Consider the following 57,671-nt stretch of genomic DNA (forward strand, 5'->3'; position numbering starts at 1 on the left):
TTACCATATCAAGGTCTCCTTTTCGGTAACCTTCAATATGGCGCAACGTTATTTCTCAGAATACCTTTCGGTTACATTTAATTCGGCGCAATTCGGTGCTTACCAATGCGGTGCGGCGCAGTTTTTACAACCTCATACTGGCGCAAAAAACAATCAAGGTTGCGAGCGACAATCTCGAACACTATCGTGAGATCCTGCGCGTTAATGAAATCAGGCTTAAAGTGGGAGATGTGGCTGCGGTCGATTTTATCCGCATCGAGGTTGAAAGCCTGAAGGCTCAGGGTGATCAGGATCAGGCACGGACTGCACTGGATCAGGCGCGAGCCGAGTTGCTGCTGCTGCTGGGCTGGCCCGAAAACAGCCTGGAGATCAGTGCGGTCGAAAGCTGGCCCGAAGCAGCGCCCGAGATTGCGCTGGCAAGACAGGACCAGTTGATCGGGCGCGCGCTGGAGCGGCGGCCGGATATGCAAGCTGCAAGAACTCGCATTGCGCAAGCGGCCAAGACACTTACACTGGCACGACGGAAAATCATTCCGGATGTGACAATAAGTGCTTTTTACGATCATGATGCGGGTAACTACTTCGCACACAGCGGCGGCGTCGGCATCAGTGTGCCGATACCCGTGTTTTACCAGCAAAAAGGTGAGATTTCTCAAGCTCGTACCGGTCTAACATCTGCCGAACTGGCGTTAAGGCGGGCTGAACAGGAAATTCGGGCAGAGGTCATGAAAGCCACAGCCTCCTGGCAAAGCGCTGACGCGATAGCCCGCCGCTTCGAGACGTCGGTGGTCGATCGGATCGAAACGTTGCGTAAAGCACAGGAAATCGCTTACCAGAAAGGCGCAGTGGGTGTTCTGGATCTGATCGATGCAGAGCGGAGCTATAAAGCAATCATGCTGGATTATTACATCGCCCTGGCAAATCGCAGCAAAGCCTGGGCAGATCTGTTAATGGCGTATGGCGGAGAAATTAGAAATTCGTCACGTCATTCGGTGGATAGAGATGGCTGATTCGATGATGGTAGTTTCGCGGCGCGTTTACAGGTTGAATAAACGGATAGGCGGAGATCGGGTAAGTCCATGAGTGCCAGATCTTTTTATACGACTCAGCTAGCCGTCGTATTGTTGGGTTCGTTTTTGTCGGGCTGTCAGTCGCGAAATCATGAACAGCCGCCATCCGTTATCGCCCACCCCAAGGATGAAGTCGTACTCAGCCCCAAATCGCCCAAGCGCGAGTATATTAAAGACGAAATCATTGAATTAGTTCAGCGGCCGCTGATGGACCCCGTCACGGGCAAGATTGCTTACAACGAAGCCCGTACTGCTCGTGTTTCATCTCCGATTGCCGGGCGAGTGATCGGCGCCATTGCTGCATTAGGCGCACGCATTCGCGCAGGTGATGCGCTGGTGGAAATCGATAGTCCCGAACTGGGCCAGGCGCAATCGGCATACGCTGATGCAATGTCCGATTTGAACCTGGCAAACCGGAGCTTCGAGCGCATCAAGGAGTTGTATGATAACGGCATTGCTCCCCGGAAGGAACAGGAACAGTCGGAAGATAATCTGATCCGTGCGCATAGCGAGGCAGAGCGGGCACGCCTCAAGCTAATTAACCTGGGTGTGCGCAACAGGCGTCCAGACAACCGCTTCATTTTGCATTCACCCGTTTCCGGAACGATTACCGAGCGTAATATCAATCCCGGCATGGAAGTCAGGCCCGACCTGGCGGCACCCTTGTTCGTCGTTTCCGATCTGAATGAATTATGGGTACAGATGGATATTTTCGAGAAAGATATCGGACTGATTCATATCGGCGCCACGGTGCTGCTGCAAGTGCCGGCTTATCCAGGCGAGGACTTTACAGCAACGGTCAGTTATATAGGCCAGGTAGTGGATGAGGCCACGCGTACGGTAAAAGTGCGATGCATTTTGCCCAATTTGGACAAACGGCTCTTTCCCGCCATGTTCGCCAGTATTGCAGTGCAAAGCGATCCCGACGATCTCTCGGTTGTTGTTCCGTTGAACGCAATATTTGCCCAGGATGAATCCGATTGGGTATATGTGAACATAGGCGATTATCATTATCAGAGGCGCCCCGTTACAGTGGGACTGCGTCTTAAAGACCGGGCAGTGATTCTTTCCGGTTTGAAGCCCGGCGAGCGCATCGTTGTACAGGGAGCACTGCTGTTGCGCACCGAACAGGATACGGAGCAGCAAACCGGGGAAGGCACGCGATGATTCATAAAATCATTGCATTTTGCTTGCAGCAGCGCTTGCTGATCATTAGCACGTCAGTGTTACTGGTCGTCATTGGCGTGCTGTCGTTTGAACATTTGCCTGTACAGGCGTTCCCGGATGTACAGAACGTCTTCGTACAGGTCGTGACTCAGTACCCTGGCCAAGCCCCCGAAGAAGTGGAAAAACTGATCAGTCTGCCGATCGAAAAGGAAATGAGCGGCTTGCCGCATATGATCAACATGCGCTCGGTAGCCATTTTCGGGTTGTCCGTCGTGACGATGACGTTTGACGATAATGCAGAGGATTATTTTTCACGGCAACAGGTGCTGGAGCGGTTAAAAACCGCCAACTTGCCAGCGGAAGTGAAGCCGAAACTAGGTCCATTGACGACCGGCATAGGTGAAATTTTCCGCTACCGGATAGAGGCACCCCTCGTTCCCCTGGTGGAACAGCGCGCGTTGCAGGATTGGCTGATCGAGCGCACTCTTCGCTCTGTTCAGGGCGTAGCCGACGTGGTGAGCTTCGGAGGGGGTATCAAACAATATCAGGTCGAGGTCGACCCCAACAAACTGAGGAATTACCACCTGGCGCTGCCAGAGATCCATCAGGCTATCGCCGCCAACAATGCTAACACCGGCGGAGGTTATATTGATCACGGCCATGAGGCATTGGTAGTACGTGGCACAGGTTTATTGAAGTCGGGCGGCGAAATCGGGAACATCGTCGTTGCCGATCGCGATGGCGTTCCCATTTTTGTCAAAAACATTGCCGATGTCGTCGTGGGGCCACAACCGCGCAACGGAATCGCGGCCTATAACAACGAAGACGATGTAGTCGAGGGTATCGTTCTGCTTATCAAGGGGATGAATGCCATTGAAGTATTGAACGGCGTGAAGGAAAAAATTGAGTATCTCAACAATTTTGGTTTGCCTCGCGGCGTTCAGATCATCCCCATTTACGACCGTACCGAACTGATACAGCACACTGTGCGCACGGTTGAGCGAAACATGCTTGAAGGTGCGGTACTGATTCTGGTAATCCTGATCATTTTTCTTCGTCGAATATGGGCTTCAGCAGTCGTTATCGTCGTTATCCCGCTGTCGTTGTTGTTTGCCTTTATCCTGATAGATACGCTGCATATTTCCGCCAACCTTATTTCTCTCGGGGCTATCGATTTCGGCATTATCGTGGACAGTGCCGTGGTCCTGGTCGAGGCCATCATGGTCAAGGTGACCTTGGATATGCGCCAGCAGGCCAGTGCTGCGCACATGCGTCAGTCCATGCTCATAACAGCAACGGAGATGGCGCGGCCCATCCTGTTTTCGAAAGCTATCCTCATTATCGCCTTCATACCCATATTCACTTTCCAGCGCGTCGAGGAAAAGATTTTTTCTCCGATGGCATTCACGCTCACTTTTGCGTTGCTGGGTTCACTGATCATCAGTTTAACGCTGGTGCCGGTTCTGTTAAGTTATTTGCTTGGACCGCGGCTCACCGAGCCCCACAATCCGCTCGTCCACAGGATGGAGCAAGGCTATTTGAAACTGCTGGAGGCCGTGCTGCGCCATCCTCGCAAGCTATTCGCCGGTGCAGGCTTGATGCTTGCCTTATCCCTGGTTTCGTCGCCGCTGATCGGGACCGAGTTCATGCCCAAACTGGATGAAGGTAATATCTGGTTGACAGTTACGCTCCCAACGCCAGTCTCACTGAATAAGGCCAAAGAACTGGAAACGGATGTGCGTACACGTCTGCTCGAATTCAGCGAAGCGAAATCGATACTTACGCAGCTCGGCCGTCCCGAAGACGGCACAGATCCAAAAGGTTTCAACAATCTTGAAGTTCTTATCGACCTCAAGCCAAAGGAGACATGGCGTTATGACGGCAAGGACGAATTGGTCGAGGCCATGCAGAAGCGCCTGGCGGTATTCCCGGGCCTGCAGTTCAATTTCTCTCAGGTAATCCAGGACAATGTGGAAGAAGCGATTTCCGGAGTCAAGGGCGAAATCGCCATCAAGATTTTTGGTGAGGATCTGAACGCTCTTCAGAATAAAGCCAATCAGATTACCGGCATTCTGCGCTCTATAGAAGGCGCTACCGACGTCGCTGCCGAGCAGCAATCCGGGTTGGCCCAATTGGTCATTTCGGTTGACCGGGAAAAAATTGCGCGCTACGGCATCAATGTCGCCGATGTTGAAGACGTGATCGCAATGGCGGTTGGAGGGAAACCTGCTACGCAGATGCTGGAGGGTGAGCGGCGATTTGATGTGACAGTACGGCTGGCCAGTTTCGCACGCGACTCGGTGGGTGCAATAGAAGATATAGTCGTGCTGACACCCAGCGGCAGCCGTATTCCATTGGCTGAGTTGGCTGAGATCAAGGTCAGCCAAGGCGCATCTCGTATCAGCCGCGAGGACCACATGCGCCGTATTGCAATCAAATGCAACTTGATCGGGCGCGATATGGGGAGCTTCGTTGCTGAAGCACAGCGGAAGATCGCTCGACAGGTACACCTGGAGCCGGGATACCGTATGGTTTGGAGCGGCCAGTTCGAGAATCAGCAGCGCGCAATGAAGCGGCTTTCTTATATTGTGCCTGTCAGTTTCATTCTGATCTTCGTACTGTTATTCTGGGCTTTCCGCTCGGTAAAGAATGCTTCCCTGATTGTAATGAACGTGCCGTTCTCGCTGATCGGCGGACTGGTGGCATTGATGCTGACCGGTATCCACCTGAGTGTATCGGCAGCGGTTGGGTTCATTGCGCTGTTCGGCATCGCCGTGCAGAATGGCGTAATCCTGTTATCGCAAATCAATCTGCTCAGGCGCGAAGGGGTGCCAATTCATGATGCTATCTTGCAAGGTTCCGTCAGTCGATTGCGTCCAGTGGTGATGACTGCACTGATGGCCATGCTGGGATTGATGCCGGCTGCGCTCTCCACGAGCGTGGGCTCGGAAACTGTCAAACCTTTTGCCGTGGTTATCATTGGCGGCTTGATCACGGCAACGCTACTCACATTGACCATGCTTCCCGCGCTCTATCGCAGCTTTGAAGAATGGCGTGAACCCAAGGTGATTTCATGAAAGAAATTCGCGCTTACATTCAGCCATTCATGTTATCCAAGGTCACCCAGGCGCTGCTTGAAATACCGGGGTTCCCGGGTATGAGCGTATCCGATTGCGAGGGGTTCGATGGAGACACAGTCATAGATGGAGATTTCACACCGTACATACCGAAAAAGCGCATTGAAGTATTTGCGCCTGATGAACTGGTGGAAATTATCTTTGATACCCTGATGCTGACAGCAAATACGCATCAGCATGGTGCGGGGAAAGTTTACGTCATCGACGTGAGCAAAAGTGGAAAGATAAATACCGGGAGGAACAAGGACGAACGGCTCCCCGAGACATCCAAATAGGCATGGTGGGAGGCGCGACACTTTCCCACGCATGACAAAAGACTTAATGGTTAAGGCTATCCATCAGCTCATACGGTTAAAATAGCCGGTCTATAACGGACATATTCCAACGCGTGCCGACATCTACCAGTCCGCCCCGCCTCATGCAAAGCGCCCTCACCTCGCGCGATATGCTGGCGAAGTTCGCCCTCCTCTTTTTCGGTGTCGCCCTGTGGTACAAGGGGCTGAGTTTTTATGCCTACTATCTCTTGCCCGTTGCTTGGGTACTGGATGGAGGCCTGCGCCGTTTTAAAGAGATAGTTTACGAACCGTTGATCGGCGCCCTGCTTGTTTTGTGTCTTGTCCTCGCTCTTGGCATTCTTTGGAGCGATTTTCCCGGACTTGGTTTCAAAGTCTGGCGACGGTACTTCGCTTTCCTCGTTTTTATTCCTTATTTGGGCCTTCTGAATAAGGCGCGGTTACGGTGGGCGATCAGCGGCTTGCTCATCGGTTACCTGGTGGCGCTGGCCATTGGGGTTTACCAATGGGCGGTTCTGGGAGTTCAAGGCATTCCGCCTCTTGGCATGCCTTACTTGCATTTTTCTTCGATGTTGGGGATAGGGGCCATACTGACGCTCTACTATGCCGATATAAACAAAAACAAAAAAGCAAAGACAATCTTGTGGTGTTTTACAGTTTTTTTACTCTTTCTTCAGTTCAATCAGAACGCGCGGGGAATTCTTGCAGCCACGCTCATCTCATCCGCATTTTTGCTTCTGCTGCTTCATAAAAAAGAAATCCGGAGGCTTTTCGCACTGATGGCTTCGTTAACGATTATCCTTGGTGTTTTTGCATCCAGCAGTACCAGCTTTCAGGAAAGGCTGGTTCAAGCCCGGCATGACATCGAATTATCCACGCAGGGACGATATGACACCAGCCTGGGATATCGCATGGCAATGTGGGATGTTGGCCTGCACGGTATCGCCGAAAGACCTTTTTTCGGCCATGGCACGGGGATGGCTGCGAGCTATTTCGACCAAACTATCGGGACATATAAGGGCGGCCTCTACAAGGAATTGCCAAAATTCATTCCAACCACCTATCATTATCATAATGACTGGATTGAGATCGGCATGCAGATCGGTGCATTAGGTCTAATGGCTTATGCGTATTTCCTGTGGAGTTGGTTTCAAACATTTAAGGCACATCAGTTGAGGATCCTGGGTACCGCCCTGGTGTTTTTTGTCTTTTTATCGGGCCTGACAGACAACCTCGTTTTCTTTAGGCAAACCTTTTACCTGCTTCTCATCATTACCGCGATAGGTATCTGTTGGCATAAGGGGCACACAGCGGGCGTACAAAGCCGCTTTACTCAAGCCAAAGAACATCGGTAAGCGAGCGGCAGGGTTTTCTGGGATAATTGCCTTCAAAATGACACATCCGTCATGTCGCACCTTCGATGGCAGCAACGTGAAGACACAACTTTCATTATCTGTTGCGCTGGCAAGCTATAACGGCGAGCGCTATATTGGGGAGCAACTCGACAGCATCGCGCACCAAACCCGGCTACCCGATGAGTTGATTATCTCGGATGATGCCTCCCGCGACGCAACAACAGGAATCGCGCTGGATTTCGCCCGGCGAGCACCATTTCCCGTAAGAATTCTTCAAAATAGCGCGCGCGCGGGTTCCACCCGTAATTTCGAGATCGCCATCAGAGCGTGTAAGGGCGACATTATCTTTCTATGTGACCAGGATGATGTCTGGTATCCAAATAAAATCAGCCTCGTCGAAGAGCGTTTCATAAATAACCCGGACGTAGGCGCTGTATTCACCGACGCCGATGTTGTCGACGAGAATTTGCATCCCCTCGGGCGACGGCTATGGCAAATCTATAAATTCGGTCCCGAAAAACAGGCGTGTTTTGTGGCCAATGATGCGCTCGGAGTGCTGCTCAAGCAGCCCGTGGTGACGGGCGCCACCATGGCCTTTCGCTCCAGCTATCGTGATCTCGTGCTGCCCATACCGCAGACCTGGCATGATGCATGGATCGCGTTGCTGATTGGCGCCTCATCGCGCCTGGAAGCGCTACCGGCGCAGTTGATTGCCTATCGCCAGCATGGCGATAATCAAGTGGGCATTCCACGCGCCGGGCGAAACCGCGGCAAAAGCTGTGCCGCAATCTATGGGCCGCGTGTTTTGCTCTATGAGGCTATTCGCAAGCGTCTTGAGGAGTTCGAAGAGCGTTTTCGCGTTAGCAAGCAGACGATTCACCGCCTTGATGAAAAACTGGCTTTTTTGCGAGCCAGCGCAGCGCTGCCCCAGCCCCGCTGGCGACGCTTGCCCGTTGCCCTGCATGAACTCATGGCGTTACGCTATCATAGCTACGCTCATGGATTGACCACCTTTTGCAAGGATCTGTTGCGCTAGGCAGCGTGGGTAAAATGTCATAACCGGCGGGAAATTCATTGTTGATCTTCGCCTATGCTCGTTCCTGTTACCTCATGTCCAGTGGGATTGATTGCCGCCGGATTATCCCTCAGTTTCATACCGTCGTTCCGTTCTGCGAGACCCTTGTAGTGCTTGCCTACTGAGCTATTTTTTTGATGGATTACGCTTCTCTTCATCCACACTATTTACTGTGTATATGTTTATATATCATTATTTTCATTTGGTTACATATTATAGTTAAAAATCATTCTGCACGTGAAACGCCCGGTAAAGTAGGTCAATTATCCTTTGTGAAAGCAGCGTCAGTTAATGTCATATTCATTTATTTGCGCAAGCCCCATTCCTTGACAATTGCATAAATGGCGGGAATTACGATCAAGGTAAGCAGCGTAGACGAAACCATGCCACCGATCATAGGCGCGGCAATGCGCCGCATCACTTCTGAACCGGTACCGGTGCCCCACATGATCGGCAACAGGCCTGCCATGATCGCCACCACAGTCATGATCTTTGGCCGCACCCGCTCCACCGCACCTTCCATTACTGCTGCATAGAGATCGGTGACCGTTGGCTTGTCGCCCGTGGATGCGCGTTTCGCCTTTGTTGCATCCCAGGCATGGTCGAGATAGATCAGCATCACGACCCCCGTCTCTGCGGCAACGCCGGCGAGCGCAATGAAACCCACTGCTACCGCAACGCTGAGATTGTAGCCAAGCAGCCATATCAACCAGATACCGCCCACCAATGAAAAGGGAACCGACAGCATGACGATGAGCGTTTCGGTGAACCGCCGGAAATTAAGGTAGAGAAGCAGAAAAATAATCGCCAGAGTAAGCGGCACGACCACTTTCAGCTTCTGCTTGGCGCGTTCCATGTATTCGAACTGTCCGCTCCAGGTTGCGTAGTAGCCGGGCGGGAATTTCACCTGTTCACGCACCGCCTTTTGTGCCTCGGCGACGTAACTGCCGATATCGCGGTTGCGAATATCGACAAAGATGTACGCCGACAGCAGCGCGTTTTCGGTACGAATGCTGGGTGGCCCCTTGATTGTCTTGACGCTTGCCACCTGCCCCAACGGGATCATGCCACCGTTCGGGAGGGGCACCAGGATCTGAGTGGCGATGGCCAAGGGATCTTGCCGCAATTCGCGCGGATAGCGTACGGCAACACCGAAACGCTCGCGGCCCTCGACCGTGGTCGTCAGCATCTCGCCGCCGAGCGCCACCGAAATCACTTCCAGCAGGTCGCCGACCGATAACCCGTATCGGGCGAGTTCGATACGGTCGGGTTCGATATCGAGGTAGTACCCGCCGGTCGTACGTTCCGCGTAAGCGCTGGTCGTTCCGGGCACCTTTTTGATAACGGTCTCGATCTGCTTGGCGAGTTCTTCCATTTCACCCAGATCCTTGCCGAATACCTTGATGCCTATTGGCGTGCGGATGCCGGTGGCGAGCATGTCGATCCTGTTCTTGATCGGCATGGTCCAGGCATTGCTGACCCCCGGTATTTGCAATGCCTGATCCAGTTCTGCTATCAGGCTATCTATGGTCACGCCGGCACGCCATTCACTTTCCGGTTTGAGGTTGATGACCGTCTCCGCCATCTCCAGCGGGGCCGGGTCGGTTGCCGTATTGGCGCGCCCCGCCTTGCCGAACACCGACTCGACCTCGGGAAAGGTCTTGATGATCTTGTCCTGGGTCTGCAACAGCTCGGCGGATTTGGTGACCGACAATGCCGGCAAGGTGATGGGCATAAACAACAAGCTTCCCTCGTTCAGCGTGGGCATGAATTCACTGCCCAGCTTCATCGCCGGAAATACCGAAAGCGCAAGCGTAATAACGGCCATGACTATGGTGAGTTTCTTCCAGTGCATGACCCAGGCGATGACAGGGCGGTAAATCCATATCAGAAAGCGGTTAAGAGGGTTTTTCTGCTCAGGCATGATCTTGCCGCGAATGAACAGAAACATCAGCACCGGCACCAGCGTGATGGACAATAGCGCGGCGCCCGCCATCGCAAAAGTCTTGGTATAGGCGAGCGGCGCGAACATCCGACCTTCCTGCGCTTCCAGCGTGAATACCGGCAGGAAGGAAACGGTGATAATGAGCAGGCTGAAGAACAAAGCGGGCCCAACTTCCCGGCAGGCATCAATCACTATCTGAAGGCGTGGCGCACCAGGCGGCGCACGCTCGAGATGCTTGTGGGCATTCTCGATCATGACGATTGCCGCATCCACCATGGCGCCGATGGCAATGGCGATTCCGCCCAGGCTCATGATGTTGGAATTGAGCCCCAGCATGTGCATGGCGGTGAGTGCGATGAGCACACCGATGGGCAGCATGATGACGGCCACGAGCGCGCTTCTTGCATGCATGAGAAATACAATGCAGACCACCCCCACGATGATGCTTTCCTCGACGAGGACCCGTTTCAGATTGTCGATGGCGCGGTGGATCAGGTCTGAACGGTCATAAACAGCGTGTAGTGACACACCTTCCGGCAAACCACTGGAGATTTCCTTAATCTTCGTTTTAAGGTTGTCAATGACGTCAAGCGCATTTTGGCCGTAACGCGCCACGACAATGCCCGCGACTACTTCACCTTCACCGTTCAGCTCCGCGATTCCGCGCCGTTCGTCCGGTGCCAACTCGACTCGTGCCACGTCGCGGATTAGCACCGGTGTGCCTTCCGTAGCCTTGACCACGAGATTTTCGATGTCGGAAATACCGCGCAGGTACCCTCGACCTCGCACCACATATTCGGCCTCAGCCATCTCGATCACCCGCCCCCCCACGTCACGGTTGCTGGCGCGTATCACTGCTGCGATCTGGTTGAGAGGAATCCCATAGGCCTGCAGCTTGCGCGGCTCCACGGTCACCTGATAGGTTTTGACGAACCCGCCCACACTCGCCACCTCGGCCACGCCCTGGGCTTTGGTGAGTTGATAACGCACGAACCAATCCTGTATGGTGCGCAATTCCGCAAGCGTATGCTGGGCAGCAACCACAACATATTGGTATACCCAGCCTACGCCTGTGGCGTCCGGCCCCAAGGTCGGGGTGATACCGCGCGGCATGCGTCCCGACGCGAAATTAAGGTATTCGAGTACTCGTGTGCGCGCCCAGTAGATGTCCGTGTGATCCTCGAAAATGACATAGATAAAGGATGCGCCGAACACCGACAGGCCCCGCACCACTTTGGATTTGGGCACCGCCAGCATCGCCGTGCTCAAGGGATAGGTAATCTGGTCTTCAACCACCTGCGGTGCCTGCCCCGGGTATTCCGTATAGATGATGACCTGAACGTCCGAGAGATCCGGAATCGCGTCCAGGGGCATGCGGATAACGGCATAGATGCCCAGGCCGATCACGAACGCGGTTCCCAGCAACACCAGGAACACGTTACGCGCGGACCATTCGATAATTCGGCCCAGCATGTCAGTGCCCCCGCTGATCGCTGGCAGTTGGGCTCGCATTCGGCGGCTGGATGCGAACGATGACATATTCGCCAGCCGACTCCTCGGCTATCTCGAAATTCACTTTCTGGCCGGGCTTCAGTGGCCGCAGCAGTGACGGGTCCCTGACACGGAAATCCATGGTCATCGCCGGCCAGTTGAGGCTCGCAATTGCATCATGTGCAATCGTTACCGTCGCATGGGTCCAATCCATTTCTGTAATATTGCCTACGCCATGATGACTTGCTGGCCCTGGTGCGGCCCCCCGTGTCGTCATGGGTGCGCGGGGCGTGGTCTGTCCGTTCTCGCCAGATGTAGAACCTGGATGGTGGCCGAAGCCGCCTAGCGCCGCCTTGAGGTTACTCTCTGCATCGATCAGAAAGTTCGCGCTGACCACAACCGTTTCTCCGGCTTTCAACCCCCCCAGCACTTCAGCATAGCCATCGGCGCGTATGCCCAGTTTTAGGGCGCGTGGCTCGAACCGGCCTTCGCCCAAATCAACCAGCACCAGCCGCCGTATGCCGCTGTCAAGCACAGCCGAATCAGGCACGGCAAGCACCTTGTTTTTACTGCGGGATGAGGCGAACTCCACCCTGCCGTACATGGCAGGCTTGAGCAATCCCTGAGCGTTGGGAAGTTCGATGCGTATTTTTGCGGTACGGGTTTCGGGCGTCACCGTCGGATAGATGAACGTGACCTTGCCGTTGAATACTTTGTCCGGATACGCATCCAACGTGATGGTGACGCCCTGGCCCCGCTGCACTAAGCCAAGATCCTGCTCAAACACATCTGCCAGCATCCATACCTTCGAGAGATCGGTGATCTGGTACAGTACTTCTCCGGGCGTGAAGCGGTTTCCCTGAATTGCGGATTTTTCGATAACCGTTCCGCTGGCGGGGGAGCGCAAGGTGATAAACCGTTTGATACGGCCTTCTTCCTGCAGCGTTTGCAGGTCAGAGTCCGATATGTCCCAGTTGCGGAGTCTCTGCAAGGCATTCTCTGACAGCCGCCGCATGCCTGCCCGAACCTCGGGACCGCTCCCTTCGACCGACTGCATCCCTTTCCTGGCAATAAGATATTCGTGTTGCGCTGTGATCAGTTCAGGACTGTAAACATCCATCAACGCCTCGCCTTTTTTTACCGCCTGGCCGGTGGTGTTCACGTAGAGTCGCTGGATCCAGCCCTCGAACTTGGGCGCCACGGTATATAGCCGCCGCTCGTCTGCCTGTACCGTTGCCACCGCCCTTACGGTACGAGTGAGTTCGCGCAGCGCGACAATCTCGGTTCTCACGCCCAGCTTTTGTATTTTTTCGGTACTGATCTTCACCGCGGAATTACCAGATGGGGATTCTTCGCCCTCATAAACCGGGAGATAGTCCATACCCATGGAGTCTTTCTTCGGCACCGGCGATGTGTCAGGGTGTCCCATCGGATTGCGGTAATAGAGAATCTTCGGCTTATGTGTCGACGCCTCGGACTTTTGCGGCTCGACCGTAGAGGTTGCGGACTTACCGCTGCCCCACCAATATCCCCCGGCCAGGGCCGCCGCGATCAAGGCGATAACCACTATCAATCTGGTGATGGTTTTCACAGAGGCTCCGTCGGGATGGGCAGGTGGACCGCCGACGGCAGTTTGCCGATGAGAAAATCAATTTCCGCCAGCGCCTTGTTATAGCCCGCCATTGCTGTTGCCAGGCTGATCTCATAGTTAAATACCGTCATCTGGCTATCAAGCAGCGTGAGAAAGTCGACACGGTTGACCTGGTATGCGGATATTGACGATTCAACAGTAAGCTTGGCCTGCGGCAAAATGGCGGTCTGGTAGAGCCGTGCCGATTGCAAGTTTTGCTCGGCCATCGCCGTCTGCTGGCGCAGGCTGGCGGCCACTTCATTGCGTTGCGCTTCGTACATGCTCTGGGCCTGATCACGCTTCGCCAGTGCTTCCGCAACACGCGGGGTAAGCTTGTTTTCGCGCCACACCGGCAGGTTGACCGCTACAGTCAAGGACACCATGTCGGGGCGCCTGCTGCCGTCCAGCATGTTGTCGCGCTGGCCGTACGCCAGACGTACATCGAAGTCGGGGTAGTAGTTTTTGCGTGCGAGATCCAGCGCTTTTTCGTTCCGTGCCACCATGCTTTGCAGCGCCAGCAATTGCGGCCGCTGCGAAAGAGCAATTTCGCGCAACGATTCCAGGTTCAAGGTTTTTTCGAGTAATTGCGGCGGCCCCGGCACAGGCGGGGTAACGATTGCGTTGCGTCCCAGCGCACGAATGAGTTCGGCTTCAGCTGTCGGCCGTTCACGCGCGAGCTTGAGCAGTTCGTCCAGCATTCTGGATACCTGCGTCTGTGCCTTCAGTGCATCGGCCTGGCTTCCCAAGCCTACCCCGTAATGTTGTTCGGCAATGTGGCGCATATCTTCCAGGATCAGTTTATTTTTCTCGACCAGCCGAGTCTTTTCAAGGATGAGTCCCAGATCGAAATAAGCTGCCTTGATATCGCGTGCTACCCGGTTCAAGGTTTCCTGATAACCGTGGCTGACACTCTGCGCGTCCTGCATTGCGACGTCCTTGCGCAAACCGCGCTTACCGGGGAATGGCAGGCGCTGGGACAGACCGATCATTTTCATGGTCATGTCTTCACGATTGAAAGTTGATGATGCCAGCGGGGCATTGATCACCCCTGCTTCGAGAATGGGGTCATCCAGCGCTTCGGCCGGAGCTATTCTCTGGCTGGCGGCCTCGCGCTCCCGCAAAGCGGACTGGATTTCCGGATTGCTTTCCATAGCTTCCGTGATCAGCGCAGCCAACGCAGCAGCCTCATTTGTTGCAGAGGCTTCCATGGCTGGTCCAAAAGTAGTCGAGGAACTCTCTGGCGCAACGGCGCCAACGGGAGCTTCCGCCTTTACGTCCGCTGAAAATATAGCCATGGCAAAAAATGCGACAGTTGCCGCACTTCGAATTATTCCGGCTGCTTTTCCTGTACCTGTTGATCTGGTGCTTTCGGCGTTCCTTCCGATTTTGCACAAGTTCCTCGCGGGAAAGCGCCGCTGACCATGAGTAACTGAAATCTGAATGGCTGCGGGCGGCATTTCCTTTGAAAGCGGCTCAAAGTTTCGAACGCCGGGCCGCTGCGATACAACAAGGAACGAGAGGTTCATTCTGATTTCCTTAACATGTGGTGGCAGAGCAGCCGATAAGCCAGCTAGTACATCGGCCAGCACTTGCCATTAGCACTCACGGCAACTGCAACCGCCATGAGGCGCTACCGCAAAAAATCTTGAATATGAATCACGTAGATGATCGCCGATACATCAGGCGGATTTCTTCTATCGAAGAACTAGGCCAGAGGAGGACGCTGGGGTTGCTGCAGAATGAATGAGGAAAAGCGGGAATTAAAAGAGACGGGATAAGAAAATCCGCCGGTAAAATTCAGGGCGGCGGGCACGGAAGGCAGGCCGTTGCCACTGATGTGGCAAACAACGCCATCGCAGGAAAGAGCGAAGCCCGCCTCATTTGCGGCGCCATCGTCGCCATGACTGCCATGGAGTTGCTCGTGACCATTGCTGTCGTGCTGGCCGCAGGCAACCGGGATGACGGAAGAAAGTGGAATTATGTGAGCTTCGAGCTCGGCCGACATATTTCTGGCTTGCGCGCACAAAGGCATGATCGCAGCGAGCACACCTTGCAGCGGCAGTGCCAATATGATTAGAATCAGTATAAATGTGCGTGTACGCAACATCATGTCATCTAGTATGCTTATTTCTTCTGCGTAGAGCAAGTCCATGTGCTACAAAACGGGGTCTATGAGCGTTTTGAAGCTGAGCCCGAACTCAGGGTTGCGCATAGTTTCGTGAGTCGTGCGTTTCGACGAATATGAATTATCGTAGTACAAGGGCGGATAAATGCAAGTTTACACCTCAATCCATAACGCCAATTCATTATGCCAGCGCATGATGAATAAGCCCTGAGTAAGCTTATGAAATTATTTCCATGATCGTGCCGAACGATGGATCGCACTTCACTCTACTTTCATGCTGAAGCAGTATAGAGGCATAATCCACAAGATTGGATTCCCAACTGACCATACCCATCCATGAGCAAAAAAGCCGAAAAAAAAGAAAAGGAATCGGACAGGTCCGAATCCGATATATCCAAAAAAACCTATGAGGATACGCTATACAAACTGCAGATTGAACTCGTCAAGCTGCAGCGTCACTTCATCAATTGCGACGACAAGATTCTCGTCATCTTCGAAGGGCGGGATGCTGCCGGAAAGGACGGCACGATCAAACGCATTATCGAGCATCTAAGCCCGCGCGAGACGCGGGTGGTCGCTCTCGGCGTCCCCTCGGACCGGGATCGGAGTTCCTGGTATTTCCAACGTTATGTTCCATATCTGCCCGCGGCGCGGGAGCTCGTGCTGTTTAACCGCAGCTGGTACAACCGGGCGGGCGTGGAAAAGGTAATGGGTTTCTGTACTGAAGCCGAATATGAAGAGTTCATGAACTCGGTGCTGGATTTCGAGCATATGCTGATTCGTTCCGGCATCAAGCTCCTCAAGTATTACCTCGACATCAGCAAATCCGAACAGGCAAAACGGCTGGATGAGCGCAAGAAGGATCCGCTCGCTCAATGGAAAATCAGCGGACTGGACAAGCACGCGCTGAAAAAGTGGAATCAATACAGCCTTGCGCGCGATAAAATGCTGGCCAACACGCACAGTTTTATCTCGCCATGGATAATTGTGCATGCCGACGACAAACCGCTGACGCGGCTCAACGTCATCAAGGATATGCTCAGCCGGCTCGAATACGCAGACAAGGATGAGCGGCTGATTCTTTCAGACCCGCAGATCGTTACCCCGTTTGCGATCTCATCCATCGAGAAAGGCCCGCTGGCCTCGTAATGGAGATTAAGTCGAAATTGGCAGTACCGCCCCTTCGTGCTGAGGCCTGCCGGCGCTGACAAGCAAAGCCGGGAAAGTCTATCTGCACAGCCGCTAATTCCGCTGTCGCAACAATTTCCACTGCAATCCAAGGCAAGGTGAACCCGCAAGGATTGCTATCCTCGGCGTTCCCGTTCGGGCAGCGGCATTCTTTACACTTTTCACAAACCACAGAACATGCTGCGCAAATAAGCCTTTTCGCCAATAGCTTGAGATACTTTAAACATAAGAAAGTTGACAAAGCGCCAGGCAGTTAGTAATCTATCCGTGGCAGCCGAGTTTGCGTGCAGCGCATCTCGTGCAGTCAATTCAGACTCTCAGCAGCTTTCGCATGAAAATAAACAGGTTTCTGATAATGATATCTTCTTTCGGTTTATTGGTTGCCTGCGCACCGATGAGCCGGTATGAGGCGGTAAAAAGTCCTTCCATCCTTAAAGCTGTGCAGGATGCCAGGACATACAGCGATCACAACGCATTGGCAAAGCGTTTTGAAAATCTGGCCAAAGAAATGCGCATGAAGGCAGAGGAACAAAGAAGATTACTCGAGCATTATCAGGAAAAAAGCTACCTCTACGGGAGACAAGCGCAGGATCGGAAATCGCATACCTGGGCTTTAATGCACCGGTATGAACAAGCGGCAAAGACAAGCCTCGGTAAAGCGGCTACTCACCGGCAAATTGCGGCAAAACTCAAGCAGGACGGTTATGCTACTCCTATCCGGCAAATAGAGAACGTCGCCAATAATCCTAAAACCACTGAAAACAATTGAGATAAGCGTATCCAGGCGATCGTTTTTGTCATATTTATAGACCCGCAATTCGAGGTCACCGATAGCAAGGCCAACCAGGCTATTCCAAAGGTGATCTTTAATCGATGATATGAAATCAATCTGGCTAATATGCAGGGAAGTATCGTTGTTGTCATCAGTAAAGAGGTGCCTCCCGCTAATAATTCTTGTTATCTTTACCGTGATCAGTATCGCCGCGTTACACGGACTGGCGAGGAATATCGCCCAGAAAAGGGATTTTTTCAGCGATCCGTTGTGCACCGCGGCCTTATGGAAAAAAACCTATCACGCCGGCCACAATTTGCCTCAGGCAAGCACGCTGCCAGGAAAGATCAAAACGGCTAAAGGCAGAAAAAGCGTTTAGCTCACCGTAATTCGTCTGCGATCCAAAATAGTAATACTCGGCTATTTATAGGAGCGGATGAGGGAAGTATGCGTCTTTTGCTGAATAGACCGACGGCAGGAATTAAATCAGGGACCGATAATAGACGACAAATCAGGGTTTAACGGTGCCTTATACAAAGCACTGCGTTATCATGGCGGCAGTTCCCTCGACTTCCTCCATGCCTGATATCGAAACCTTCTTTTCCGCTGTCGGCGCGCTTGCCCGTACCGTGCCGGGTTACAGCGTGCGTGCGCAGCAACTTGAAATGGCGCAGGCAATAGCAGAAACCATCGCCGCAAATTCTCTCCTCGTCGCCGAGGCAGGCACCGGCACCGGCAAAACTTTTGCCTACCTGGTCCCGGCGTTGCTAGCCGGCGGCAAGGTGATTATCTCCACCGGCACCAAGACCCTGCAAGACCAGCTCTTCAACCGCGACATTCCTACCGTGCGGACGGCACTCAAGGCCCCGGTGACCGTGGCGTTATTGAAAGGACGAGCCAACTACGTCTGTCATTACCATCTGGAGCGCACGGTGCAGGAGGGCCGCGCCATCCTTGCCAGCCGTGAAGAGGTGAAGTATCTGAAGCTGATTGAACGCTACGCCGCCGCCACCCAAAGCGGTGATAAAAGCGGGTTGAGCGAAGTGCCGGAAAACGCCGCGGTCTGGCAGCAGGTGACTTCCACCCGCGATAATTGCCTCGGTTCGGAATGCCCGCATCACAAGAATTGCTTTGTCATGGAGGCTCGCAAACAGGCACTCGCAGCAGATGTAGTTGTAGTCAACCATCATCTGTTCTTCGCAGACGTCATGTTGCGCGATGAAGGCCTGGCCGAGCTGCTTCCCGCCTGCAACACAGTAATATTCGACGAAGCCCACCAGTTGCCGGAAACCGCCAGCTTGTTTTTTGGAGAATCGGTAAGCACCAGTCAATTGCTGGAGCTTGCTCGCGACACCGAGGCGGAAGCGCTGCGAGGCGCGAAAGATTTTGCCGCCCTGCCCCCTGTCATAGCGGCAATGGAAAAAGCGGCACGCGACTTTCGGCTGACTATCGAGGGCGAGAATACGCGTCTGCCGCTGGCCGCTACGATGAAAAATGCCAAGTTCGGTAGTGCCCTGGACGAGCTGCTGAAAAAACTTGAGGTAATGATAGATATGCTGGAAAGCCAGGCGGAGCGCTCTGAAGGATTAGAGAACTGCTGGCAACGCGCGCGAGAAATTTCCACCAACATAAAACGCTGGCGTGACCAGGCAGAAGCCGAAGGGTTCGTGCGTTGGGTGGAAGTATTCAGTCATGCACTGCAGCTCAACGCCACACCGCTTTCCATTGCGGAAATTTTCAACAAGCAGTTGAGCGGGTCTCCCCGCGCATGGGTATTCACTTCCGCAACACTTTCGGTAAAAGGCGATTTCTCGCACTACAAAAACGAAATGGGCCTGGATACGGAATCAAGCCCCGCACAGTCAGCCTGCTGGGACAGCCCATTCGACTTTGCCAACCAGTCCCTGCTTTATGTACCCGTCGGCATGCCTGAACCCAATAGTCGGGAATACACCGAAGAAGTGATAAAAGCCGCACTGCCGGTATTGAAGGCCAGCCGTGGCCGTGCTTTTTTCCTGTGCACCAGCCTGCGTGCAATGCAACGCGCTCACGAACTGCTGCTGGAGGCATTCAAGCGGGAGAAACTCGAATATCCCATACTGTTGCAAGGCCAGGGCTCGCGCTCCCATATGCTGGAACGCTTCCGTAAAATGGGCAATGCCATACTTATCGGTAGTCAATCCTTCTGGGAAGGCGTGGACGTACGCGGCGAAGCGTTGTCGGTGGTGATAATCGACAAGCTGCCCTTCGCCCCGCCGGATGACCCGGTGCTCGCCGCGCGCATAGACAAAATCAACAAGGAAGGACGCAATGCTTTCATGGAATATCAACTACCGCGCGCGGTCATCAACCTCAAGCAAGGCGCGGGAAGGTTGATCCGTGATGAAACCGATCGCGGCGTACTGATGATCTGTGACCCGCGGCTCATCACCAAATCGTATGGAAAGAAAATCTGGCAGAGCTTGCCGCCGATGAAGCGTACTCGAGAACTGGCTGAAGTGGAGGCATTTTTTGCCACGAATAGTGAGGCCGCCGTGGCCAGTGACTCGTAACCCGGCTGGATATTCAGTTTCGTAAACGGTTTTGGTATGGTTGCAATTCTTACAGGCTTATCCACGGCGCCCGAGTTGGCGCAGCTGTTTCGGTTGCGTGCCCTGCTTGGCTAATTCTGGTTAACATCAACTAATCTCCTATTCGTCCTGTTCTTCGTTTGCTTCGAGCAGAGGCGCTCCTTGCTTTTATTAAAAATTAAACCATGATCCGTAGTATATTTTATGGATAGCAGACTCATAAATCATAATTAGCAGCACACATCGTGATGGTTGCATAAGGCTTCCCTTTCGCCACAAAACAACGCATGATCTCTCATCAGATGAGGTCTGTTCAACACACCTTGATATTTTCAAAAAATGAAGTGAAGCGAGGAACATTATCTTGAACATGACAATATCGCGCTAAAAATACCCAATACGATAATATTTCCGTATCTTTAGAAAAAATATTTCAGTCGCGATACGGGGAAATGGGAGAGATTTTCGGGTTCAAAGAGATAGCGCCCTATCTGAAAGATCCATTAGTACTGATAGGTATTGTCCTTCTTCTCCTTTATCCAGCTTTACTTAAAGCCGGGGTTCCGCGCCATGGGTTGGTGATTGCGCTGGTCGTCATCATTCCCGGGTTTGGTTTTGCGTTCTATCAGTCCCACATTCTGCACGATCCAGATGTTCAAAAAGGGAGGATCGAGGAAATGCGCGAGCAGGGCCGGATTGATTTGGTGAGGCTCAATTGCTCTCGCCCTCCCGAAAAGGTCTGGCTTGATGAAGGCGCACGCCGTGATGCGCTGCATTTATGCAAACTAGCAATCGAAGCGGTACCGCAGGCTGACGCATCAGAGAGACAGAAAAAAAAGGCCTTAGCGATCAGCGGAGCACTGGGGCGCAAGGAAGGCATGGGCATCGCTTACGGCGGCTTAGGGACTTTGTATTTGACTCGCGGGAACCTAGCGCAGGCGGAGGAGATGTACAAGAAGTCGCTGGAGATCTTTGTAGCATCAACTCACCCCACTTGAATTTTCTTCTTTATCTACTAAGCTATTGAAAGTCCCATTCCATCCGCTGTTTCCCTCATTAGGAACCATCGGATCAGAAAGGGGCACTTTTTTAACTCACAGGTGAGTAACAATATGAATACACACTTTCCTAAAAGGTCAAGCCTTTATCTGTCAGCTTTTTTAGCCTCCTCACTCTTGCTAATAGCAAATACAGGCCAAGCATCGACTTGGACGGAAGTAGGAGATGCCGGAGACTTGCTTAATACCGCGCAGACCCCCCTGGGGGATGTCACTAACATAACAGGAACAGCGTCAACCACCGCAGATGCGGATTTATATAAGATCTTCATCTCGACGCCGACCACGTTCTCTGCAGCTGTTACTGGAGGCGATGGTGGTGATAATGATTTTTCCCTGGCTTTATTTAATGCAAATGGATTGGGGGTTTATGCCAACGACGATGCTACAACAGATAATGGTCAACCTGGATTTCCCGCCAATCACGAGTTAGGCCCTAAGCTGCCTGGTGTTTATTATCTTGCAGTAGTAATGGAAGGTAGTGGAGGTAACTTCCCGATAAGCGGTGACGTCTCAACGCAAAATAACTATATATTCCCCATAATGGAGGACACAGAGATAGTGGGACCCACTGCTAACGGGGGAGCCTCACCGTTAATAGGATGGCATTCTTTTGAAACGCCCGCACCGCTAAATGAGAGCTATAGCGTCGCACTTACTGGGGTTTCTCCAGTGCCTGAACCTGAAATTATTTCCATGTTTTTAGCTGGGCTAGGCTTGCTAGGAGTGTTATCAGGTAGAAGAAAAAGATTAGGCATTAGCTAAGTCAAAAAGGAGAGGGGGCAACCCCTTCTCCCTTTTTTCAAGGGGTGATATTCAAGGTGAGCCCTTGGGCACGCCGCGTTTGCGGCCTGCCCCGTGATTAAGTGCAGGGTTGTTTATGAATGATAAAGGACGTTATCATTCATAAACAAGAGCTAGAGACTCATCAAGCATTATGATGTAAAAGGTTATCTAATCTGTAGTAGTCGCTACTTCGTCTGCAGTTCCCGCTGCCATAATCAGCAGATTGGGTACAGCCACGGTAAAACCGTTTTCAATGGCGCCGAAGAAGTTCACTTCCTAGACAATCGCGAGCTGAGCGAGAAGGAAGGAAATGCTCAGTGGGTTTTCTTAGGCCATTTCTCGAACTCATCTATATTTATGAATACAGCTGACAAGCGTCTATACTTTACCGATGCGAAAAACTACAGGCTTGTCTCCAGGAAGATCTTTGAGAACAAATGACAGCCCTCTTTTGATTATGGATATGTAACGAGCAGCTGACAAGCAGCCAACGCGATGCCGCCCTGAAGACCAACCACGCGGGCTCAGTCGCCATCTTCATTCTCCCGCGCAAGTTGCGACTTGAGATGATAGGCATCGATATCAAAGTCTCTGCTGTCCGAGACCGCGGCCAGTACCAGGGGCATAACGCGCTCTCGCTCCTCCTCGGTCTCGAAGTGTGTGAAGTTGGCCGCAGCTGCCTCGGCGAACAGTTTCTCCGACAGCCGCTTTGCCTTTACTTCATGACTCTCTATGTCGGGATTGGCGCCGGGAGGGATGTTTTTCTCGATCCATGTGTCGACCCACCTCAGGAAGCGATTGCTCATGACTGCCCACCCATCTTCTGCGTTGAGTTCGGCGCCGGTCGCCCCTCATGGGAGCATTTTACCCATGATAAAATAGGTTATCAAGGGTAAAAGCTAGTAGTAATTTTCCGCATTTTTCGATCGTGTGATTATCGATAACATATTTTATCGATAGCTTAACCTAATCATAATTCCCACGTTAGCACGTTGCATAAGAGCTCCCTTTTGCTACGCTGAAACGAACAATGCAATACATTGTTGTTATGGCTTGATTTTGTCGCATAAGGTGGGTGCATAAAAAAGGCGGGTGTGAGCGGATATTTACCGATCAAGAGGCAGCGGGACCGCTAACGAGCATGAAGGACTGGCTCACACAAGTGTTGGGGGCCGAAAGGCATCTAAGGGTTTCTCTTAGGAGAAAATCAGAGTTTCCCCAATGTACGCATAATATTAATCGAGCTAGGATAAGGCCAACTAACCTATTTGCGTTCATTACTATTATGAAAACAAAATCTGGAAAATTCGTTTTCGCGATATCGATGATAGGCCTGCTGGGTTCGCTAAGCGCCCCCGCTGCTGCGGCTGATAATTCTGCTGACACCCCTGAAATCCGTGCGGCGGTTCAGAATGCCACCACCCGGAGCGATCATGAGGCAATAGCAAAATATTATGAAGACGCGGCTTCGCAGATGCAGGCAAAAGTGAAGGAACAAAAGGAGCTACTGGAACAGTATCAGAATAAGAGCTATCTCTACGGTCGGCGGGCGCAGGACTTGCAATCCCATACTGAAGCGTTAATCCGGGATTACGAGCGGAATGTCGCAGCAGATATACGAGAAGCCGCCTTGCATCGCCAAATAGCTTCAAAACTCGACGAGAACCATGCGACATCAGGGACTCAAAGCCCAGCGCTTTAAGCGAGCTATTGGTATATTTTAAGTCGAGACAAGATTAAGAGTAGTTTTAGTAACTTACCTTAAATGTCGGATTATCTTCCGGCCGCGCCTTACTGTGGTCAGATCCGCGTGGTCGAAATGTTAGCATCCTCCAGCCACTCCTGCACCTTCGCTATGTCCGCTCCCATAATCCAGCACATGGGTCGCGGCCGTGGCCCAGCATCACGTACGGCCCGTGCTTTCCCCTGAAATACCAAGCTTGTTCAAATACTTCAGCACCCCCATCGAAATAAATGGAGTCCGGCGCAAGTACCGTCAGGAGTGGGCCGCGCATATTCTTCTTCACAGGCCGAGTTAAAGGCGCACTCGGATCCTGTCGATGCCCGGTGGCTTCCAGGTACTCTTCTATTAAGATAAGCGTCCCGAGATGCAGCTCACATTTCGTAGCGATCTCTATTCTCGAGCAAGCGTACACACACGTGGCCAATACTGCCTCTATGCGTGCCATCACAGGCAAGCGGTAAAATACGGTTTATGAAGCTGAGGCAGAAAATCATCGTATTTGCCACTGTGCCGCTTGTCCTGGCACTTTGCATCATTGCGTTCACTGTCTATCACCACGCAACGGAATTAAGCAAAGCTCAGCAAGAGGTCATCCAACCGGCTTTTCGTGCGAGCAAGCAGGCTGAGCTGAAGAGTTACGTGACGCTGGCCAGACATTCGATCGCCCATCTTTATGAAACGGGTCGCACCGATGCCGCAGCGATGGAGGAGGCCAAGGCCATTTTGACGCGACTGGATTACTCGGATGATGGCTATTTTTTTGTATACGATCTTAAAGGCACGCTGCTTGTTCATCCGCGCAGGCCGGAGCTGATCGGTCGCAATCGGCTGGAATACAAGGATGTCAACGGCTATCCGACCATCCAGAGCCTGATCAGCCGAGCAAATGAGGGTGGTGGTTATGTACAGTACGCAACAGAAAAACCGTCCACTAAATTACCCGCCCTCAAGCTCACCTATGTAACTCCCCTGCCCGACTGGGGATGGGTGATAGGGACCGGAATTTATCTTGATGATGTCGAGAACGCATTGGCCACGGTGGATGCCCAGGTGTCGAGCAATAATTTCGACACCATGCGCTGGATTGGCGCCATTGCGTTCCTGGGGGTGGTCGTGGTGATTACTTCCGGCCTGGTGCTGAGCATCCGCGAGCGCCACGCCGCGCAAGCGGAGGAACAGGTCAGGCTGGCGGGCGAGTTGCACGACGACATTTGCCAAAGGCTGGTATCCGCCAGACTGCAAGCCGAAACAGGCATCATCCAGCTGACGGGAATTTCCGAGCAGTTCACGCCGGCGCAGAGCACGTTCGAGCGAATGGCGGCACAACTGGATAATATCCTCGGAGACATCCGCAAAATTGCCCATGAGCGTTACCCAGATACAATTGGCTCCGGCCTCGATCTTGCAGCCTCCCTCTGTAGACTGGCTCATGATATGAAAAATGCCGCGACCACTATCGAATTCACCACGGTGGGGATAACAGAGGATTTATCCGGCTCCGTCCATAAAGTCCTTTACCGGGTTGCCCAGGGAGCACTAAGGAATGTCATGGAGCACGCCGCTGCGAGGCAGGCATGGATGCGGCTGGAACGTAGCAAGCGCGGGGTCGTGCTCACCATTCGCGACAATGGCAACGGGTTTGACGCAGGCCGGATCGATAGCGACCCAAGGTTTGGCATGAGTTTGCGCAATATGAAAAAACGGCTGGAAGAGATCGGCGGGCACTTGAAGATTGATTCCACAAGCAGCGGCACAACGGTAATCGCCACCATTCCGCTATCCTTATTACATTACTTATTACATTATTTTCTTCCAAAGCCATGATATATGATCGGCCCATCAACATCATGCTTGTCGATGATCACGAACTGCTATTGAAGGGATTACGAGGCCTGCTGGAAACCAGGCCGGCTTTTCGCGTAGTTGCCGAGGCATCAGGCGTGGAGGAAGCCTTGCGCACGGCAAAAGATAAGGGGGCAATAGACCTGGTAGTGACGGACCTGGGAATGCCGCACGGAACTACCGCTGGCATTGAATTGACCATGAGGCTGCTTGCCGAATTCTCCACTTTACGCGTTCTAATATATACCATGCATAATGAAGACAAGCACATTCTTCAAGCAATCCAGGCGGGTGCGAGCGGTTATGTGTTAAAAGACAGGCCAGCATCCGATATTATTAATGCAATCAACAGGATCGTTAAAGGCAAAACTGTCTTTCCCCCGGTGTTGGAACTCGAACGGCTTTTGACGCCAACCGAGCGGCAAGTCCTGTGGCTTCTTGGCGATGGAAAGTCAAATACATATATCGCGGTGGAGATCGGCATTGCAAAAGGAAAACTCGGTATAACCAAGCGTACTGTAGAGGGTCACCGCTCCAGTATCTGGCAAAAACTAAAAGCCGTATTGCCTGAAGAAGAAGGGGAAAACCCAGCGGTTCTAATAAATATTGCCACAAGATATAGAGATCGCTCCCCTTTCCCCATCATCATTGATACAAAGATAAAGGATAAGTCCTCTCGCTAATTTTTTTGCGTGCGTCCTTGAGGCGTCGGCCCTGTCCAGGCATTGATAAGCTGCGTTTTTTATTGTTCGCAATGCTTGAAGTCGAGGACCGGCGCAGAAGGCATGCATTCATACGCCCTTTCCGCTCCACATGCTGCCTTCTGCGTGTTCGATAAAAGAACGGGACTACCTTTTATTCTTTCGCGCTCGTCACCGCTTGTGCCACACCTTCCGCAAATCCATGCTCCACGTCTTCAATGGAAGTCGTGCCACCATAGATTCCGCCCCACGCGAACGTCTTGTCGATATCGAATTCGGAAACTTTCGCACGCTGGGGCAACAGGAATACAGATGCCTTGGCATCAATATGAATTTGTCCAAGCCCGGCAAGCATGAATCTGGCGAAAGCATTGCCTTTTTCATATCGTGTCAACAGCACCGCGATTTCATATTCACGCTTGCCCGAAGAATCGGGATTCTGCAATTTTTGAAAGTCGATCTTTCCCAGGATGTTCCGCGCCAACCGCTGTTTCTCATGTTCGTCGATAAAAACGCCCTCCCCCGCTTCTACTTTCACATCGGCGGTGTCGTTGGCGTCCAGGCGGTGGTCCTTCGGCAATGCTTGCCTGAATGCTGCATTAGGGGATGTTGTCGCGCAGCCGGAAAGCAATAATCCGGCGCCTATCGCTGCCAGGAAACCAACCCTCAATATCTTGATTGAATAGTACATTTTATTGATATTTCCTTTTTTAAGTTAAAATATTTGTGTTCATCAGCCAGTGCATTTATTTCTTCAATACCGTAACTTGATCGACCCTGTCGTCCTTATCGTATGAAACCTGGTAAGCCATCTCATCACCGCTGAAAACCGCTTCCGCAGGTGTGCCGACAACCTCCCACAAACCCAGCGTTGCTACATCGGCAGCGCCATGAAACAACGCCCTGCCGGCTTTTACCCCGGTGCTGTAACCCTGGATAAACTTGAAAACCTCATATTTCCTACCATCCCGCGTCTCCGAGACGGCAGGAGGACCAAACTCACCCAGAAGCATATTTCTAGAGGTTCCCGACCTGAACAAATCCACATTCTTTTTGTCGGGCTGCTTCGCCGCCATGAAGACCGAGCATCCCGAGTTGAAGACCAATACGGGCGCGAGAAGAAATACTGCCAATAGCTTATGTGTCATGATTTTTTTATTCTCAAAAATTAAAGACGAATGTGTACGAATCCACGCTTTCCTTTAGGAGCGCCCTCGTATTACATAATTCATATCATTGTGTTTAAAAGTGACTATAACCAAGAACTGATATATCCAAATTGGAAGCACATTCCTTTGACGGGTGCGAATAGCAATCTGGCCCTATTTATTCGCCAATACATCGGCTTCAGAAAAAATTCGTCTAGCGATATCCTCCAATTCAGAAGGCCCCTCATCGCCATAGTTGACGCATTTTTCATAGCTGGCCGCGGTAAAGCAAATCCGCATGCCTCCGGCATCCAGCATGTGGAGTCCGGCCGTTTCGACAGTTTCCTCATCCTTCAGGAAGACTGAATAGCGGTTGGTATAATCGTCCGGCATATCGAAAAAGCGAATTCTGTAGAACTCGTTCATTAGGACCAGCAACTTTTTCACTTGGTAAGTGAATGGCATGATTTTGCCGTCCCGCTCCAGCGTTGCGCTACCGGAACCGGCCAAGCTGACCCGCTGAACCGGAAAGGCGGCGTTGCCAAGGTGACGAGTCAGATGGATATGCACGTCGTCGATGTGATAGGTCAACGGCGGTCCGCCTGGTCCAAGGCTGCCGGTAATGACAGACTCAGTGGACATGGCCGCCGGCATCCCCAGGCATGTGATAACCATCAGCAGGGTGCCGGCAAGGAATTCATTCGGTGTCCGAATAAAAGAGCCACGCTTGAGCTTGAATCCGGCAATGAATGCCGCATTCTCAAGCTCACATTTTGAATTAGTCGATTGATCCGTATCGGCTTTGGATATCATGTGACTTCACCCTCCTGGAAAATTGCTGCCAGCGGTATTAACCGGCAAGAAATTCGGGATCTCGCGTCCGAGTCCCGAATTGTTTAGCCCACCGTGATAACGGATGCACGGCGACGTACAATCGCACCCAGCACAGCGAGACCCGCAAGCAGCATGGCGTAAGTTTCGGGTTCTGGCACGACCGCTACATAGCCGAGATCCTTTAGAATGCCGACTTCGATCGCACTATAGTCGCGCATTTGCGGACCTGCGTAGCTTGCGGGTGACATCAGCGTCCCTTCGATGCCGGGCATCCGGTCGTCCAGATGGGAAACACTGCTGCCCGGTTCCCAAGCGTCCGCTGTATAGAGCGTGACCAAAAAGCCGCCATTCGCGGCCACGGCGTTAGTCCCGTTGAAGAACAGCCCTTCAGACCCGCCTCCGCCCCAATTGCCGACACTGCCGGTATCCCACGCCCCCTGATTCAGCACAAAAGTATGCGGATCAATGATCGGATTGTTGTTCTTGTCGACAATGAAGCTGGAAAACGTGCTCCAGCTTCCATCTTTCATACCGAACGCGCTCGTCCCGGACTGCGTCATTACGGGACTGAAACCGAGCGTATGGGTAAATTCGTGATATAACGTACCGTAGAAGTCGTGCGTGCCTGGATACCATCCCCATCCCCAAGCCGGCGGCGTATTGAAATCAAGTTCCCAATTTGCACCAAAATTGACGTTTACCACACCATCCGCAACATTCCCGTTCAGATCGATTCCATTTTGAAGCTTGGTCCGGACAACCTCTCCAAGATTGAATCCCGCACTGCCCGGATTGGTAAAATAACTGCTTGCCGACGCCAACGTCCCGCTGTAAGGATCGTTTTGCGCATTCGCGGTCAGCACGATAGTGGCCGAATTGCTGAAATGGCTGCCGAACATGCTGGAGAAATTTTCGGCTGCCGTGTTCAGGGCAGCTTGCCGGCTCGCTCCATAGATGGGATCAAGGAATCCTGTTCCCGCGGGATCGCCATATTGAAACTGGAAGGTGATGCCCGCATACGCCGTGGTTCCCAATGACAGGCAGCCTGCCAGCAGCGCAGCGCGCACCATGCGCTGCATCCGATTCTGTTTCTGATGTATCATGGAATCTCCTTGGGTTGGGGTAAAAAAAACTGGTTAACTGTTTTGTATCGGTTTCATTTACTGCTCAGGTTGAACTTTAATCGTGTCCACCTTCGTCCGAATCCGCACAATTACGTCTAAAAGCTACGTAGAAATACGTATCGCGGGTTTTACCGGTGATCCATTCCGAGGCTAGCAACATCGCCCTACCCGTCCGTCATATCGTGCCGTCTGGCATTCCTGGAAGAACTCCTGATAGGACATAGGCGGTTTATTAGGATGTCTGCTGCGCATATGCGCAACATAAGCACTGTATTCAGGCACACCTGCCATCAGACGCAGGCTTTGTCCGACATAACCTGCTACGCTCAGCAATCTGGTCATTCGGGTAATTTTTCTAATTGGGGATTCATGGAACATGATTGCCATCCATTATTTTCAAAATTGCAGGTGTCGCTCAGGCGGCGATAGCGGTTCGAACGGGGCTTCTTTGACGGTGGGAGCGTCCATGCCGCGTGCACGTATCACCGTTCGGATACCGAACGCCAATAAGCTGATCAGCACCAGTATGAAGAGGCCTGCCAGCGACGCATTGACATAGTCGTTAAAGATCACCTGCCGCATCTGCTCTATCGATTTGGCCGGCGCAAGGAACATCCCGCATGCAGATGCCTCCTTGTACTGGTCGGCATGTGCCAGAAACCCGATACGCGGATTCATATCGAAGATCTTCTGCCAGGCGGCAGTCAACGTGCAGACCAGCACCCAGGTAGCGGGTAGGATGGTGATTGCATGGTTTGTACACATCTCGATAATCTTCGCAAGACCATACCTGCGGCAGATGGCTATGAAGATTGCCTGAAGACTGAAGCTCCATGGGTACACGTACGCCCATATAGCCAAGTCGGCTGAAAGCCGCGATGAACGAAGTCGCCGGTAGATTGTTCTCGTCGACGCCTGGCCAAGTGGATGACGTTTCCGCCAATGCGGCGGATGTGCCGCTGCCTCCAAGTCTGGCATCGCGCCGCGAGCAGATTTTTCCTAAGCTCGCCCCTGCAGAAATTAACCGGTTACGGCGTTTTGGCACGACGCACACCTGGCAGCCGGGTGAACTATTATTCGAGGCCAGCAAGACCGGACCCGGCATGCCCGTTTTGTTAAACGGGCACGTCCTGGTTACGCGCAAAAATTGCCTTGGAATCGAGGTTCCCATCGTTGAGAACGGACCGGGCGACTTCATGGCTGAAATCGGCGAGCTTTCGGGACGTCCCTCCCTTGTCTATGGGCACGCGCTCGACGTGGTCGAAGCATTGCTGATAGATTCGCCTTCGTTGCGTGCCGTGGTCGTGGCCGAGGCCGAGCTCGGGGAACGAATCATGAGAGCCCTGATCCTGCGACGCATGGGATTGATCGAAACCGGCGCAGGCGGTCCGATATTGATCGGTCCTCCCGGCGGCGCCGACATGGTGTGACTGCGGGGATTTCTTTCAAGGAACGGCCATCCTCATCTGGCGCTGGATCCGAAGCTGAATAGCGTCGCGGAAGGTGTGATGAAGCTCCACGAACCGCGTCCGAATGAGTTGCCGTTGGTCGTATGTCCGGATGGAACGATCCTCAAGTGTCCCACCGAAAGGGAACTTGCACGTCGCCTCCGCTTATATATCGAACTGAGCGCTGACCGCGTCTATGACGTTGCGATCGTCGGTGCGGGGCCCGCAGGCCTTGCATGTGCGGTATACGCCGCGTCGGAAGGGCTTTCCGTGCTGGTGCTCGACACCCATGCGTTCGGGGGCCAGGCGGGCGCTAGCGCCAGAATCGAAAATTACCTCGGCTTCCCGACTGGCATCTCCGGCCAGGCGCTTGCCGGACGCGCTTATGTTCAGGCGCAGAAATTCGGTGCTGAAATGGTGGTGCCTGTTGAAGTGACGTCGCTGGATTGCACCTGTTTTCCCTACGCGCTTAAACTGGATTGTGGCGTACGGATTTCGGCTAAAACCGTGGTGATCGCGACAGGCGCAAAATATCGGCGTCCCGCCATACCCGAACTCGAGAAATACGAAGGTCGCGGCATCTATTACTGGGTGCCGCCGATCGAGGCCGCGCTGTGTGGCCAGGAAGAAGTTATATTGGTGGGCGGCGGCAATGCTGCCGGGCAGGCAATAGTATTCCTGGCAAACTATGCGGCGCATGTGCATCACCTGATTCGCGGACCCGACCTTGCAAAAAGCATGTCGAAATATCTCATTGACCGTATCGGGGCACTCGCGAACGTTACGCTGCACCCGGAATCGGAGATCGTTGCAATCGACGGCGGTGAAGAAGGCGTGAGCAACGTTCATTTGCGCAATCGCAAAAGTGGCAGCATGCAGACGAAATCAATCCGGCGCATTTTCCTGTTCGTGGGTGCCGATCCAAACACCGGTTGGCTCGATAATTGCGGCGTGAAAATAAATGATAAGGGTTTCGTTTGTACGGGCCTCGATCTGTCACCCGCCGACTACGCGCGGTTGGCGTATTCGACGGACGATCACTATCCCCTGCCGCTTGAGACTTCGGTACCGGGAGTATTCGCGATCGGGGACGCGCGTGCCAGCTCAACCAAGCGCGTCGCCGCCGCCGTGGGCGAAGGCGCCGCGGCGGTCGCGGAGGTGCATACGCGGTTGGCATCGCAGAAGACTATCAAAATGGCATAGCCTGCGGCCGGACTGCTGCAGCATATCGACAATATACTAATCCGGCGCCAGCCTGAATCTTCTGGCAGAACGAGGCCTCTGCCCTATCCCCCTGCGCCGGAAAATCCCTTATCCAATCAATTCGCGGCAAGCTGCAAGCGGATGAGAATACTCAACCCTCCATCTGGTTCGTTTTTTGCCACGATTTCGCCACCGTACGACCGAATAGCACGATCAGCGATGGCTAACCCGAGCCCGTGCCCGCCGCTTAGACTATCTCTGGCCTCCTCTACCCTCATGAAGGACTCAAAAAGATGGGGTAGCATTTTTTCGGGTACGCCGGGTCCGTGGTCCCGAACCTGAATAATGATGCTGTCCGGAATACCCCGATCGGCCAACATGGTTATTTCTACTGCCGTATCCGGTTTGGTGTACTTGATGGCATTGCGCACGACGTTTTCAATGGCGCTGTGAAGCAGTCTGGCATTTGCCTTAACGCTTGCCGAAAAAGCGTTCTTCAGCTTGACTTCGCAACCCTTTGACTCCGCTTCGAATTGTGCATCATCGATGAGTCCTTCGAGCAGTTCGCGCATATCAACCTTCTCAATATGCGCAACATCCACCCCTGCCTCCAGGCGAGAGAGTTCAAGAAGTTGCCCAATCAATTCATTCAGCCGTTCTATCTCGGTTTCGATGCGGTCAAGCTCTTGCTCCGCCCGACCGTTTGATCGCTGCCGGGCTAGGCCCAATGCGACCTGCAAGCGAGCGAGTGGAGAACGCAGTTCATGGGAGGCGTCACTCAGTAATTGCCGTTGCGCGCCAAATACCTTTTCGAGCCGTTCAGCCATTGTGTCAAATGCGCCCGCCAGGTCCGCAATTTCATCGCGGCGGTTGCCCATGGATGGGGCGACACGCTGGGTAAGATCACCGGCCGCAATATGCTGGGTGGCACGGCGCAACCGCTCAAGCGGAAAAGTCAGGTAACGGCTGAGCAACAGGCAAATCAGCGCACTTACCAAAGCTGCCACCGCCACGGGCAGCGCAATAACTCTCGGGCGCTGCAAAACTCTGCGCAAGGTAATGCTCTGGAAATCGGGAACCATGCGGTATGCGCTTCCTCCCGCCAACCGTATTCGCTGCAGATGGGACGGTCCTTTTCGTTCCATGCGTTCAGCGTGTTCACGCCTTCGATCCAGCCTTGCAATGATATAAGCGGGAATCTCTCGCTCAAGCACATCTTGTCCTGCTTCATCGATCAAAAAAATGGGTATTGCTTCGCTACGATCCAGATTTTCCAGCCATTCCTTTAGGCCTTCGATTCCATTCTGTTTCGCGGCTGCCTGGCCTTGATTGAAGTATTCCGACAGACGTACGCGCATGCTGCCGATATCTTGTTGTGTTCGTGTATGTTCAAGATAACTCGAAGCAGCAAACATAACCAATGCAGAAAAAATAATCAGCGTAAGCCAGAATGACAGAAATATTTTCCAGAAAAGTCTGTGCATCGTCGGTTACGTGAATAAATATAACCAACGCCTCGGACCGTCTTGATCCGCTCCTGTCCATCGGATAGCGGACCCAGCTTTTTACGCAGATTGCTTACATGCATATCTAGGCTGCGATCATAACGGCTCAATTTACGACCAAGCGCACGTTCGGAAAGATCGGCCTTTGACACCACATTGCCGGCTTCGCGCAACAGTACGCTCAACAGGCTGAATTCCGTGCTGGTCATCGATACGGGATCATCGCCGCAGGTTACGGTACGTGAACCAAAATGCATAACAAGATCATCCATCGCAATCTGATCAAGGCGTTCTTTATCACAATGCAGCTCGCCTTGTGCCTCTGCTCTTCTCAGGATTGCACGGATCCGTGCCACCAGGACACGAGGATGGGATGGTTTGGCTAAATAGTCATCCGCCCCGAGCTCAAGCCCGACGATGCTGTCGACGTCATCTCCACGCGCCGTTAACATCAACACGGGAAGCAAGGACTGCACTCGCAGTTCACGCAATACATCAAAACCGTTCCGGTTCGGCATCATCACATCCAGTATCAATAGATCATACTCGTTAGCCAGGGCCTTGCTCAAAGCCATGTCGCCATCATAAGCAGCGTCGACGTTGAATCCCTCTTCCGCCAGGTAGTCGACCAGCATGCGGCTCAGCTCGATATCGTCATCCGCCAGTAGTATGCTCGCCATCCGTTTTCCCAAGTCAAACTGTTGCAAATGCTTACGTGATCCATTTGTCTTGAATATTGCCAAATTGAGGCGAACAAATATAGCGGCCTCTGGCTTCTTTACACAAATTTACGCTTCCTTAACCCTACTTGACATTGCCTGGCTTTATCCTTTGTTCAAGCCGTTAAGGTTCACGGCGACATTCGTTAAACGCAATCTAGAGGACCAGGCTAATGAAAACAATCATGAAAATTTCACTGATCGGTGGTTTATTAATAAGCAGTATCGCTGTGGCAGTTCCGCAACCTGACACGGATTCCAAAGATGGCGCACGCGGATGCCATCACGGCAAACACGCCAAAATGATGGGGCAAGGCATAAAAGGCGAAGGACGTTTGCTGGACAGGATGGCGGATCGCCTCGAACTTAATACGGAACAGCGTTCATGGGTTAAAGCCGCTTTGGAAAAGTCGAAGCCGCAAATGACAGCGATAAAAGAAAAGATGCGGACAAATCGCGAGGCGTTAAGAGAACTCGGGCGAGATGGCAGTGACGATAGCCGAGTACAAGCATTGGCACGAGAACGAGGTGATCTGGTGGCAAGCCTCGTCATTGAGCGAAGCAAAATACGCAGCGATATTCAGCAGATTTTGACTGATACGCAACGGGAACAGATGAAGCAGATGCGTTGGAAGCACAGACATGACGGGCATGGGCATGACGATAAGGGGTAAAGCGTAACGCTCGACAGCGGCTTGCCAAAGCGGCCGCTGTCATTCACCGATACTGGAATTCATACTCTCCGCGCGAACTCATGAACAGGGGGAGCGGGTACTGAAAGGACACCAGATCGATGCAACCGTAGAGCAAACGCAATATGGATGCGAACGGGTTATGAGCGATCCCGCAGTTCCGTTACACCCTCTCTCTCTGCACAATGGTTACAGCAGAATATTACTCCGTTCTTTTCCAGACCATGACCTACAATTCGTACGCCGCAATGCGCGCAGGTAGGGGCGAGCATCTGAATTGCACATTCAAAGCTATCAAAAGTATAGGTTTTGTTAGAAGCGATAATCTGAAAAGATTTATCGTAGTCATTCCCGCATCCATCACATTTCGGCATGAAGCCCTCCTATATTGATACCGTTGAAAACCGGCAGCCCGAAGCGGGCAATTCGTACCAGCGTGATCGAAACAAAGCCTGCTCGCGCCTGTTTTGCTCGCATCTCCTGATAGTTTTCGTTAAAGATCGCCGTATGTAGGGCGATGCCTGGACTTTCTAATCTGCTCCTACGTGGATCGAGGCCTGGTGGCCAAGCTCCTCTAATCAAGGCGCGGAGCAAGACCTCTGGCTCCCATCGGAACACTGCTGGAAACCGACACAAGGACCACAAGTTGGCGCTGGTGGATTACATTGTTGGCGGCATGCCGGGCCGCACTGAAACGGTGGAAAGCCATCCTGACGGCACTCGGTAAAGCAATCCCTAAAGCAAGAGGAACCGGAACCGATTTGTGCGGGATTTATAACGTCATCGGCTTGGTGGAACATGCCGATCATGTGGTAGGGGTTGATCGCCTTGTACAAAGAAGCTTCAGCTGTAAACCCCGGGATGTTCGTTATGTTCATTTGTCATCTCCATAATTTAGTGAGGATGGTAGCAGGAAGTGCAGCTGAGCCTGCCTTAAAAGCCTGCCACACTTTCAAAAAGTTGCACGAACCAAACCCCACGGTGGAATGGGGCATAAGGTGGCGTCACAGCTACAAACTCCTGACGCGGGATTGCAATCGCAAAATAGTGTGCATCCCCGATTGAGATCTATCGTTCGTATTATTTGCGGGATTATCGCCGAGGAGTTATTAGCAAAAACATCCTGCTTATTCTCAAAATAATTCCCAGCTTTTTTATAGATCGACGATTCCGCAGTAAACCCTGGCATGTTCATGATTATCTCCTTTCAGCTGATTGGCAGTTTGATACCGGTTATCGATCGTAGTATGGCGACATCTTGGTGACCAAAAACGGAAATTCCTCGGTTGCATCCACGCGCACAAAGAACTTCTCGGTGAAATCGGTATTGCGATTGGTATATGAAAAGACGACTTTTAAAATTTTTCGGGTGCTGCTCAACGATGATTGGATCACTTCAATCCCCGTCAGTGAATATTCGTCGCCAAATTTTTCTGCGGCTTTCGCATAGATGGCGGGATAACGCATCGCCAGGTAGTTGAGCACCCGGTGCTCATCGGTTGCACCGGCGTTGTCCGTCATTTGCATGATCCGGTCGAACAGTTCCTCGGCAGCGGGCCCGAATTGCTCATCAGCCATTTTCTCCGGCTTGGGAATGGCTTTTATAAGTACATCACGGCCGAAAGAATAGATCTGGTCGAATACGACTATCGGCACCATCAAGCCGTTACACATTTCCGGCGGTGCAATAGGGCCGCGCAAACCAATGACGACATCGATGTCATTGGGAGCGGGAGCGGGGCGGATAGCATCCACCAGCATGTCGATATCCGCCGGGTCGCGCGGCTGCAACAAGTAGGTTTCCAGGCCCTGTACCGTCAGCACCCAGCACAACTGGCGCACCAGGTAACGGTTCTCCCGCTGGGACAGAACAGCATGAAAAGCTTGCTGGTCCGTCTTTCCGGCAGTTTCTGTACGTCCGGTCGCCTGGGAAAATTCCTTTTCCGCGGAAAGGTTCGGGAAGCGAGCTTCGACCCGGCCGATTGCATAGACATAAGAGACCACTCCAGTACCATTTGAACTTATGTCTCCAGCTCCCCCGCAACCACAGTTTCCGCTTCCCCCCTGCGGTGAGATTGCCATGTTTGAGCGGGCATCGGGATAAGGCGTGGCGTCCCGTACGTCATTCACCTTGATCGGTTGGTCCATTAGTTGTTCCCTCTGCTGTTCCTTTGCTTCAGTTTGTTCGCTCATATTGCTACTCCTTAAGTAGTAGGGGGTGTTAACGATGTTCAAAAATCCGGAAAATCCAGGCTCAAGAAATTCTCTGTAGCCGAACGCAGCGCCTTAAAAAAAGATAGCACCCTGTCTGTTCCTATTTTTTAGGGACAGGACTGGCCAGGGCTTATGCACGCATCATCGCATCTCCCGCTTGCACAACTACCGCAACACCTCCTGCCCGGTGGGCAGCAGCCACCGCCACCACCTCCCCCTCCGCCGCCACTGCCACCGCCGTCTCCGCCCCCACCAATATCAGGAATGCAATCTCTGCAGAAACCGTAAAGGCTTATTCCCAGGCAGCCGACCCAGCAAGCACCACAGGCTACCGGGCCGCCAAGGCAGGCGCTGGTACATAGAACAATACATCCTGCTATCGCCCCTCCACAGGTAATGCTTTTAATCCATCCACACCCCTGGGGCATCACAACTGTGTTTCCATTACTTCGAAAAATCTCGCCAACCGCAAGCTGGTAGCGATTGCTAGTCTGGTAAAGCGACGTTTCTGCGGTAAATCCTGGCATGCTCACGATATATCTCCTTTCAGGTGGGTAAGGTTACCGGTCAGGTCCCGCCAGCCATCTGCGGAGAGATTCCGGCATATTTGCACAAGCCGGTAAGAGCCTGGGAAAGCGCCGTCACCCGATCGGCCTGCCGCCTGTTTCATTGCTTCAGCTCGTTCATTCATACTGTCGCTCTTCATTTATGTATGGGCGAAGCTGCTAACGATGTCAAGAAATCTGCAAAACCGACTTCAAGAAATTCGCTACCTCGTCCGCCGTTGGCTGAAGACCAGCCAGCGGTTAAGTGCAGTTGCCCGGCTTTCACAGCCGCCGCAAGGCTTTATTCCTAAATAAGCGGTTGCACGCTTAACCGCATCGCCAAGCCCAATCTCCTCTTCGGTGATAAATCCGGGGAGACGCACTCGATGCGGCCGGGCTTGGTTTTTATCGGAAGCGTCATTTCTTTCGCCTGGTTTATCGTCAGGTACGTTTTTGCCGACTGATTTTGCCACGCATTTTCCCCCTTCAACTTGCAGTCAACAGGCTTTGGTAGGCTACCGCCGCGTCCAGCAGAGGCGGCACGACCGAAGCTCGCCGCGGCGCAGACGCTTTCGTAGCAGCAAGCTTGATTTGCGCCGCGGTTGCCGTGGAAAATTCCGACCACAGCAGAGCAATGGTGCCGGTCACAAACGGCACAGCGACGCTCGTACCGCCCAGCGTGAGCGTCTGCCCACCGGCGCCCAGGCTGGTAATACTATCGCCAGGTGCGCTCAGGCCGCGCATGCCGATGGAACCGCCCAGGTTCGATTCGTTTATCGGCCTGCCACGCAAATCGCAGGCCACCACCGGGATGACCCACGGATGACGCGTAATGGGAGAACTGCCCAGCGTGCCTTGGTTGCCCGCCGCCGCAATGATGAGCACGCCGCGCCTGAGCGCCTGGTTGAGCGCCTCATCCAGCGCCTGTTCCCCTTTGACGGAAGGCTGTGCCAGGGCAAGGCTCAGGTTTATAACGCGCGCACCCGCGTTGATGCACTCGAGAATCGCTGCTGCCAGCTCCTGCGGCGTTGCGCTGGGCATGTGTTCGCGCCCAAAAGTCTTCTCGCTGAAAATCGGGCGTATGAGAACAGTACAGCCGGGACAGATTGCGGGAGCAGCAGAACCTCGCTTTGCGGATAGGATGCCCGCTATAAAGGTGCCATGCAGGCAAGCTGTGCTATTGGCCTGCGTGCAGGTAGCACCGTTCTGGCCGGGAATCTCGCGCAAGCGATCCTTTGCCAGATCGGCATGGCCGGTGGAGACGGGTCCATCAATGAGCCCGATCTTCATGTCCGGGCTGCCGCTGGTGCGTGCCATCAACGCCGTGAGCTTGACTAGTTCGGTAGGGAGCATAGAGCTTATCTAAATATTCCCTATTCCCATATCGTTCAGTACGCTATCGAACATAGGGGGACAGACTCTCTTGAGTTGCGGAGTTTACCTGTAGCTGCTTGCCAACCTATTTGCCTCTCACCGGAAGACAACAACAATCCGAGCGCCTCATTGAAAACTTTCATGCTGGCCAACTTGACCTCGTTGCTTTCATGACGCTTGGGCGCGAGGCGAATAAGGAAGTCTTAAAATAAGGAATCCGGGCAAGCCGGATGGTTCCGGTTAGCTGGCCCGGCTTTGCCCGAATAGCCTTTCTTCAGTCAGCGTGAGAGTTCAGGGTGAGAGTTGCGTGCGCCATCGTACAGAGAGAAACGGTCTGGCCATCTACAGTAGCAACCTTGAAAATGACCAGAGGTGGCTATCATGAACTATTTGAAACCTGTTCTTACCGCGGCGATGCTCGCGCTGGTATTAACCGGATGCGATTCCAAGCAGGAAAATAAGCGGGAAGAAGTACTGGAAAAGAAAGCGGATATCGTGGAACAAAAAGCCGATGTGGTACGCGATCGGGGTGAAGCGACGGCTGATCGGATTGAAAAGCGGGATCCTGGTATGGATAGCAGCGCTACCGACCGCGCGGCTGAGGCTGCCCGCGAGTCTTCGGAGACGCGTGCCGATCAGATGGAGGACCAGGCGGATCGCATCCGGGAAAAAAAGTAAGGGTTTAATAAGATTAACCATCGCCCTGTAGAGTGTCAGGCTGCTGGGACTCACGTGCACCTACTTTCAATCTGCAGGGGCGGAGGCCGAAGCTTCATTCAGGTTCAGATTCCTGATCATCAGGTTTTTTATACAGTTCGGCGATCTTGTCCGCGAAACGTTTTTCCACTTCTGGACGCTTCAGCTTCAAGGTGGGCGTTAGAAGGCCGTTTTCCACACTCCACGGTTCGAGTGCCAGATGAACGGCGCGAATCCGAGCGTACTTTGGAAAACTGCGCAATGCGGTTTTAATCCTGTTTAGAACAGCAGCTCGCGCAGCGGAATGCGCCAGCGACTTTGGTTCGTTGGCCTTCAGGCCGAGGCCGGTCGCAATATTCTCCCATTCGCGCTGGTTCAGTACCAGCAGCGAAGCCAGATAGGGCTTGCCTTCGCCTACTATCATCGCCTGGTCGAATAAGGGGTCCTGAACAATGGCTATTTCCAGATCGCCGGGAGGGACCTTTTCGCCCGTTGAGGTGACAAGTATTTCTTTGAGCCGCCCGCAAATGAATACATGATCGTCAGAAATGCGGGCTTGATCGCCGGTATGAAGCCAACCTTCCGAATCGACGGCAGTCCGTGTCTCCTCCGGTTTATTCCAGTAACCAAGCATGACGCCGGGGGCGCGAGCTAACAGTTCGTCTTTATCGCCAATGCGAATTTCAACCCCCGGCAATGCCATACCTACCGATTCGGGAATATTATCGTCCAGGCGATTGGCTGCAAGTACCGGTGAAGCCTCGGTCAGACCGTAGCCCTGCACTACCGGCAGCCCTAGTCCGATGAAATATTGCGAAATGTCCTTATTGAGCGGCCCTCCCCCACTTACCGCAAGCCGTAACCGGCCCCCAAAGTGAGCCAGAATCTGTTCCGCGACCAATGGCCTTAACACTGGCCAGGCGAACTGATACCACCAGCGGGGCGCTTCCTGTCCCTTCCCCTCCACCGGCTGCTTCCCCCTGTGCTGCACCTGCCTGTATTGCCTGCTGCTAAAGCGTTCCCAGCCGATGGTTGTAGTCCAGCCGAATAACAGTCTGGCGAGCCGTCCTTTCTCCTCTATTTGCTGGCGCATTTTGATACGAATACCCGCGTAAATTTGTGGCACGCCGACAAGTATGCTGGGACGAATGGCCTTCATATCCTCGGCCAGATCCTTGAGAGAACGCGCATGCGCCACGCTGCTGCCAGCCATGACAGGGACATAATAGCCGACGGTGCGTTCGAACATGTGCGAGAGCGGCAGCAACGAAAGATAAACATCTTCGCGGTAGCCGGGTATGGCCTTGAGCACTGCCTCGGCATTCCACAGAATATTGTGATGGGAGAGCATGACCCCTTTGGGTTTGCCGGTGGTGCCGGAAGTGTAGACGAGCGTCGCAATCACCCCCGGATCAGTAAGACGGGACTTGTCGGCGTCAGCCTCGCCACCAGCGTGAACATCGCCTTGGCCATTGGCCTGGTCTTCGACTGGCTGAACTCTGGCAGCCTGATCGGGTCTTTCGAGCCAGTCGTCCACACCCTCCAGCATTACCCGGTTACCGGCGGCCGAGATAGGATGTTCGACGCATAACACCTTCCCCAAACCAGTGAGATTGGAACACAGCGGAGCAAGCGTTTCCCACCGTCTTTGAGTCCCTATCAGAAGCAGGCGAGCCCCTGAGTCAGCCAGGATATAAGCGATATTGTCTGGCGCATCCGATGGGTATAGAGGCACCACGACAAGCCCCAGAGCCAGCGCAGCCTGATCGAAACATACCCATTCCACAGAGTTGCGCAGCAGGATCCCTACCCGTTCGCCAGGAGCGAAATTCTCCTGTGCAAGGGCTCGCTTCCAGCGCCCTGCTAGCGCCCCCGTTTCCTGCCAGGTATAGCTTCGCCATGTTTTGCTTTCGGCATCGAACCACCAGTAAGCCGCGGAATCCGGCGTTCGCTTGATGCGTAAGGCAAACAGCCCGGGCAGCGTCCCTGCCTCCGTACATGAAATGATGTCAGTATTTTGCGATCCCATGAGTCAGGGGCTTGGAAGTGCCAGCGTCGAAGCGCTCATCATGCTTACCATGGGCGTATTGGTACCAGTACCTAGCCAATGCGCTGAACTCCGTAGCGTCAGGATGTTGATCCGAGACAGTCAGCGATCCAACTAAACCTGCAGTTCCGTCAGATCCGAAATCGTGTCGTACTCGTAGTACCTTTTGTAATCCACCATATCTCCTGGGGTGACAGTGTCCTCATAAATGCTGTACAGCGCATCGTCAATCCGGTGAAACTGGAGGGTATCGGGGGCAGTCATGTCCGGCAAATAGCTTGAATTCAGGTGTCTTTCCTGCCAGGCGGCCCAGATTCGGTCTACATTGCAGTGATGCAGAAAGAATACCGGATCATTGGGCGATGATGACCGTCCCATATCTCCGCCAATCCATACATGCACGCTGTTGTGTATGCGTTCGCTACCGACCCAACCTTCCACCAGATTGCGCAAACCGCCCGCCGAAGACGAACTAAACGGTGATGTGTCATAAGCTGCCTGATCCCGTATAATCATTCGCACCCCAGTTCGGGTAGGAAGTCTTCCCGCATCGCCGAGTTCACGTTGCAGCGATCGGTTTACCGGCCGCAAGTCTCCAGTCCTCAGGCTCATCTCAAGGCGAACCTGCCAATCGGAGCCGGCGAATTGTCCCAGATTTCCATTGCTCCATATCGGAGCTGTGGCAGGTTCGGATAACTCCGCGTCCGTGGTCCAATCCCAATAGGGAATCCTGAATTCGCTGTCATTCACCGCCCGGCGTAACAATCCTTCCATGGTGATTAGAAAATATCGATGCCAGGGTAAAAATGCAGGGCCGGAGTGGGCTGCGTTGCGGTCATTTTGATTGGGCGGGGTCATCAACATCATCGACTGGTGATGCCAGAAGACGAACGAGTCATAGATCGACAACCCATCCCTGCCCGGCCACGGAAACTGTGCCGGGTCTTTGAGCCTTCTTACCCCATCAATGAACTTCTGAGCAGCATCGGCGTCAGTAAGAAAATTGTGGCGGATCATTGGTGGCCTCCGCCCTGGTTATGATTAAGACCATGATCGGGATCTGAATCAGATTCGGAGAACGCATCCGGGTAGGCATCCATCACTTGCTTCATCAGGTCCACGGCGGAATCGTAAGTTACAAACGGTGTTGCATGCGTATAAACTTGCCCGTCCTCATCAACAGAAAGGTGGAGATCCGCCGGCTCTCCGTCCACCTCGACGAGGTAAGTAGTAATGATCTTGATATTGTGCCCGTTATGCGTAAGTTCGCGCACGCTGGTTGCTTCGTGCTTGCCATGTTCCCCATGAGGTTCGATATATTTCGGAAACTGTTTCTTCACCCAGTCGGGGTGGGATTGTGCGCCTTCCGTTGGCGAGTAGTTTTTTAAAACTGAGACATCCGGATTAATGATCGAGTCTTTTGGCCCTTTTCGGGCAGGCTTCGACTCTTTACCCTTTTTAGCGCTTCCCTTCGAAGGAGCGTTCTTTTCGTCCATGATAGTTCCTCCATAAAAACCTCAAAAACGAAGAGGCGCTAATCTTTTAACCCCGGTCTTCGTCCATTCTTTTTCATTCAAAACATTTGGTTCAAAGAATAGGGATGTCTTCCGCGACGCCTTTGAGGTTCAGTACCTCATAAGTAAGTTCTGCTCCAACCGGCTTTATCACGCGACCCCTGCTTCGGATCTTGATCCCGATAGTATCGAATTCCTGCCGTGCCTCACCTCCAAGGTTAACCGGCGGCAAAACCAGCGCAAAATCTACACCGCCTGCATCCGCGTTGGGTCTGAGGATCACTGAGATGAGCAATCCCAATATCGTTTGCTCCTCTGAGATTTCATCCCCCCTGAAGACCAGTTCGCCCTCAACGCCGTGATATTCAAGCTGAGCATCCGAAGGTTTTTCAGTCGCTCCTAATGGGATGAGCGCCTTGGGAAAAAATACAATGCGGGTAGTCTTATCGCAATCGCTCAAAGTAAAGCGGTTGGGTTGCCGATCGGGCTGGCCGGAATCATCCAACAACGCCGTTTTTGAATTTTGCGAAGCATGTATCCGGACGCCTTTTACATCTGACGTTAAATTTTCCATGATAAAAATGGCTTCAATGGGAGAAATCACCTGCGTCGCAACTTCTTCAGGAGGATCTGCAACAAAATTGAAATCGTAAATACCATTCGGGGGCGCTTGAATATAGATGTAAGGATCCAGTTTGGGATTGGACCAGCCACCGGTGGGTACGGTACCCGATGCCGTAATACGTAATTTGGGCGGGAAACTTTCCAGGACTGCAAGTTCGATTTCAGCGACTTCCAGAATTTTTTCCATATCAGTTCCAGAACGGTGGAGACGAGGCTGACATTGCTGCTTCACTGTATCGGCTTCTAAGTTCTTTATAGGTTAGAAAATAGAAAAGGCAAGAATGAGATTCAACAAAACGACCAGGGCACAGAGGGCCTGCCGAGATTGCCGTTACACCGGCAATTACTCTTATTCACCCGGCGGCAGCGGTGCGTGTTCAGCTTTAAAGACGAAATTCGCTATAAGTACGAGGACATAAAGTATGGCTTGCAGACCGATAGAATGCCGGGATAGAACTGACGCAGACTTCCTCCGCAACTTTTTGCAAGTCCCTTACAAAAGACGATTACGGAACAACCAGGCAGCCAGCGGTAGTGTGATAGCAGATATGATCAGCAGGGGAATCAGGTCATGGACGACTGTCAGCAACCCGACCCCCTCCAGGTAAACGCGCTGCGCCAGATCTATCGCGAAGCGCAACGGATTGATCAGCGTAGCGGTCTGCAAGAATTGCGGCATGTTGCGCACCGGCGTAGCCAGTCCGGAAAGCAGTACCAGCGGCATGATCAGCATGAAAGTGTAAAGCATGGCCTGCTGCATGTTAGCCGAAACCGCCGAGATCGACAGTCCCATGCCGACGCTGGCAATCGTGAACAGGCCCAGCCCTGCGTAGAGTGTCACCAGTGAGCCTGCCATTGGTATATTGAACCAGAACAGCGCTACCGCTAGCACGATGGTGGATTGCGTCAAGCCGATCATGACGATTGGAACGGCCTTGCCGATCATGACTTCCGTCGGCGAAAACGGCGTCACCAGTAACTGGTCAAAAGTGCCATTTTCGCGCTCACGAGCAACAGACAACGCAGACAGCATCAGCGTCTGTATCATGCTCAACGAGGCTATCAGACCGGGCAGGATATTCCAGCGGGTCTCGAGATTCGGATTGTACCAGGCACGTGGCTCGACGGTAAGCGGCGGCCCGGTCCCGCCGCGCAGCATCGCGTTGAACGAATCGATGACTGCACCGACATAGATCGCGGCGGAGCCGGCCGTATTCGAATTGCGTGCGTCGAGGATCAATTGTACCGGCGCGAATTCGCCTGCATTCAGTTGTTGCTCAAACCTTGGCCCGAACTGGATCACGATCAGTGCATCTCCGCTGTCGATTACTCGTGCGATATCGGCCTGCGTCTGAAGCATTGCGACGCGATGAAATACGCCGGTACCATCCAAATGAGCGATCAATTCGGTTGATGCAGAGCCACGGCTTTGGTCCAGCAAGGCATAAGGTACATTGGTCAGGTCATAGGTAGCCGCATAACCGAAAAGAAAACTTTCTATCAATGACGGAACGACGAGGATGACTCGATTGGCGGGATCCTTGAAAATAGCCAGTAACTCTTTCCGGCACAGGCTGGCGATACGGCGCAGGAAATTCAGCATTTATCAATCCAGCTTCTTGCGGGTAACGGCCCGTGCCAGTCCCAGCAGCACCACGGCATAACCCGCCAGGATGGCGCAGTTCTTGAAAATCATCGGCCATATGTTGCCCGCCAGGAACAAAGTCCTGATCAGTTCCATGAAATACGTAGCCGGCAGTGCGTTGCCGACAAGGTGGATGACAGCCGGTACATTACGCAAGTCGAAAAAAAAGCCCGATAGCATCAGCGCCGGCATAAAACTGGTGATAATTGCGAGCTGGCTGGCCAGGAACTGGTTCCGGGTGACCGAAGAAATCAGCAGGCCCAGGCCCAATGCCACCAGCAGATAAAGCATCGAACTGCCAAGCACTATCAGCAGCGAACCGTACATGGGCACCTCGAACAGGAAGCGCGCGGCGAGCAAACACATGCCCAGGCCAAGCATTCCGACTATAAAGTACGGAATGATCTTCGCCAGCAGTATCTCGGTGGGTCGTACCGGGGAGACAAACAATGCTTCCAGTGTGCCGCGTTCCCATTCCCGTGCCATTACCATCGCCGTGAGGAAGGCGCCGACCAGGGTCATGATCAGCACGATCAACCCAGGTACAAGATACCAGGTGCTGGTATTGGCGGCGTTGAACCACATCCGTTGAATCAGTGTGACCGATCCCGCCGGGGCGGCGATGTCTACGCCCGCCCCTGCTACCATTCCACGATCGCTCTGACGTTGCGCCCATTGACCCAGTGCACCGCTGACATAGCTGCGTATGATAAGTGCACGACTGGCGTCGGAACCATGCAACAGCAATTGCACTTGCGCGTTCCCGGCCGCCAGACGGCGCGAAAAATCGCTCTGTACCTGCACGATGGCATCCACCTCGCGCGCCAGCATCAGGCGCTCCGCGTCATGCATGGAGGTAACCACTACCGGCGAGATATATGCGGAGAGCTCCAGGCCCGCGATGACATCAGCCGCCACGGGCGAAGGATCTTCCAGCACTACCGCCACTTTGGCATCCCTGACATCGAGTGAAAGCCCATAGCCAAAAATCAGGATCAATACGAGAGGCAGGCCGATACCAATAATCAGGTTGCTACGGTCACGCAGTAGCTGGCGAATTTCCTTGCGGGTCAGGGAGATCAGGCGCGACCGGAACCCCCTGATACCTTTATGTTCCTCGTACCCATTATCCGCTTTATCCACCTTGTCCGATTTCTCCGCGGGAGGCCCCTTGCTGCCTGGCTCTGTTCCGGCTTCGTTCATGGGTTAGCCTCCCCGGCAGGACTTTCATTGTTTTTCCGCCGCTCCTGCTCGACAATGCGGATGAAGGCCTCTTCCATATTCAATCGGGCGCCCTCTCCACCCGCTTGCATCCGTACCTCCTGGGGCGTGCCGAGCGCCAGCAGTCTGCCGGCATCCTGAATGACAATACGGTCGCAGTACTCGGCCTCTTCCATGAAGTGAGTCGTAATGATAATCGTCGTGCCCACCTCCGACAGCGCAGTGATACGCCGCCAGAATTCCCGGCGCTTAAGCGGATCGGTGCCACTGGTGGGCTCGTCAAGGAACAGGATCTCGGGCTCGTGCAACAGGCCGACGGCCATGGCCAGGCGTTGCTTGAATCCACCCGGTAATTGCCCGCTCGGCGACTTCTCCCTGCCCTCGAGGTCAAACTGCTGCATAACGGTATCGATGCGCTCGCGCAAGCGCTTGCCATACAATCCATATGCGCTACCGAAAAACTCCAGGTTTTCCATTACCGAGAGATCGCCGTAAAGCGCGAATTTCTGCGACATATATCCTATCCTGCGGCGCGCTACCGCGCGAGCACGCAGAAGATTGAAGCCGGCGACCTGAAGAAAACCGCTGGTAGCCGGCAGTAGGCCGCAAAGCATCCGGAAGGTCGTAGTCTTACCTGCGCCGTTGGGGCCTAGCAGGCCAAAAATTTCACCTTGCCGAACCGAGAATGAGAGATGGTCCACTGCGGTAAAATCGCCGAACTTGCGCACAAGGTCACGCACCTCGATGACAACTTCATCCGGCTCGCGTTTAGCGTTATCTTCCCCGTTACCTCCGTTTTTCGTCCCGCCGGCGGCTTTCGATATCGCTGTATCCATAGGGGCGACATCGTGCCGTTCGCGCAGCAGCACCATAAACCCGTCTTCCACCCGTGCTTCGACCGCGGTGGCCGGAATACCGCCAAGCAAGCTGTCCAGGCGCTGTGGGTCCACCTCGGCCCGGCGAATGAAGCGCACAGATCCACCGTAAGGAACCGCATCAATGATGCAGTCGGCGTCATCCAGCAAGCGCGCCTGGAGGATACGCGAAGGTTGACCTTGCGGCGGTGTAACGATGAAGCACAGGTTGCGCGCATGTTGGCGAATTTCTTCCGGGGTGCCTTCAGCCAGCAGCTTGCCTTCCTGAAGAACGAAAACCCGGGCGCAGTGCTCGGCTTCATCCAGATAAGCAGTGGTAACCAGTACCGTCAACTGCTCGTCGTCAATCATTTGCTGAACTATCTCCCAGAGCTCCCGGCGCGACAATGGGTCGACACCCACCGTCGGCTCGTCGAGCAACAGCAACTCGGGCGAGCGCACGAGAGTACAGGCCAGGCCCAGCTTCTGCTTCATGCCCCCGGAAAGCTTGCCTGCCGGGCGCGCGGTGAAGCGTGCGAGATCGGTCATCTTTAGGAGCCTTGCGTAGCGTTTCCGCCGCATTGCTTGCGGCACACCATGCAGGTCGGCGTAGAGGTCGAGGTTTTCCTGCACGCTGAGATCTTCATACAGGCCGAAGCGCTGCGGCATGTAGCTGATGCGGTCCTGTACCGCCTGCGGATCGGCTGCTACATCAATGCCCAGTACGTCGAGTCGACCTTCATCGGCCGTCATCAGCCCGGCTATCATCCGCAGCAAGGTGGTCTTGCCTGCACCATCGGGACCAACCAGGGCAGTGAGCGAACCCATCTGCACTTCAAGCGAAACATCAGCGACAGCTTGAGTCGATTTCCCCGTTTCCTTGACCAAAAAACGTTTATGGACGCGGTTCGCGATCAACGCGACTGCCGGGCCGCTCATCGATGCGCCGTTCCAGCGAGGCTTTTGGCGTCTTGCAAGGGGATGAACACCGTCGCTGGCATGCCCAGGCGCAGACGATCGCTGACATCTTCGACAAAGACACGTACTTCATAGACCAGGCTGGTGCGCAGTTCTTCGGTCTGCACAATTTTAGGGGTAAACTCAGCGACCGAGGAGATATAGCCGACGCGGCCCGGAATCGACTGATCGGGATGGCTATCGGTGACCACGCGCGCACTCATGCCGGGTTTGATGCGGCCCAAATCCACTTCCGACACGTAGGCGCGCACCCATTTCGGGTCGGTAATCGCCAGCGTATAAACCGGACGTTGCGGTGAAGCCATATCGCCCGGTTCCAGCAAGCGCGACCGCACGACGGCATCGATGGGGGACTTCAATTCGTACAGGCTGAGCTGATGCTTGAGCAAAGCCAGCTCAGCCTGCGAAACGTTCAATTGTGCCTCGGCCTGGGCGATGTCCTCCTTGCGCGGACCGATCACGGCCAATTGCAGCGCCTTTTGGTTGTTTTCCAGCTGCGCCTCGGCCACGCGCTGGCGCGAACGCGCACTGTCCAAATCCTGTTGGCTGACCGCCTCACCGGAAGTCTGCTCGATATTTTGCAAACGCTTGAGGAGCTGTGCGGCGAGATCCGCGTCGGCGCGAGCAGCAGCGACCTCAGCCTTGGCCTGAGCCACCTCTTCGGGGCGTGTTCCGTTCCGCAGCCGTAACAAGGCCTGCTCCTGTACGTTGATCTGTGCCTCGGCCTGAGCGATTTGCAGCCTCAGGGTACGGGTGTCGAGCGTGGCCAGGACTTGTCCGGTCTCCACCCGATCGCCTTCCTGCACGCGCATATCGGCGATCCGTTCGCTCCCGTTGAAAGCTAGCGAGACCTGGCGAATATCGACATTACCGAAGAGCACCAGCGTATCCTTGTCGCCTGCGTGCCGGGAGAAATACCAGCCTCCCACCACCGCGACAATAATGGCAAGCACAGCCACCAGGATAAACCTTTTTTTCATGAGCGCATGGTCAGTTTACCCATAGCAGTACTCAAATTCAGATCGACCTACACAGCCCGGTACCAGCCACAAGAAGCTACAAGAAGCCGGAACATCATTGCGCTGAAGGCGTCATCAAACCGGATCATCAGGCCTGATAATGGCTTCAGCGGCATCTTCCAACGCCACTATCCCGGCGGGAATCGACGCCACGTTGCCGGATGAAATTGCGCCGGCCAGCAGGACCAGCGCTGAAGCGAGGTCGAGCACCTGCTTGAAGCTTGCGATATGCTGAATCGCAGACTTGGCGCTCTCTACGTTGGACTGCAGGCGTGCAACAGGAACCTTGCTTTCCGCCAGGACAAAGCTGACGGCGCTGGTGTAGATGCTTGAGGCTGTGTTTAGAAGCGTAATCTCCCGCTCATCGAGCTCATCCCATTGGACTTTGCTCAGACCGGCACGGTTTTTAAAACGCCAATCTCCAAGCGCAATCGCAGCGTCGCGAAACTGGTTACCTAGCTCGAAAGCCTCATTTTCTGAAAGCTTGTCCATGGCTTTATTCTCTGTTCACCGTGAAACATCTAGTAAATCGCGATACCCCGCCCGCAGCGCGTCGACATATGGTTTGAATTGTCGTTCCAGCTCTTCATCGCCAAGGCTATCCCGGTGATCAAATAAATACTGGTGGCCTTGTGCGATTTTCTCCAATATAACGTCATAACGTTGGGCAGCGCGGAGCCGATCATCCACACGACGGAGTGCTTCTACCCTGGCCTCATTTGCCAATGCCATTGCAACGGGTTCCTGGGGATTATTTGGCGCGAGTATGAAGTTATCATAATACCTTCCCACTAGCGCGGATTCGACCTGCAAATCGGCGGCCATGCCCTTCACGACAATCTTGCGGGTCGCCTTGATCACGTCCTGAAGCGGCTTATTGGCATCGCGAATCAGTCTCCTGATTTCATGCTCCCGGTATGCGGCCGTAACAGTGCGCGCAAGAAGGGTCGATAGCGCGCCAACCGCGTCCTTCTCGTCATCGCTGAGTAGCGTCACTTTGTTGAGGCGTTCGCTGAGGTCATCAAGAGATTTGTCATAGGTCCGAATTTCGCCGGCGGCAAGACCGCCAAGGCCCTGCATGTAATCCGCCACGGTTTGCTGGAGCACATCGAGACCGGCTCGCTGCGCTTCCCGGCGCATCTTCTGTGCTTCCAGCTCGCTATGAAATTTCTGCGGCTGATATTGCTTGCGCCTTTCGAGTGCTCCGATATAGTCCCTTGTAAGCGCATCATGGGTGGCAGCACTCGACGAAAGCGACGCGAATGCTTTTATTTCCTTGAAATTAGCGCATCCGGACACAACCGTCATCAAGAAGATCACAGTTAACGCCAACCGGAAGAGCGCGGTTATTCCAAGAGCACGAACCATATGTTATTTCCTGTAGCGCTATGTAAATAACTGATGTTCTTTAAACGGGAGTATCACGGAAATTGAGATGCCAACTCCATTTTCCGGCTCATTTTATTGTAGTCGGAAAAGGACAGCGTTGCTTATTGCTGGGTTTGGGGACACTGGGAGTTCGGAGACACCAGGAAGACCTGGCTGAATCCCTTTCCGCTAAGCTACGCCAACTGGACCGGCCCGGTCACAATCAGCACATCGCAAAAACATTGCTCGATGACATGGCGTGAGACGCTTCCCAGCAGCAACTCCTCGAAACGGGATCGCCCATGTTTTCCCATCACGATCAAATCCGCCTTTATAGACTTTGCGTGGTCGTAAATGACGTGTCCGGGATGACCGAAAGCGACTGTCCGGAACAAAGCGTGACGGCCGGGCCGATGATCAGCCTCGCGGCCAGTTTGAAGGCCCACTATAAACTCGTTTAAATCGAGACGCGCATCTTCCGCAGCTTTGACATGGTAATCGTGGATAGTGTCATGAGCAGCATTCAGGTACTGCATTTGCTCTTCCAGCACGACATCGAACACGTGCAGGAAAGTTATGTGCGCATCCGGTGCGATTTCCAGCGCCATTTGCGCCGCACGTCTCGAATTCTCAGAAAAGTCTACTGGAACCAGTACCCGGCGATAGGGCTCTGTGGTCTGGTTCTTTACCAGTAATAAGGGCGTTTTACTCATGCGGGCCAATTTATCGGCGGTGTTGCCGAGAAAAAGGTCAGTAAAAAAATTGCCACCGTGCGCGCCTATAACCGTTAACTTCGCAGCCAATTCATCTGCTCTGGCAACGATTTCCTCCTCGGGGCGCCCAAACTTGACGGTAGGGGCACAGCGAACGCCATAATTGTCCTGCAACAGATTGCAGATAAGCCGTAACTCGCGCATAACGCGCTCGACCAAGGCGGCCTCGGCCGTTGCGGGCGTTTTCTTTAGGACAAGGCCCAGCGCGTTCGGTAATCCGCTTTCCTTGACATTCAACAGCTCAACCGAATTCCAGTTCAGGCTGGCGCATAGCATCGCGGCGCGTGTCCCGGCACGCCCGGCAAACTCGGACAGGTCGGTTGCCACAAGAATTGTTCTGATATTCTGCACGTCGTCTCCTCAATAGGAGTTGAAGTCCCGGCATCGCTTGCCTGCCCTGAAACTCCGCCATGTTTTAATAAAGCACATTGACGATTCCAGGAATACCGCCCCCGTCTCGCTGACAAATGGGCTCATACGCGATGAATTCCACAGAATTCGATGTGCTTGACGAGAGCGCCCGCTGTTCGGTGAATCCCGGGATTGGAGAGACGAGCATATCAAATAACGGAGTCGCGTGGCGGCGCTTTGAGATGATGCACGTTGGGATGATGCATTAATAAGACGTCCTGCGGGACCTCTCGCAAACGAGCGAATTCCCTCGGGCTGAGATGTTGCCGTATAGAAGTAATTTATCCGAGAAGCAATTCCTCTGCTTCAGGAAGTCGTGACCAGCCCGGCTATGCGGCAAAACTTCCGGGTTTCATTTTTTGGCGCCAGCCTCTTCGAGGAGTTGCACTATTTCCTGGTGGCCATTTTGCATCGCTATCTTCAGCGCCGTGGCACCGGCATTCGACTTGGCATGCAAGTTGGCGCCTGCGTCTAGCAGCGCACGTGCCACGTTCTGACGGCCGTCCTGCGATGCCATCATCAGCGCGGTGAAGCCATCTTTTGATTTGGCATTTACATCCGCGCCGGCGGCAAGCAGCACATATACCACTTCCTGCCGGCCATCCTTCGCCGCCGCCATCAAGGCAGTAATGCCGCCCTTCGATTTGATGTTCGCATTGGCCCCGGCCTCCAGCAACTCATGCACCACCAACTGGTGGCCTTCTTTCGCTGCCGCCATCAGCGCCGTAACCCCATCAGTTGTCCTGGCATTGACATCAGGCTTGGCCGTAAGCAGTGCCTGCGTGACCTTATGGTGTCCCCTCTCCGACGCAAGTATCAAAGCGGTTACGCTATTGCCTGCATGAGCATTCACATCGGCCTTGGCGGCAAGCAGCTCATGCACCACCATCAGGTGACCTTCCTGCGCCGCCGCGATCAATGCGGCCACATCATTGTTCGTCCTCGCGTTCACATCGGCGTCGGCCGCGAGCAGCATCTGTACCACGTCCGGGTGATTCATTTCCGATGCCATCAGTAAAGCCGTGAGACCATCTTTTGTCCTGGCATTTACTTCAGCTCTTGCGGCAAGCAACGTCTGCACCACCATCTGGTGCCCATTCTGCGATGCCATAATCAAGGGTGTTGTGCCATTGTCCATGCCCGCATTGACGTTGGCTCCCGCAGCCAGCAGTTCCTGGACCACCCGATGGTGACCATTTTCAGACGCGATCAGCAGCGCGTGAGACCGTCACTCGTCCTGGCGTTCACATCGGCCCCGGCCGTGAGCAACTCTTGCACGACGATCCGGTATCCTTCCTGCGACGCCGCCATCAGCGGGGTGACGCCGTTGCCGGTGCTGGCGTTGACGTCGGCTTTGGCGTCAAGCAGTGCCTGTACAACTCGAGGAAACCCGCCCTCCGACGCTATCAAAAGCGCTGTCAAACCATCGTTTGCCTTGGCGTCCACATTGGCGCCCGCACCCAGAAGCGCCCGTACCACCTGCCGGTTGCCCACCGCCGCCGCTGCCATCAGTGAGGTGGCGCCGTTGGTCATGCTGGCATTCACATCGGCCTTCGCGGCAAGCAATTTCTGCACTACCGCAAGATGACCTGTGGTCGACGCCGCCATCAACGCTGTGGCGCCATCTCCCCTTCTGGCATCTACATCGGCTTTGGTTCCAAGAAGTGTTTTGACCTGGGGAAGATCGCCTCTTCTGGCCGCGACAAGCAGGTCACTGTCGGCCCATGCCGCTGCTGAAGCCCAGCACGAGCCCATTAAAGCTATCATCATGCCTAGAACACGCATTCTTCGCGATGCAATCATTCAGATCTCCTTGGTATGGTTTCATTACCTTGGCTTTTGTCCATAGACATCGGCAGCGAGAAGAAGAGCAGGAAAATCGATCACACGAGCCAGAGCTCCCAGGCGATATTCAATTACACCCTATCTCATCTTGGAAGTTCGAGCTTCCAGATACGTCACGACCGCCGCAATTCGCCCAGTTTATTGAGCCTGTAACGGCGATAAATAATTCTGCTATTACGCTTAAACCCGATTACAACCTATCTGAGCTGAAAAGCTCAGCAGCCGTTATATCATGGACGAACATTGGCTACTACCCCAACCGATTAGTGGATATTAGCGCTGATTTACAAGCCTGTAGTCCCTGTTTCCCGCAGAAGATGTCCGGATGAAAGGCCCATCTTTTACTGTCGCTTTCGCCGCTCTCCCCTGCTCGCTGTGAGCTTCTGTCACCGAACCGCGGTATTTTTTCTATGCTATGCTGATCAATAGCGCTCATGCGAGTCAATCTATCTGCGATGTCCCTGAAGAAAATTATTGCGGAGTATTTTTTGATAAGCTTGGCGAATAACCGTGTAGGAAATTTCGAATATGAAAAAACTCTGTACCGCCGCCAATCTCATGGAAGCGCAAATCAAGCTCGATCTCCTCGGGCACGCCAACATAGACGCACGGCTGTTTAATGAACATGCGCAGGGCGGCCTCGGAGACATCCCTTTTACCCATGCTTATCCAGAGGTTTGGGTGGTTGACGACAATGATCTTGCAAGAGGCCAGGTAATTGTCAGGGCTTTCGAAAAAACCCCGGTTGAAACACGTGTGGTTTTCTGCCGGGCGTGCACAGAGGAAAACCCTCGTAATTTTCAATTATGCTGGCGATGCGGAGCAGGGCTCGAATGAAGCCGGTGCCATGAAAGATATGATGATTGGAATAGCCGACTTGTATTGGCAGCTCGGGAATCCGGTAATAATTGCCGCGGAGACGGTAAAGCCGGGACCGCTGTCTAGTCAACCTTGCCAGCGCTCTTCCGATCCATGACTCCACGGATATCTTTGGTGGGCCGGGCAAGCTTTCCCTTGAGATCATCAACGCCTGATTGTGGCCTGGCGAACTGTTCCAGGTCTGCACGGCGTCTGCGCTCTTCTGAACTGTTCAGCTTCAGCTTCTTATCCCGCTTTTCGACCAAGCCAGGGATCGCTTCTCCATCGCGATTGAAAGACCAGCCAAGCATCGGCACACCCAATGGCATCTTATCGCCCGGGTTTCCTTCATAACCCGTATTCCAGACGTGCCAGGTTTTGCCATAGCTGTTCATCTTCCCCTTCATCAACTCTTTCTCCGCGGCTTTCGGAATACCCGGGGCAACAAGCTGCCCGGTAAGAATTTCACCATTGTGAGGATGCCAGTATTTCCTTTCGGCTTCAGGCAAGGCAGCAAAAAGCTTTTCGGAAATAATGTATTCGATGCCATTCAGGTTCGCTTCCTCCGTGTTGTCATCAAATAATACGCACTGTGCAAAATCCTCATTTACCTGATGACAGTAATGATGTGCCTCCATCTGGTCTTCCGGAGAATCCTTCATCGGATGAAAACCGACAAGATAGATGTCAAACGGTTTTAATGGAGACTTGCCTTGAAGAAGTTTTGCACCCAACTCCAGCGCCCGTGTTTTGGCCATCTTTTCCTCCCCGGCGGGTATCGTGTCAGGCAGCGAGCTTGCTTGCGCCATTTGCGTGAGGGAGCCTGCTGCAGAGGCAGTTGGTATTGCGGCGGGTAGTAAAGCAACACATAAAATAATGCGGAAATTTAAACGCAGCCCGTCCATATTATCTCCTTCATATCCCAATATCTCCTTCATATCCCAATTTTTTATTATAGGGATACTGCCGCACGTTTCGGTACGGTAGCGCACAAGGTATAAACAACCGCTGGCTAAAATGTGTACCTTGCGCTCATCCCCACTATTACGTTCCTCCCCGGCGCAGGTTCGTAAAAGCGGCTGTTCCCTTCGTTTACGATTACCGAGCCCACATATTGCGTATCGGTGATATTGTCCAACCGCAAGAATTCGCTGAGCTTCCAGCCGCCGATCTGATGCGAATAGGAGAACCGGATATTTGCGATGCCATATCGTTTAGCGGCTTCGGTATTGGTATCATTTGCGAAAACCTTGTCACGATAGATTGCTTCAGCTACTGCCGAGAAACCTGGCAAGCCACGGCGCCATGCCAACTCCATGTAAGCGGTATTGCGGGGCACGCCAGGCAGAAGGTTACCATTGGCTACGGTTGTGGAAAGCCCTCCCGGTCGGAGGTAGGTATATGAATCCTGGAATTCAGCATCGAGATAGGTATAAGATAAATAGGCGGAGAGATCAGCGCCAAAACGGGAGTCGGCTGAAAACTCGACACCACGGCGCCTCGTGTCAGCCGCATTCTGAAAAGTGGTTCGGCCTCCGGAATTCGTCGCAGGCAATATTTCACCGCTAACCAGCGTTTCAAAAAGTGCCAGATTGACGCGTGTATTGATCGTAGCCAGCCATTTAACCCCTGCTTCGACATTCCGGCTCTTGCTCGGCCGAAGCGCAAAATTGAGACCTGTTGCACCGTCCGGCCTGTAGGCAAGCTCGGCAAAAGTCGGTGTCTCAAAACCTTCCCCCCCGCTGACGTATAGATTGAGCGTGGGCGTGGCCTTATACAGCAGCCCCAGTATCGGAATAACATTGCGGAAAGTCAGGCTGCCGCTGTCATTAGTGTTATCAGACCGGATAAAAAAATCCTCCGACCTGAATTTCACTTCCGTATGGCGCACTCCAGCAGAAAGTATCCACGCTGGTGCAAACTGCCACTCGGCTTGCACATATTGGCTGAAGCTGGAAACCGTATCGTCCTCGTTGCGACGCATATCTCCGCGTACACCCAACGCCATCCCCGAGAAGTTCTCGAATCCCTTGCGCCTTTCTTTAGAAATCTCATAATCGATGCTCGCAGTGACCGTCAGAGGACGCTCCCTCCCGCTGCGATGCATCCATCTTAAACCGAGTCCGCCAAATTCGCGATCCAGGTCGACAACACCTCCCGAGCTCGTGGCCGGAATTTGCGCGCCGCGCGGGACGGCGAGAAACTGCTCAATTTGCCGGGTCCCCGTATAACCTATCAGCTTGATAGTGTTCGCGGAAGAAAATTTATGCGTATAGACGAGGCCCCCCTGGGTATTGTCGATGCTCTTGCGAGTATTGAAGGTAGTAGCGCTTATATCCGCCTGGCGCGGGTTAACGCTCACTTGAGAGCGCGTGAGCCCGAGCGGATCTTGCGTATTGCCCTGGTGCAGCTCGTTTGCTATCAGGGTGAGCGTGGCGTCCTGATTGACCCGATAGGTAAGCTTTGCACTCGCCTGGTAGCGCGTAGCGGCGCTGTGGTCGCGGTAACCGTCCGTCTGAAAACGCGAAATATCAACCATATAGTTGAACGGACCCGCTACCGCGCCTGCTGTACCTCCCGCACCTGTCCCACCCAGTGTGCCGCCAAGCTTGATTTCACCGCGCGTCGTGCCATAGCTGCCCCCCAGCAGCGTGCCGGATATCATGTGTTCCGCCGGACCATCTTCGGTGAATGCCTGTATCACGCCGCCGGAGGCATTGCCATAGATAGCAGAGAAGGGGCCGCGCAGCACTTCAATGCGCTTGGTCGAACCCAGGTTGATATTGGCAGCTTGACCTTGCCCGTCGGGCATGGAGGCAGGGATGTCGTCAACAATCATTCGTATGCCGCGAATGCCGAAAGTGGAGCGTGCGCCAAAACCCCGGCTTGATACCTGCAGGTCCTGGGCATAATTTTGGCGGTTTTGAATGACCAGGCCGGGAACACGAGAGAGCGCTTCAGAGAGATTGACGCGGGGCTGGGAGTCCTGGATCACCAACCCTTCCACCACGTCTATGGACATAGGCAACGAGAAACTCGATTGTTCTATGCGAGTACCCGTAA

The 57,671-nt window shown here is 53.5% G+C and carries 52 protein-coding genes (1 of these 52 running past the window's edge); 19 read left to right on the plus strand and 33 right to left on the minus strand.

Annotated features, from left to right (window positions below; translation table 11 throughout):
• Positions 1–95 precede the first annotated feature (95 nt).
• From BLS94_RS03965 to BLS94_RS03990, 6 genes are all read left to right on the plus strand, one after another.
• On the plus strand, positions 96–1,010 hold the full coding sequence (locus BLS94_RS03965; protein ID WP_256325277.1) for a TolC family protein: 915 nt from the start codon (positions 96–98) through the stop codon (positions 1,008–1,010).
• Between the two features lie 69 nt (positions 1,011–1,079).
• Positions 1,080–2,237, plus strand: coding sequence for an efflux RND transporter periplasmic adaptor subunit (locus BLS94_RS03970; RefSeq protein ID WP_090957867.1), 1,158 nt, complete (start codon positions 1,080–1,082; stop codon positions 2,235–2,237).
• The gene (locus BLS94_RS03975) at positions 2,234–5,314 is read left to right on the plus strand and encodes an efflux RND transporter permease subunit (RefSeq protein ID WP_090957868.1); all 3,081 of its coding nucleotides are present in this window, start codon (positions 2,234–2,236) and stop codon (positions 5,312–5,314) included. The genes BLS94_RS03970 and BLS94_RS03975 overlap by 4 nt, the downstream gene beginning before the upstream one ends.
• A complete protein-coding gene (locus BLS94_RS03980) occupies positions 5,311–5,649 on the plus strand; it encodes a P-II family nitrogen regulator (protein ID WP_090957869.1) in 339 nt (112 codons plus the stop codon). Before BLS94_RS03975 ends, BLS94_RS03980 begins: the two co-directional genes overlap by 4 nt.
• 113 nt (positions 5,650–5,762) lie before the next feature.
• On the plus strand, positions 5,763–7,022 hold the full coding sequence (locus BLS94_RS03985) for an O-antigen ligase family protein (RefSeq protein ID WP_256325278.1): 1,260 nt from the start codon (positions 5,763–5,765) through the stop codon (positions 7,020–7,022).
• A gap of 76 nt (positions 7,023–7,098) precedes the next feature.
• On the plus strand, positions 7,099–8,058 hold the full coding sequence (locus BLS94_RS03990) for a glycosyltransferase family 2 protein (protein ID WP_256325279.1): 960 nt from the start codon (positions 7,099–7,101) through the stop codon (positions 8,056–8,058).
• A gap of 343 nt (positions 8,059–8,401) precedes the next feature.
• Here the strand turns inward: BLS94_RS03990 and BLS94_RS03995 are convergent, their stop codons facing one another.
• The 4 genes from BLS94_RS03995 to BLS94_RS04010 form a co-directional block, all read right to left on the minus strand.
• Positions 8,402–11,515: an efflux RND transporter permease subunit gene (locus BLS94_RS03995; protein ID WP_090957872.1), complete on the minus strand. Its 3,114-nt coding sequence runs from the start codon at positions 11,513–11,515 to the stop codon at positions 8,402–8,404.
• Position 11,516: 1 nt separating this feature from the next.
• Positions 11,517–13,124 (minus strand): efflux RND transporter periplasmic adaptor subunit, encoded by a 1,608-nt coding sequence (locus BLS94_RS04000; RefSeq protein WP_090957873.1) that lies wholly within the window; start codon positions 13,122–13,124, stop codon positions 11,517–11,519.
• Entirely contained in the window at positions 13,121–14,458 is a 1,338-nt protein-coding gene (locus BLS94_RS04005; protein WP_090958000.1) for a TolC family protein, read from the minus strand. Before BLS94_RS04005 ends, BLS94_RS04000 begins: the two co-directional genes overlap by 4 nt.
• A 410-nt stretch (positions 14,459–14,868) precedes the next feature.
• A complete protein-coding gene (locus tag BLS94_RS04010) occupies positions 14,869–15,273 on the minus strand; it encodes a hypothetical protein (RefSeq protein WP_143021643.1) in 405 nt (134 codons plus the stop codon).
• A 351-nt stretch (positions 15,274–15,624) separates the two neighbouring features.
• Here BLS94_RS04010 and ppk2 point away from each other — a divergent pair, with 351 nt between their 5' ends.
• The 5 genes from ppk2 to BLS94_RS04040 all read left to right on the plus strand — a co-directional run bounded on the left by ppk2 (position 15,625) and on the right by BLS94_RS04040 (position 21,641).
• The gene (ppk2, locus tag BLS94_RS04015) at positions 15,625–16,437 is read left to right on the plus strand and encodes a polyphosphate kinase 2 (protein WP_090957875.1); all 813 of its coding nucleotides are present in this window, start codon (positions 15,625–15,627) and stop codon (positions 16,435–16,437) included.
• A gap of 370 nt (positions 16,438–16,807) precedes the next feature.
• Positions 16,808–17,245 carry a hypothetical protein gene (locus BLS94_RS04020; RefSeq protein ID WP_176767786.1) on the plus strand — a complete coding sequence of 146 codons (438 nt, stop codon included), beginning with the start codon at positions 16,808–16,810 and terminating at the stop codon, positions 17,243–17,245.
• Between the two features lie 581 nt (positions 17,246–17,826).
• Positions 17,827–19,800, plus strand: coding sequence for a DNA repair helicase YoaA (locus BLS94_RS04030; protein ID WP_090957876.1), 1,974 nt, complete (start codon positions 17,827–17,829; stop codon positions 19,798–19,800).
• Positions 19,801–20,270: 470 nt separating this feature from the next.
• Positions 20,271–20,816, plus strand: a complete 546-nt coding sequence (locus tag BLS94_RS04035) for a tetratricopeptide repeat protein (RefSeq protein WP_090957877.1) — start codon at positions 20,271–20,273, stop codon at positions 20,814–20,816.
• A 114-nt stretch (positions 20,817–20,930) separates the two neighbouring features.
• Complete coding sequence (locus tag BLS94_RS04040) at positions 20,931–21,641, plus strand: PEP-CTERM sorting domain-containing protein (RefSeq protein WP_090957878.1); 711 nt, start codon at positions 20,931–20,933, stop codon at positions 21,639–21,641.
• A 545-nt stretch (positions 21,642–22,186) separates the two neighbouring features.
• Here BLS94_RS04040 and BLS94_RS04045 read toward each other — a convergent pair.
• Entirely contained in the window at positions 22,187–22,468 is a 282-nt protein-coding gene (locus BLS94_RS04045) for a DUF768 domain-containing protein (RefSeq protein ID WP_090957879.1), read from the minus strand.
• A gap of 479 nt (positions 22,469–22,947) precedes the next feature.
• Between BLS94_RS04045 and BLS94_RS04050 the strand changes: the two genes are divergently transcribed.
• On the plus strand, positions 22,948–23,364 hold the full coding sequence (locus tag BLS94_RS04050) for a hypothetical protein (protein WP_090957880.1): 417 nt from the start codon (positions 22,948–22,950) through the stop codon (positions 23,362–23,364).
• Positions 23,365–23,515: 151 nt separating this feature from the next.
• Here BLS94_RS04050 and BLS94_RS14795 read toward each other — a convergent pair whose 3' ends face one another.
• Positions 23,516–23,677: a hypothetical protein gene (locus tag BLS94_RS14795; protein WP_176767787.1), complete on the minus strand. Its 162-nt coding sequence runs from the start codon at positions 23,675–23,677 to the stop codon at positions 23,516–23,518.
• Positions 23,678–23,877: 200 nt separating this feature from the next.
• On the opposite strand from BLS94_RS14795, the gene BLS94_RS04060 reads away from it, so the two are divergent.
• Both BLS94_RS04060 and BLS94_RS04065 read left to right on the plus strand, forming a co-directional pair.
• A complete protein-coding gene (locus BLS94_RS04060; RefSeq protein WP_090957882.1) occupies positions 23,878–25,230 on the plus strand; it encodes a cache domain-containing protein in 1,353 nt (450 codons plus the stop codon).
• Positions 25,227–25,931, plus strand: coding sequence for a response regulator transcription factor (locus BLS94_RS04065; RefSeq protein ID WP_072766850.1), 705 nt, complete (start codon positions 25,227–25,229; stop codon positions 25,929–25,931). The genes BLS94_RS04060 and BLS94_RS04065 overlap by 4 nt, the downstream gene beginning before the upstream one ends.
• A 172-nt stretch (positions 25,932–26,103) precedes the next feature.
• On the opposite strand, the gene BLS94_RS04070 is transcribed toward BLS94_RS04065, so the two are convergent.
• The 6 genes from BLS94_RS04070 to BLS94_RS04095 all read right to left on the minus strand — a co-directional run bounded on the left by BLS94_RS04070 (position 26,104) and on the right by BLS94_RS04095 (position 29,820).
• Positions 26,104–26,640 (minus strand): hypothetical protein, encoded by a 537-nt coding sequence (locus BLS94_RS04070; protein WP_072766849.1) that lies wholly within the window; start codon positions 26,638–26,640, stop codon positions 26,104–26,106.
• A 55-nt stretch (positions 26,641–26,695) separates the two neighbouring features.
• The gene (locus BLS94_RS04075) at positions 26,696–27,097 is read right to left on the minus strand and encodes a hypothetical protein (protein WP_072766848.1); all 402 of its coding nucleotides are present in this window, start codon (positions 27,095–27,097) and stop codon (positions 26,696–26,698) included.
• Positions 27,098–27,271: 174 nt separating this feature from the next.
• Positions 27,272–27,910, minus strand: coding sequence for a hypothetical protein (locus BLS94_RS04080; RefSeq protein ID WP_090957883.1), 639 nt, complete (start codon positions 27,908–27,910; stop codon positions 27,272–27,274).
• Positions 27,911–27,993: 83 nt separating this feature from the next.
• Positions 27,994–29,034, minus strand: a complete 1,041-nt coding sequence (locus BLS94_RS04085; RefSeq protein ID WP_090957884.1) for a PEP-CTERM sorting domain-containing protein — start codon at positions 29,032–29,034, stop codon at positions 27,994–27,996.
• Positions 29,035–29,205: 171 nt separating this feature from the next.
• A complete protein-coding gene (locus tag BLS94_RS04090) occupies positions 29,206–29,397 on the minus strand; it encodes a YbdD/YjiX family protein (protein WP_090958002.1) in 192 nt (63 codons plus the stop codon).
• Positions 29,398–29,451: 54 nt separating this feature from the next.
• Positions 29,452–29,820: a hypothetical protein gene (locus BLS94_RS04095; RefSeq protein WP_371130213.1), complete on the minus strand. Its 369-nt coding sequence runs from the start codon at positions 29,818–29,820 to the stop codon at positions 29,452–29,454.
• Positions 29,821–29,933: 113 nt separating this feature from the next.
• On the opposite strand from BLS94_RS04095, the gene BLS94_RS15015 reads away from it, so the two are divergent.
• Positions 29,934–30,485: a Crp/Fnr family transcriptional regulator gene (locus BLS94_RS15015; protein WP_218124733.1), complete on the plus strand. Its 552-nt coding sequence runs from the start codon at positions 29,934–29,936 to the stop codon at positions 30,483–30,485.
• 78 nt (positions 30,486–30,563) lie between these two features.
• A complete protein-coding gene (locus BLS94_RS15020) occupies positions 30,564–31,706 on the plus strand; it encodes an NAD(P)/FAD-dependent oxidoreductase (protein ID WP_218124734.1) in 1,143 nt (380 codons plus the stop codon).
• Between the two features lie 116 nt (positions 31,707–31,822).
• Here BLS94_RS15020 and BLS94_RS04105 read toward each other — a convergent pair whose 3' ends face one another.
• Entirely contained in the window at positions 31,823–33,121 is a 1,299-nt protein-coding gene (locus tag BLS94_RS04105; protein WP_256325280.1) for an ATP-binding protein, read from the minus strand.
• Positions 33,122–33,141: 20 nt separating this feature from the next.
• The gene (locus tag BLS94_RS04110) at positions 33,142–33,891 is read right to left on the minus strand and encodes a response regulator transcription factor (RefSeq protein ID WP_090957886.1); all 750 of its coding nucleotides are present in this window, start codon (positions 33,889–33,891) and stop codon (positions 33,142–33,144) included.
• Between the two features lie 224 nt (positions 33,892–34,115).
• Here BLS94_RS04110 and BLS94_RS04115 point away from each other — a divergent pair, with 224 nt between their 5' ends.
• Positions 34,116–34,604 (plus strand): Spy/CpxP family protein refolding chaperone, encoded by a 489-nt coding sequence (locus BLS94_RS04115; protein ID WP_176767788.1) that lies wholly within the window; start codon positions 34,116–34,118, stop codon positions 34,602–34,604.
• A gap of 1,251 nt (positions 34,605–35,855) precedes the next feature.
• On the opposite strand, the gene BLS94_RS04125 is transcribed toward BLS94_RS04115, so the two are convergent.
• The 4 genes from BLS94_RS04125 to BLS94_RS04140 all read right to left on the minus strand — a co-directional run bounded on the left by BLS94_RS04125 (position 35,856) and on the right by BLS94_RS04140 (position 38,734).
• A complete protein-coding gene (locus BLS94_RS04125) occupies positions 35,856–36,815 on the minus strand; it encodes a cyanobactin maturation protease PatG family protein (protein ID WP_090957889.1) in 960 nt (319 codons plus the stop codon).
• Between the two features lie 151 nt (positions 36,816–36,966).
• On the minus strand, positions 36,967–37,089 hold the full coding sequence (locus tag BLS94_RS15175) for a hypothetical protein (protein WP_256325281.1): 123 nt from the start codon (positions 37,087–37,089) through the stop codon (positions 36,967–36,969).
• 276 nt (positions 37,090–37,365) lie between these two features.
• Positions 37,366–37,527 (minus strand): hypothetical protein, encoded by a 162-nt coding sequence (locus tag BLS94_RS14800; RefSeq protein ID WP_176767789.1) that lies wholly within the window; start codon positions 37,525–37,527, stop codon positions 37,366–37,368.
• 340 nt (positions 37,528–37,867) lie between these two features.
• Positions 37,868–38,734, minus strand: a complete 867-nt coding sequence (locus tag BLS94_RS04140; RefSeq protein WP_090957891.1) for a S8 family serine peptidase — start codon at positions 38,732–38,734, stop codon at positions 37,868–37,870.
• A 402-nt stretch (positions 38,735–39,136) separates the two neighbouring features.
• On the opposite strand from BLS94_RS04140, the gene BLS94_RS04145 reads away from it, so the two are divergent.
• Positions 39,137–39,433: a hypothetical protein gene (locus BLS94_RS04145; protein WP_090957892.1), complete on the plus strand. Its 297-nt coding sequence runs from the start codon at positions 39,137–39,139 to the stop codon at positions 39,431–39,433.
• A 94-nt stretch (positions 39,434–39,527) separates the two neighbouring features.
• Here BLS94_RS04145 and BLS94_RS04150 read toward each other — a convergent pair whose 3' ends face one another.
• The 13 genes from BLS94_RS04150 to BLS94_RS04210 form a co-directional block, all read right to left on the minus strand.
• The gene (locus tag BLS94_RS04150) at positions 39,528–41,480 is read right to left on the minus strand and encodes an AMP-dependent synthetase/ligase (protein WP_090957893.1); all 1,953 of its coding nucleotides are present in this window, start codon (positions 41,478–41,480) and stop codon (positions 39,528–39,530) included.
• Positions 41,481–41,612: 132 nt separating this feature from the next.
• A complete protein-coding gene (locus tag BLS94_RS04155) occupies positions 41,613–42,515 on the minus strand; it encodes a tyrosinase family protein (RefSeq protein WP_090957894.1) in 903 nt (300 codons plus the stop codon).
• Positions 42,512–42,994 (minus strand): hypothetical protein, encoded by a 483-nt coding sequence (locus tag BLS94_RS04160; RefSeq protein WP_090957895.1) that lies wholly within the window; start codon positions 42,992–42,994, stop codon positions 42,512–42,514. The genes BLS94_RS04155 and BLS94_RS04160 overlap by 4 nt, the downstream gene beginning before the upstream one ends.
• 91 nt (positions 42,995–43,085) lie before the next feature.
• On the minus strand, positions 43,086–43,823 hold the full coding sequence (locus BLS94_RS04165; protein WP_090957896.1) for a hypothetical protein: 738 nt from the start codon (positions 43,821–43,823) through the stop codon (positions 43,086–43,088).
• 306 nt (positions 43,824–44,129) lie between these two features.
• Entirely contained in the window at positions 44,130–45,239 is a 1,110-nt protein-coding gene (locus BLS94_RS04170) for an ABC transporter permease (RefSeq protein ID WP_090957897.1), read from the minus strand.
• A 3-nt stretch (positions 45,240–45,242) separates the two neighbouring features.
• Positions 45,243–46,484 carry an ABC transporter permease gene (locus BLS94_RS04175; RefSeq protein ID WP_090957898.1) on the minus strand — a complete coding sequence of 414 codons (1,242 nt, stop codon included), beginning with the start codon at positions 46,482–46,484 and terminating at the stop codon, positions 45,243–45,245.
• Positions 46,481–48,295: an ATP-binding cassette domain-containing protein gene (locus BLS94_RS04180; protein WP_090957899.1), complete on the minus strand. Its 1,815-nt coding sequence runs from the start codon at positions 48,293–48,295 to the stop codon at positions 46,481–46,483. The genes BLS94_RS04175 and BLS94_RS04180 overlap by 4 nt, the downstream gene beginning before the upstream one ends.
• A complete protein-coding gene (locus BLS94_RS04185) occupies positions 48,292–49,314 on the minus strand; it encodes an HlyD family secretion protein (RefSeq protein ID WP_090957900.1) in 1,023 nt (340 codons plus the stop codon). The genes BLS94_RS04180 and BLS94_RS04185 overlap by 4 nt, the downstream gene beginning before the upstream one ends.
• 114 nt (positions 49,315–49,428) lie before the next feature.
• Positions 49,429–49,845: a hypothetical protein gene (locus tag BLS94_RS04190; RefSeq protein ID WP_090957901.1), complete on the minus strand. Its 417-nt coding sequence runs from the start codon at positions 49,843–49,845 to the stop codon at positions 49,429–49,431.
• A gap of 15 nt (positions 49,846–49,860) precedes the next feature.
• Positions 49,861–50,721 carry a hypothetical protein gene (locus BLS94_RS04195; protein WP_090957902.1) on the minus strand — a complete coding sequence of 287 codons (861 nt, stop codon included), beginning with the start codon at positions 50,719–50,721 and terminating at the stop codon, positions 49,861–49,863.
• A gap of 194 nt (positions 50,722–50,915) precedes the next feature.
• Positions 50,916–51,845, minus strand: coding sequence for a universal stress protein (locus tag BLS94_RS04200; protein WP_090957903.1), 930 nt, complete (start codon positions 51,843–51,845; stop codon positions 50,916–50,918).
• A gap of 412 nt (positions 51,846–52,257) precedes the next feature.
• Positions 52,258–53,088 (minus strand): ankyrin repeat domain-containing protein, encoded by an 831-nt coding sequence (locus BLS94_RS04205; RefSeq protein WP_090957904.1) that lies wholly within the window; start codon positions 53,086–53,088, stop codon positions 52,258–52,260.
• 26 nt (positions 53,089–53,114) lie between these two features.
• Complete coding sequence (locus BLS94_RS04210) at positions 53,115–53,708, minus strand: ankyrin repeat domain-containing protein (RefSeq protein ID WP_090957905.1); 594 nt, start codon at positions 53,706–53,708, stop codon at positions 53,115–53,117.
• 570 nt (positions 53,709–54,278) lie between these two features.
• Here BLS94_RS04210 and BLS94_RS04215 point away from each other — a divergent pair.
• Entirely contained in the window at positions 54,279–54,587 is a 309-nt protein-coding gene (locus BLS94_RS04215) for a putative signal transducing protein (RefSeq protein WP_090957906.1), read from the plus strand.
• A 104-nt stretch (positions 54,588–54,691) separates the two neighbouring features.
• Here the strand turns inward: BLS94_RS04215 and BLS94_RS04220 are convergent, their stop codons facing one another.
• Both BLS94_RS04220 and BLS94_RS04225 read right to left on the minus strand, forming a co-directional pair.
• A complete protein-coding gene (locus BLS94_RS04220) occupies positions 54,692–55,513 on the minus strand; it encodes an OBAP family protein (protein WP_090958005.1) in 822 nt (273 codons plus the stop codon).
• Positions 55,514–55,620: 107 nt separating this feature from the next.
• On the minus strand, positions 55,621–57,671 hold the 3' portion of the coding sequence (locus tag BLS94_RS04225; protein WP_090958007.1) for a TonB-dependent receptor family protein. It continues 163 nt past the right edge of the window; 2,051 of the gene's 2,214 nt are visible here — the last part of the coding sequence; the start codon falls outside the window, past its right edge; it ends in the stop codon at positions 55,621–55,623.

The sequence above is a fragment of the Nitrosospira sp. Nsp18 genome (genome assembly GCF_900103145.1).
Taxonomy (GTDB): Bacteria; Pseudomonadota; Gammaproteobacteria; order Burkholderiales; family Nitrosomonadaceae; genus Nitrosospira.

Bases quoted from the DNA above. Each gene is read 5' to 3' on its own strand.
- BLS94_RS03970 (WP_090957867.1), top strand. From the start codon at position 1,080: ATGAGTGCCAGATCTTTTTATACGACTCAGCTAGCCGTCGTATTGTTG.
- BLS94_RS03975 (WP_090957868.1), top strand. From the start codon at position 2,234: ATGATTCATAAAATCATTGCATTTTGCTTGCAGCAGCGCTTGCTGATC.
- BLS94_RS03980 (WP_090957869.1), top strand. From the start codon at position 5,311: ATGAAAGAAATTCGCGCTTACATTCAGCCATTCATGTTATCCAAGGTC.
- BLS94_RS03995 (WP_090957872.1), bottom strand. From the start codon at position 11,515: ATGCTGGGCCGAATTATCGAATGGTCCGCGCGTAACGTGTTCCTGGTG.
- BLS94_RS04005 (WP_090958000.1), bottom strand. From the start codon at position 14,458: ATGGCTATATTTTCAGCGGACGTAAAGGCGGAAGCTCCCGTTGGCGCC.
- BLS94_RS04010 (WP_143021643.1), bottom strand. From the start codon at position 15,273: ATGATGTTGCGTACACGCACATTTATACTGATTCTAATCATATTGGCA.
- ppk2 (WP_090957875.1), top strand. From the start codon at position 15,625: ATGAGCAAAAAAGCCGAAAAAAAAGAAAAGGAATCGGACAGGTCCGAA.
- BLS94_RS04020 (WP_176767786.1), top strand. From the start codon at position 16,808: ATGAAAATAAACAGGTTTCTGATAATGATATCTTCTTTCGGTTTATTG.
- BLS94_RS04030 (WP_090957876.1), top strand. From the start codon at position 17,827: ATGCCTGATATCGAAACCTTCTTTTCCGCTGTCGGCGCGCTTGCCCGT.
- BLS94_RS04035 (WP_090957877.1), top strand. From the start codon at position 20,271: ATGGGAGAGATTTTCGGGTTCAAAGAGATAGCGCCCTATCTGAAAGAT.
- BLS94_RS04040 (WP_090957878.1), top strand. From the start codon at position 20,931: ATGAATACACACTTTCCTAAAAGGTCAAGCCTTTATCTGTCAGCTTTT.
- BLS94_RS04045 (WP_090957879.1), bottom strand. From the start codon at position 22,468: ATGAGCAATCGCTTCCTGAGGTGGGTCGACACATGGATCGAGAAAAAC.
- BLS94_RS04050 (WP_090957880.1), top strand. From the start codon at position 22,948: ATGAAAACAAAATCTGGAAAATTCGTTTTCGCGATATCGATGATAGGC.
- BLS94_RS14795 (WP_176767787.1), bottom strand. From the start codon at position 23,677: ATGCGCGGCCCACTCCTGACGGTACTTGCGCCGGACTCCATTTATTTC.
- BLS94_RS04060 (WP_090957882.1), top strand. From the start codon at position 23,878: ATGAAGCTGAGGCAGAAAATCATCGTATTTGCCACTGTGCCGCTTGTC.
- BLS94_RS04065 (WP_072766850.1), top strand. From the start codon at position 25,227: ATGATATATGATCGGCCCATCAACATCATGCTTGTCGATGATCACGAA.
- BLS94_RS04070 (WP_072766849.1), bottom strand. From the start codon at position 26,640: ATGTACTATTCAATCAAGATATTGAGGGTTGGTTTCCTGGCAGCGATA.
- BLS94_RS04075 (WP_072766848.1), bottom strand. From the start codon at position 27,097: ATGACACATAAGCTATTGGCAGTATTTCTTCTCGCGCCCGTATTGGTC.
- BLS94_RS04080 (WP_090957883.1), bottom strand. From the start codon at position 27,910: ATGATATCCAAAGCCGATACGGATCAATCGACTAATTCAAAATGTGAG.
- BLS94_RS04085 (WP_090957884.1), bottom strand. From the start codon at position 29,034: ATGATACATCAGAAACAGAATCGGATGCAGCGCATGGTGCGCGCTGCG.
- BLS94_RS04090 (WP_090958002.1), bottom strand. From the start codon at position 29,397: ATGACCAGATTGCTGAGCGTAGCAGGTTATGTCGGACAAAGCCTGCGT.
- BLS94_RS04095 (WP_371130213.1), bottom strand. From the start codon at position 29,820: ATGTGTACAAACCATGCAATCACCATCCTACCCGCTACCTGGGTGCTG.
- BLS94_RS15015 (WP_218124733.1), top strand. From the start codon at position 29,934: ATGAACGAAGTCGCCGGTAGATTGTTCTCGTCGACGCCTGGCCAAGTG.
- BLS94_RS15020 (WP_218124734.1), top strand. From the start codon at position 30,564: ATGAAGCTCCACGAACCGCGTCCGAATGAGTTGCCGTTGGTCGTATGT.
- BLS94_RS04105 (WP_256325280.1), bottom strand. From the start codon at position 33,121: ATGTTTGCTGCTTCGAGTTATCTTGAACATACACGAACACAACAAGAT.
- BLS94_RS04110 (WP_090957886.1), bottom strand. From the start codon at position 33,891: ATGGCGAGCATACTACTGGCGGATGACGATATCGAGCTGAGCCGCATG.
- BLS94_RS04115 (WP_176767788.1), top strand. From the start codon at position 34,116: ATGAAAATTTCACTGATCGGTGGTTTATTAATAAGCAGTATCGCTGTG.
- BLS94_RS04125 (WP_090957889.1), bottom strand. From the start codon at position 36,815: ATGAGCGAACAAACTGAAGCAAAGGAACAGCAGAGGGAACAACTAATG.
- BLS94_RS14800 (WP_176767789.1), bottom strand. From the start codon at position 37,527: ATGAATGAACGAGCTGAAGCAATGAAACAGGCGGCAGGCCGATCGGGT.
- BLS94_RS04140 (WP_090957891.1), bottom strand. From the start codon at position 38,734: ATGCTCCCTACCGAACTAGTCAAGCTCACGGCGTTGATGGCACGCACC.
- BLS94_RS04145 (WP_090957892.1), top strand. From the start codon at position 39,137: ATGAACTATTTGAAACCTGTTCTTACCGCGGCGATGCTCGCGCTGGTA.
- BLS94_RS04150 (WP_090957893.1), bottom strand. From the start codon at position 41,480: ATGGGATCGCAAAATACTGACATCATTTCATGTACGGAGGCAGGGACG.
- BLS94_RS04155 (WP_090957894.1), bottom strand. From the start codon at position 42,515: ATGATCCGCCACAATTTTCTTACTGACGCCGATGCTGCTCAGAAGTTC.
- BLS94_RS04160 (WP_090957895.1), bottom strand. From the start codon at position 42,994: ATGGACGAAAAGAACGCTCCTTCGAAGGGAAGCGCTAAAAAGGGTAAA.
- BLS94_RS04165 (WP_090957896.1), bottom strand. From the start codon at position 43,823: ATGGAAAAAATTCTGGAAGTCGCTGAAATCGAACTTGCAGTCCTGGAA.
- BLS94_RS04170 (WP_090957897.1), bottom strand. From the start codon at position 45,239: ATGCTGAATTTCCTGCGCCGTATCGCCAGCCTGTGCCGGAAAGAGTTA.
- BLS94_RS04175 (WP_090957898.1), bottom strand. From the start codon at position 46,484: ATGAACGAAGCCGGAACAGAGCCAGGCAGCAAGGGGCCTCCCGCGGAG.
- BLS94_RS04180 (WP_090957899.1), bottom strand. From the start codon at position 48,295: ATGAGCGGCCCGGCAGTCGCGTTGATCGCGAACCGCGTCCATAAACGT.
- BLS94_RS04185 (WP_090957900.1), bottom strand. From the start codon at position 49,314: ATGAAAAAAAGGTTTATCCTGGTGGCTGTGCTTGCCATTATTGTCGCG.
- BLS94_RS04190 (WP_090957901.1), bottom strand. From the start codon at position 49,845: ATGGACAAGCTTTCAGAAAATGAGGCTTTCGAGCTAGGTAACCAGTTT.
- BLS94_RS04195 (WP_090957902.1), bottom strand. From the start codon at position 50,721: ATGGTTCGTGCTCTTGGAATAACCGCGCTCTTCCGGTTGGCGTTAACT.
- BLS94_RS04210 (WP_090957905.1), bottom strand. From the start codon at position 53,708: ATGATTGCATCGCGAAGAATGCGTGTTCTAGGCATGATGATAGCTTTA.
- BLS94_RS04215 (WP_090957906.1), top strand. From the start codon at position 54,279: ATGAAAAAACTCTGTACCGCCGCCAATCTCATGGAAGCGCAAATCAAG.
- BLS94_RS04220 (WP_090958005.1), bottom strand. From the start codon at position 55,513: ATGGACGGGCTGCGTTTAAATTTCCGCATTATTTTATGTGTTGCTTTA.